The sequence below is a fragment of the Labilibaculum manganireducens genome, from assembly GCF_002843385.1.
Taxonomy (GTDB): domain Bacteria; phylum Bacteroidota; class Bacteroidia; order Bacteroidales; family Marinifilaceae; genus Labilibaculum; species Labilibaculum manganireducens.
Genome location: NZ_MVDE01000032.1, coordinates 1 through 57,671, shown reverse-complemented (window position 1 = coordinate 57,671; position 57,671 = coordinate 1). Strand labels below are relative to the sequence as shown.

Genomic DNA, 57,671 nt, shown 5'->3' with positions numbered 1-57,671 from the left:
ATTTGCAAATAAGGGATTTTTCCTCTTATATTTGTCGCATAGATTTGTCAACGTAATCAGATCGAAAGAGAGATTGTAGATGTTCGTTGACAAAATTAAAAACAAATTATGAATCTTTAGAGGTTCGAATCAACAAAAAGAATATGCAATTTAATTCAGTAATTATTATTAGCGTCATTATTCGCGTCCTTCTGGACACGATTCGAGGCTGAGCATATTTAAATTAAACGAATTTAATTTTACAAAATATCTAAGGCCTCTTCAAAACGAAGGGGCTTTTTTTTTGATCCGGTTATTGTATGTTATCATTTAAGGTAGTCATTATCGTCATTATTATTTCAATTGTCATTATTAGAATGACAAGGAGGGAAAGCGTGCACAGACAATAACTTTCGGTAAAACGAAATTATTAGCGCTCTTTCCAACGAAAGGGCGTTTTTTTTGACGCAAACTGAAACAAACAAGAATAAACTATTAACGAATTAACCAAAATGTATAAAAATAAATTACGCAGTGATCAGACCACACAAGGCCGAAGAATGGCCGGAGCAAGAAGCTTGTGGCGGGCAAACGGAATGAAAGAAAAAATGTTCGGAAAGCCGGTTATTGCGGTGGTGAACTCTTTCAGCCAATTTGTACCGGGACATGTGCACTTGCAAAATGTAGGGCAAATGGTGAAGACGGAAATTGAAAAGGCCGGCTATTTTGCTGCTGAATTTAATACGATAGCTATCGATGATGGAATAGCAATGGGACACGACGGAATGCTCTACTCTCTGCCTTCACGCGACGTAATTGCCGATAGTGTTGAATATGTTTGCAACGCTCACAAGGTTGATGCTATGATCTGTATTTCCAACTGTGATAAAATTACTCCTGGAATGATGATGGCTGCCATGCGGTTAAATATCCCTACTGTTTTTGTTTCGGGTGGACCAATGGAAGCCGGTGAGTCGAAAGGCGAGAAGCTTGATTTGGTGGATGCCATGGTAAAAGCCGGTGACGATAGTGTCAGCGATGAGCGCATGCAGGAAATTGAAGAATCAGCTTGTCCGACATGTGGCAGCTGTTCGGGAATGTTCACCGCCAATTCTATGAACTGTTTGAATGAAGCATTAGGTTTGGCTTTGGCAGGAAATGGAACTTTATTGGCTACTCATAAACTTCGTAAAGATTTGTTTACTGATGCGGCGCAATGCATTGTAGATATTACGAATAAATACTACAAAGAGGGGGACGATCGGGTTTTACCTAGATCAATTGCCACAGTGGATGCTTTTAGAAATGCAATGACATTGGATATTGCAATGGGAGGATCAACAAACACTGTGCTTCATTTGTTGGCAATTGCCCATGAAGCCGAAGTTGATTTCACCATGAAAGATATGGATGAACTGTCTCGTAAAACACCAAATTTGTGTAAAGTAGCTCCAAATTCGCCTAAATATTACATCGAAGATGTGAACAGGGCGGGAGGAATCATGAGTATACTTGCAGAATTGGATCGTGGAAATCTTTTAAATACTGATGTGTATCGTGTTGACTCTGCCAACCTAAAAGAAGCTTTGGAATTGAATGATCTTTTTTCTGAAAAGTTGACTGCTAAAGCACTGGAAATATATCATGCTGCACCAGGTCAATCGGGTAGGAACTTAACGTTTGCTTCTCAAAATACTGCTTTTAAGGAGCTGGATAAAGACAGAGAAGCCGGTTGTATCCGAAGCATGGAAAATGCTTACACTCAAGATGGTGGATTGGCCGTTTTGTTTGGAAACATTGCTCCAAACGGGAGCATTGTAAAAACGGCAGGAGTAGATTCGTCAGTTTTCAATTTTACTGGTACGGCAAAAGTATATTATTCACAGAAAGATGCTTGCGAAGCCATTCTTACAAAACAGATTAATGCTGGTGATGTTGTTGTGATTCGTTACGAAGGACCAGCTGGCGGACCCGGAATGCAGGAAATGCTGTATCCAACCTCTTACCTGAAATCAATGGGATTGGGAGCAAAATGTGCTTTGATTACCGATGGACGTTTTTCTGGTGGAACTTCCGGATTATCAATCGGTCATGTGTCTCCTGAGGCAGGAGCCGGAGGAGCAATTGCTTTAATTCAGAATGGTGATAAAATTGAAATCAGTATCCCTAAAAGAAGCATTAATGTCTGTATTTCTGATGAAGAGTTAGCACAAAGAAGAAAAGACGAAGAAGCATTTGGTCAGGAAGCATTTGTGCCGCGAGGACGTAACCGTCAGGTTTCAAAAGCTCTGCAAGCCTATTCAAGACTTGTGTCTTCGGCAGATAAAGGAGCAATTAGACAATTATAAATTATTAATTAAGAATTAATAATAGAGTCAAAGGAGTCAAAAAATTTTAAGGAATTCACTGCTTTCGACTTTTGGCTAAAACAACAAACACAATGGAAGTAGCAGCAAAAACAAAAAATACAAATGGAATGATTAAAACCATTGAAAGAATATCGGGAGCCGAGATTTTGGTTCGAACGCTTATTCAGGAAGATGTAGATACCATGTTTGGATACATTGGTGGTGCAATCATGCCTGTTTACGATGCTTTGTACGATTATCAGGATGAAATGAAACAGTACATGTCGAGGCATGAACAAGGAGCAATGCATTCTGCTCAGGCTTATGCACGAATCAGTAAAAAACCAGGTGTGTGTTTTACGACTTCGGGTCCTGGCGCAACAAATGTAATTACCGGATTGGCGGATGCATATCTGGATTCGACTCCTATGGTTGTAATTACCGGACAAGTAGCCAGTGGTTTATTGGGAACAGATGCTTTTCAGGAAACCAATATGGTTGGTCTGTCAATGCCTGTAACAAAATGGAATTATCAAATTACAAGTGCTGATGAAATTGCCAAGGTAATTGCTAAAGCATTCTATATTGCCCGTTCAGGTCGTCCGGGTCCGGTTTTAATTGATATCACTAAGGATGCTCAGATTGCCACAGCAGATTACGAATATAAAAAATGCGAAAGGGTACGTTCTTATCAGCCGGTTCCAAAAATAAATCAGTCGGAGATTGAAGCCGCCGCCGCATTAATCAATGGTGCAAAAAAACCATTGCTTTTGGCCGGACAAGGAATTTCTCTTTCGGGAGCTGAAAAAGAATTGATGGAATTTGTTGAGAAAACTCAGGTTCCTGTTGCTTGTACTTTGTTAGGATTGTCATCATTCCCTACCGATCATCCGTTGTATGTTGGAATGTTGGGAATGCATGGAAATTACGGACCGAATATGAACACCAACGAGTGCGATGTTTTGATTGCAGTTGGTATGCGTTTCGACGACAGAGTAACCGGAGATACAGCAAAATATGCCAAACAGGCAAAAATCATTCATATCGATATAGACAGATCAGAGCACAACAAGAATATTATAGTTGATGTACCTGTATTTGCTGATGCCAAGCAAGCTTTAGCCGAACTGAATAAGTTGGTTAGTGGTGGAGAAAAAGCAGCATGGATGAAGACTTTTAAAGATTACTATCAGCTTGAATTTGATAAAGTAATTAGTAAGCAGGCTTATGCCAATAAGGAAAACATTAACATGGCCGAGGTAATTCGATTGCTGTCGGAGCAGACTAATGGCGAAGCTATTTTGTGTACCGATGTTGGACAGCACCAAATGACAAGTGCCAGGTATTATGAGTTTAAAAACCCAAATACTCAGATTACATCAGGAGGACTAGGAACCATGGGATTTGGTTTGCCTGCAGCCATTGGAGCTCAAATAGCTGATATGGATGCAACGGTTGTATCTGTTTCCGGAGATGGTGGATTCCAAATGACTTTACAGGAGCTTGCGGTAATCAAACAGTATAACCTGCCGGTTAAAACAATTGTATTAAACAACTCGTTTTTAGGAATGGTACGTCAGTGGCAGGATTTGTTTTTCGAACAACGATTTTCAAATACTCAGCTGGAGAATCCTGATTTTGTAAAGATTGTTGATGGATACGGAATCAAAGGAAAAAGAGTATCGAAGAGAGAAGATTTGGATGCTGCAATAAAAGAAATGCTGGAAACACCGGGAGCTTTCTTTTTAGAAGTGATTGTTGAAACGGAGTGTAATGTTTTGCCAATGATTGCACCGGGAGCTGCAGTATCGGATATGCGGTTGGAATAAGTTTAAAGTAAAAGGAGAAGGTTTAAAGTGAAGAGAATAAACCATTTTATTGAGTTTTATCTCGTATCTCATTTCTCACATCTAATATCTAAATAAAATGAAAGAATATACAATTACGGTTTTTTCTGAAAACGACATCGGTTTGTTGAATGAGGTTACCATCGTTTTCTCGAGAAGAAAAATTAACATAGAAAGCTTAACTGTTTCCGAATCGGAAGTAAAAGGGGTTTCACGATATACCATTGTTGCTTTTATGGATGAAATGAAAGTTGAGAATGTGGTTCGTCAAATCGAAAAGATCATTGGGGTATTCAAGGCCTTCTTTTTTGAGGCTGATGAGATTGTTCATCAGGAAGTGGCATTGTTTAAAATTGCAAATTCTCCCGATTTAAATGGAAATCTGGAAGCATTAATGAGAAGTCAGAATGCAAAAATTCTTACTGTTCATCCAGATTTTCTGGTGATTGAAAAGGTTGGGTATAAGGCTGATAACCAGGAATTGTTTAATGAGCTGGAACAGTTTGGTGTATTGCAGTTTGCCCGTTCGGGTCGGGTTGCAGTATCCTGTCAACAGAAAGAATTTACAAGTTATTTAAAAGAATTATCAAATTAAAAATAGATGTAAGATGATAGAAATGAGATGTGAGAAAATAGAATCGTTCACATTTCACTCTCAAAATCTAATATCTAAAATCTAATATCTAAAAAATAGAAAAAATGGCAACAATAAACTTTGGTGGCGTTGAAGAAAAAGTAGTTACACGTGAAGAATTTTCGTTGGAAAAAGCACGTGAGGTAATGAAAGATGAAACCATTGCGGTTATCGGATATGGTGTTCAGGGACCAGGTCAATCATTAAATTTAAAAGATAATGGTTTTAACGTAATCGTTGGTCAGCGTAAAGATTCTAAAACCTGGGATAAAGCTGTCGCTGATGGTTGGGTTCCAGGAGAAACTTTATTCGAAATTGAGGAAGCTCTTGACAAAGCTACCGTTATTCAATATTTGTTATCAGATGCCGGACAGATTGCTGTTTGGCCTACAGTACAGAAATACTTGAAGCCAGGTAAAGCACTTTACTTTTCTCATGGTTTTGGTATCACTTACAAAGAGCGTACGAATATTATTCCTCCGAAGGATGTTGATGTAATTTTGGTGGCTCCAAAAGGATCAGGAACCAGTTTGAGAAGAATGTTTTTGGAAGGACGTGGTTTGAATTCTTCGTATGCGATTTTTCAGGATGCAACTGGAAGAGCTTTCGACCGTGTTGTGGCATTGGGAATTGGTGTTGGTTCAGGTTACCTGTTCGAGACTACTTTTAAAAGAGAAGTTTACTCCGATTTAACTGGTGAGCGTGGAACATTGATGGGATGTATTCAAGGAATTTTTGCTGCACAGTATGAAGTTCTTCGTTCTAACGGACATTCTCCTTCTGAAGCGTTTAACGAAACTGTTGAAGAGTTAACTCAAAGTTTAATGCCATTGGTTGCTGAAAATGGAATGGATTGGATGTATGCAAATACTTCAACAACAGCACAACGTGGAGCATTAGATTGGTGGAAGCCTTTCCGTGATGCTACCAAACCGGTTTTCGAAAAATTGTATAAAGAGGTTGCTGCGGGTAACGAAGCACAACGTTCTATTGATTCCAACAGTCAAAGCGATTATCGTGTGAAATTAGATGCTGAATTAAAAGAACTTCGCGAAAGTGAAATGTGGCAGGCGGGTACTGCTGTTCGTAAATTAAGACCTGAAAATAACTAGAAATACATTCAAAACCTGACAGATTTTTAAAACCTGTCAGGTTTATTTCAAGCTTGGATATCCCATTAATTAGAAAACAAAGATTGGCTTAGTTTGCAGGTTAATAGGGTTTTGTGTTTTAGTTTGTGTTTCGGGAAATGTATTTGAATTAGTTTGAAGATCGTAGTTGCAATTGAATAATTGTTTTTCCCAAAGACCATAAGTTTTTAGGTTTGTCAGGGATTGGGAGATTTCTCCCATTATTCTAAAATAGTCCAAAACTTTAGTAAGATGATTTATGATAGTATCCTTATTGGTTTTAACCTGATTATTGATCTCATTATTGGAGAATCAACAAGGAAGACTGTATAATATTCTAACTAATGTAAGGTTATCATGCAAGGTTCTTCCAAAGACAGGGAGAATTTTTTTTTGCAGCAAAAACGAGTAGTAGCATACGTAAAAACACAAATACAATGAGTGATAAAATATTTATTTTCGACACCACACTTAGAGATGGTGAACAAGTTCCGGGATGTCAATTGAATACAATTGAAAAAATTGAAGTTGCCAGAACTTTAGAGGCTCTTGGAGTGGATGTTATAGAAGCAGGTTTTCCTGTTTCAAGTCCGGGAGATTTCAATTCAGTCGTCGAAATAGCCAAAGCGGTTAGTAATCCCATTATCTGTGCACTTACCCGCGCTGTTGAAAAGGATATCGATGTAGCTGCCGAGGCTCTTAAATTTGCAAAAAGAGGGAGGATTCATACCGGAATTGGTACTTCTCCTTATCACATAAAATCAAAATTAAATTCAACCCCCGAGGAAATACTTGATCGTGCTGTTCGCGCAGTAAAGTATGCCAAGCGTTATGTCGAGGATGTTGAGTTTTATGCTGAGGATGCCGGGCGTTCAGATAATGAATATTTGGCCCGCGTAGTTGAAGCGGTTATTAAAGCCGGAGCTACAGTTATTAATATTCCTGATACAACAGGATATTGCCTTCCCGGAGAATATGGTGCGAAAATTAAGTACCTGATGGAAAATGTCTTCAATGTTCACAAAGCAATTTTATCAACCCATTGCCATAATGATTTGGGTATGGCTACTGCGAACTCTTTAAGCGGCGTAATTAATGGAGCCCGTCAGGTAGAGGTTACCATAAACGGAATTGGAGAACGGGCAGGAAATACTTCATTGGAAGAGGTGGTGATGGCCATTAAAACGCATCATGCCTTGCCTTTCTATACCGATATCAAGAACAAGGAAATTTATGCTGCCAGTCGTTTGGTTTCGTCTTTAATGAACATGCCTGTTCAGGCAAATAAAGCCATTGTTGGAAGAAATGCATTTGCTCATTCATCAGGAATCCATCAGGATGGATTCTTGAAAAACAGAGAGAATTACGAAATTATCGATCCTGTTGATGTTGGGATTAAGGAATCAGCAATTGTTTTAACAGCCAGAAGTGGTCGTGCAGCATTAAATCATCACCTAAGTCAAATGGGCTATACATTAACCAAAGATCAGCTGGATGATGCCTATAATCGGTTCTTGGTGATGGCTGATCAGAAAAAGAATTTGACAGAGAAAGATCTTTCGGAATTAATGGGTGATGCCAATGATTTGCAGAAATCAGTGGAATTGGAATTGCTGCAGGTTGTTTCCGGTAAATCAACCATTCCGATGGCTACGGTACATCTGAAAATAAAAGGAGTCAGCTGTGCGGCAACTGCTGAAGGAAACGGGCCGATAGATGCTTGTTTCAATGCGGTTAAAAAACTGATAGAACAAAAATTCACTTTGGGTGAATTCCTTGTTCAGGCGCTTACCCGCGGAAGCAATGATTTGGGAAAAGTTCATGTTCAGGTTGAACACAAAGGTCGTACAGTCTACGGGTTTGCTGCGAATGTTGATATCATTACAGCTTCTGTTGAAGCATTGGTTGATGCGCTTTCCAAAATAGTATAAGACAGATTTAGATAAAAATATTCAGAAACTATTTGAATTTGTTTTTAGAATTTTTTTCGGTGAAAGATGAAGCGTAACAAGGCAAATTAACGCAGTTAGGCTTTATTTATTCATATAAAAAAACTGAAGGATAAATTAAAACAGTTTCTCAAATACATAATCGTATTAAAAGAGTAATATGGAACCAAAAACACTATTTGATAAAGTATGGGATGCCCACGTGGTTGAGAAAATTGAGGGAGGCCCCAGTGTATTTTATATTGACAAGCATTTGATTCACGAGGTAACCAGTCCGCAGGCATTCTCCGGATTAGAGGCAAGAGGAATGAAAGTTTTTCGTCCTGAAAATACCATTGCAACTCCAGATCATAACATTCCGACAGAAAATCAGCATTTAACGATTAAGGATGAATTGTCGAGAAAGCAAGTTGAAACTTTAACGGCTAACTGCGAGAAAAATAACATTACACTTTATGGTTTAAATCATCCATATAATGGGATTGTTCATGTTGTTGGTCCGGAGCTTGGACATACACAACCGGGAATGACTCTGGTTTGTGGTGACAGTCATACTTCAACACACGGTGCTTTTGGAGCTGTAGCTTTTGGTATTGGTACTTCGGAGGTAGAAATGGTTTTGGCAACTCAGTGTATTTTGCAGCCGAAGCCTAAAAAAATGCGGATTACTATTGATGGGCAACTGCAAAAAGGCGTTACCGCAAAAGATCTTACACTTTATGTGATAGCACAGCTGGGAACCGGCGGTGCAACCGGATATTTTGTTGAATATGCAGGATCGGCAGTTCGTGCTTTGAGTATGGAAGGTCGAATGACTGTTTGTAACATGAGTATCGAAATGGGAGCCCGCGGAGGAATGATTGCTCCCGATCAAACTACTTTTGATTATGTAGAAGGTCGTGAATTCGCACCAAAAGGTGAGGACTGGACAAAAGCTTTGGCCAAATGGAAAGAGTTAAAAACTGATGAAGGAGCTAAGTTCGATAAAGAATATACATACAAGGCTTCGGACATTGAACCAATGCTGACTTATGGAACCAATCCAGGAATGGGAATTGGAGTTTCCGGAAGTATCCCAACGGCAAAAGATGTGGATCCAACCGAATTGCCAACTTTCAAAAAGTCATTGGATTATATGGGATTTGGTTTAGGAGACAAACTATTGGGTAAGAAAGTTGATTACGTTTTTGTGGGTAGTTGTACCAATGGTCGTATTGAAGATCTTCGAATTTTGGCTGCTGCGGTTAAAGGAAAGAAAAAGGCAGATTCAGTTACTGCATGGATTGTTCCCGGATCAAAACAAGTTGAAAAACAGGCTATAGAAGAAGGCTTGGTTGAAATTTTGGAAGAAGCAGGATTTAAAATGCGTCAGCCTGGCTGTTCTGCATGTTTAGCCATGAACGACGATAAAATTCCGGCAGGAAAATACAGCGTTTCTACATCAAATAGAAATTTTGAAGGAAGACAGGGACCTGGCGCAAGAACAATGTTGGCCAGTCCGCTTACGGCTGCAGCGGCTGCAATCACCGGAGTTGTTTCCGATCCTAGAGAATTGTTTTAATCAAATTCAGTTATCAGTAAATAGTAATTAAACAGTATTTGGTTAGCGTAACGATAGCTATCGGCTAACTGCTAAAAGTGAAATAATTATGCCAATAGATAAATTTACCACATTGGAATCGACATATGTACCGCTTCCCGTTGAAAATGTGGATACAGATCAAATTATTCCTGCACGTTTCCTAAAGGCGACAAGCCGTGAAGGATTTGGTGAAAATCTTTTCCGCGATTGGAGATATACTTCTGACGGAAAAGAAAACCCTGATTTTGTTTTGAATAAATCTGAATATTCAGGCGAAATTTTAGTGGGAGGAAAAAATTTCGGAAGTGGTTCATCAAGGGAACATGCAGCATGGGCAATTCACGATTATGGTTTTAAAGTTGTTGTGAGTAGTTTCTTTGCTGATATTTTCCAAAATAATGCATTGAATAACGGAGTACTTCCTGTTATGGTTTCGCCTGAATTTTTAGCGAAAATATTCGATGCCGTAGAGAAAAATAAGGAACAAAAAATCGTAGTTGATTTGGAGAAGCAAAGCATTAGTCTGAATGGAGAAAGCGAAAGTTTTGCAATTAATCCTTACAAGAAAAATTGTTTACTGAACGGATTCGACGATATCGATTTCCTTCTCGCAAGAAAAGAAAAGATAGAGGCTTTTGAAGCCAATAACTAATAGAACATGCAAAGATGAACGAACTGCGTAGCTTAGAAATAATGGACACCACTCTGCGGGATGGTGAGCAGACTTCTGGGGTAAGCTTTAATTCCGAGGAAAAGTTAGGCGTTGCAAAATTATTACTGCAATCCTTAAAAGTAGATCGGATAGAGGTAGCCTCAGCCAGAGTATCTGAAGGAGAATTTCAAGCAGTAAAGCGAATTACCAAATGGGCAGAAGAGAACGATTGTCTGGACAAAATTGAAGTTCTGGGTTTTATTGACGGAACTGCCTCTCTTGATTGGATTCATGCAAGTGGTGCAAGAGTAGTGAATTTGCTGTCGAAAGGTTCATTAAAGCATTTACAGGGACAGTTGAAAAAATCACCGGGACAGCATGTTCAGGATATAAAAGACGCCGTGGCCTATGCATCAAATCTAGGAATCAAGGTAAACCTATATCTTGAGGATTGGTCGAATGGGATGATTTCTTCAAGAGATTACGTTTGGTATCTGATGGATGAACTTCAACATGAAAACATTCAGCGTTTCATGTTGCCCGATACTTTAGGTGTATTAAATCAGGTGCAGGCTTTCGATTTTTGTTATGCTTGCCGCGAAAGATATCCAAAACTGCATTTCGATTTTCATGCTCATAATGATTACGATTTGGCAGTGGCTAATGTTTATTCTTCAATTTTAGCTGGTATTAATGGCATTCATACAACAGTGAATGGTTTAGGCGAACGAGCGGGAAATGCTCCTTTGGCTTCCGTAATAGGAGTAATAAACGATCATTTGGCTCGTAAAATAAATGTTGATGAGAACAAAATCAATATTGTTAGTCGAATTGTAGAGACTTTCTCAGGAATTCGGATACCCAGAAATAAACCTTTGGTAGGAGAGAATGTTTTCACACAAACCTGTGGCGTTCATGCCGACGGCGATTCAAAGGATGATTTGTATTTTAACCGTTTAATGCCCGAAAGATTTGGACGTGAACGCAAATATGCTCTTGGCAAGACATCGGGTAAGGCGAACATTAAAAAAAATCTGGAAGAGCTGGGGATTACTTTGGAAGAAGAAACCATGAAACTGGTTACAAAGCGGGTCATCGAACTGGGAGATAAAAAAGAAGTAGTTACCATAGATGATTTGCCTTACATTGTTTCTGATGTTTTGAATCAGACAATGGATGAGATGCCAATTCAGATCAAACATTATTCTTTGTCTTTATCCAAAGGAATGCGTCCGTTTGTTTCTATTAATCTGGAAGTAAACGGGAAAATGTACGAAGGAACATCGTCTGGTGATGGTCAATTCGATGCTTTTATGAATGCCATTTGGAGCATTTATGACGAATTGGGCAGAGAACGGCCAATATTGACCGATTATCTGGTTCGGATTCCACCGGGAGGAAAGACAGATGCTTTGGTGGAAGCTTTTATCGCATGGAATTACAAGGGTAAGGAATTTAAAACCCGTGGATTGGATCCTGACCAGATAGAAGCTGCAATAAAAGCTACTCTTCGGATGCTTAATCTAATTGAGCAGCATGACAATGTACTCACAGGGCAATTATCAAATAACAATAAAGAAAACTAAAAATATGTAATTAGATGGTGATTGAATTAATTCATCTCATATCTAATAATAGTTTGTTACCATTTTGTAAGCATTTGATTTTTTAGTGTGTTTTATGAATAACGTGTTATTGGTTAAAATATTGAAAAATAAACATCTTGTAAATCAAACTAATTACTAAAATCTAACGGACTATTAATCTAAAGATCTTTCAACATAATGAAGTATAAAATAGCAGTATTGGCCGGAGACGGAATTGGTCCGGAAATCGTAGCACAGGCAAGAAAAGTTACCGATGCAGTTGTTCAAAAATTTGGACACGAATTTGAATATACTGAAGCTTTGGTAGGAGCTGTTGCAATTGATAAAGTTGGTAACCCTTATCCTGATGAAACGCATGAATTGTGTATGAATTCGGATGCCGTTTTATTTGGAGCCATCGGACATCCCCGGTTCGATAACGATCCAGGTGCAAAAGTTCGTCCTGAGCAAGGTTTACTTGCCATGCGGAAAAAATTGGGTTTGTATGCAAATCTTCGACCTGTAAATACATTTAAGTCGCTGATTCATAAATCTCCATTGAAAACCGAACTGGTTGACGGTGCAGATTTTATGTGCATCCGTGAGCTAACGGGAGGAATTTATTTTGGCCGTCCGCAGGGACGTACTGAAGATGGACAAACTGCTTACGATACATGTGTGTATTCGGCCGATGAAATTGAACGTATCGTTCGTTTGGGATTTGAATATGCAGGAAAACGCCGCAAAAAATTAACCATTGTTGACAAAGCAAATGTATTGGCCACATCAAGATTGTGGAGAGAAGTTTCTCAAAGAATTGAGCCTGAATTTCCTGAAATTGAAGTAGAATACATGTTTGTTGACAATGCAGCTATGCAGTTAATTACCTGGCCAAAACGTTTCGATGTAATGGTTACCGAAAATATGTTTGGAGATATCCTTACCGATGAGGCGAGTGTAATTTCAGGTTCAATGGGAATGCTGCCTTCAGCATCGATAGGTGTTCACACTTCGGTATTTGAGCCAATTCATGGATCTTATCCACAAGCTGCAGGTAAAAATATTGCCAATCCTTGCGCTACGGTTCTTTCTGCAGCCATGATGTTCGAATACGCATTTGGCTTGATGAAAGAAGGAGCTTTAATTCGGGAAGCAATTGATAAATCGTTGGAAGCCGGTGTGGTTACCGAAGATATTGCTGATGGCAAAAAGGCTTACTCAACGAGTGAAGTGGGAGATTGGCTGGCAAATTACATTCAAAATGCTTAGTTAATGATCTGAGTTCGATGATTGTTTCCTTTCATAAACCGTTGAGTTATCCTGTGAACAGATCTTTAAGCAACAGGTAAATAGTACTTGGTAATGAGTTTTCTAACTACTAGTTACTTTTCCTGCTAAAAGCAGCTAAGCTAAAAGTAAATTCCATAGGTTATCAATAAGTTAACAATTGAACCCAGCTTAATACACATCATAAGTCAGAAGCTGTTTAAATTTGTTTTTAGAATTTATTATTGATGAAAAATGAAGCGTAATAAGGCAAATTTTATGAGAATAGTGGTTCTATTTAAATGGAATTTAACGCAGTTAGGCTTTATTTCTTCATATAAAAAAACTGAAGGATAAATTTGAAACAGTTTCTAAGAATAAGCCTGAAGGAATTGGTTACTTTCAGGCTTATTTATTTTAACAAAAGAAAAGGGGGACGAAATGTCAAAAGAAAATTATTATCCGCTAATGGCGGATATTGTTAAGGCAAACAGGCGGGTTCAGGAGGTGGTGTTGGAAACTCCTTTACTCAAAAACTTAAATCTATCATCAAAAAGCGAAGCAAATATTTATTTAAAAAGGGAGGATCTGCAACAGGTTCGTTCCTATAAAATAAGAGGAGCTTACAATAAAATAGCCAGTCTTTCGAAAGAGGTGCTGGCAAAAGGAATTGTGTGTGCAAGCGCGGGCAATCATGCTCAGGGAGTTGCCTATTCCTGCAGTAAACTGAAATGTTTCGGAAAAATCTACATGCCCGAAACAACCCCTCGTCAGAAGGTTAAGCAGGTGAAAATGTTTGGCGGCGATCAGGTGGAAATTATCCTTACCGGCGATACTTTTGATGATGCCTCGGCCAAAGCAAATGCAGATGCCAAAGAACTCGGACAAACCATTATTCACCCGTTTGATGATCCAAAGATTATTGAAGGACAAGGAACCATTGGTTTGGAAATACTAAGGCAGCTTAAAGAGTGCATTGATTATCTGTTTCTGCCGATTGGCGGAGGCGGTTTGGCTTCAGGAGTAGGGGCATGGATCAAGGAATTTAGTCCGAATACAAAAATTATAGGTGTTGAGCCCGAAGGGGCTGCTTCCATGAAAATGGCATTTGAAAAAAAGGACAATGTTGCTTTGGAGACAATTGACCGCTTTGTAGATGGTGCTGCAGTAAGAAAAGTGGGAGATCTTACCTGGAAAATATGCGAAAAGGTTTTGGATGGAATTGTGGTGGTTCCGGAGGGACTCATCTGCTCAACCATTTTGCAGATGTACAACGAGGATGCAATTGTGGCAGAACCTGCAGGAGCTTTATCCATTGCCGCTTTGCAATTAATGAAAGAAGAAATTAAAGGGAAGAATGTGGTTTGTGTGTTAAGTGGCAGCAACAACGACATTACCCGAATGGAGGAAATCAAAGAAAGAAGCTTGCTTTACGAAGGCTTAAAGCACTATTTCATGGTGCGTTTTCCGCAGCGTTCGGGAGCGCTAAAAGAATTTGTAAACGATGTGTTGGATGCGGGTGATGACATTACCCATTTTGAGTACTACAAAAAGAGCAGCAGGGAAAAAGGCCCGGCAGTTATCGGAATCGAAGTACAAAATCCTACCGATTTACAAAGATTGCAAGAGAGAATGACCGAGCGTAACTTTATTTTCGAATACCTAAACGATAAAACGGATTTGTTTCAGTTCATAGTCTGAAATATTAGTTGATAACAATCAAAAAAGCGATAGCCAGTAATTGGTTATCGCTTTTTTTGTGTCCAATTGTTTGATGATTTTCTTAGGGTGATTAACATTTTTTCAATGTAGACGTTGCATGCAACGTCTGTATTTGACATTTTTTTGGATTGGAATGAATGTATTCCTCAATTCTGTTATATTCTTCCTGATTTCGAATGATTCTTTCATGGAAGCGGGCTAACCAGCTAAATGAATGGGAATCATTTAATCCGCACCATCGTGTTAGCGCAGATTTATAGGATCTGATTATTGCAGATAAGCTTCCTGATTTTGGTGAGATGGATGCCATGTATTCGTTTTTATTTGATGTATCCGTAGGGATCTTGCTCGTAGGGATCTTGCATGCAATGTTTGATATATCCGTAGGGATCTTGCATGCAACGCCCTTACGGTTTACAATTCCAATTATTCCGTGGATATGATCTGGCATAATTACGAATTCTCCCAATTCAACATTCGGAAAATGTTTAGGGATCTCCAGCCAAAAGATCTGAGCCTGTTTCCCAATTACAGACAATTGCATTTCTTCATTCCTGATTTCACCGAAGAAATGCTCCCTGTTTTTTGTGCAGATTGTCACAAAATACCAGCCTGTATTGGTATAATCGTAGTTTCTTTTTCGGATATTTTTACGATTGGGATGCATCGATCTTTATTTATTTGTGATTGTGTGGTAGGGACATTGTGTGTTTGTATGGATCTTGCATGCTTGTATGGATCTTGCATGCAAGATCCTTACGGTTATCCTTTATTAAAAAAAAACCAACATTTTTAGCCATATCAGGTGTTAATTTAGATAAGGCGCATTTGCCAAGGTCTTCGTGTTTTTGTTGTATGGGGTAGGGACATTGCATGCAATGTCCTTACGGTTACCCTACATTTTTAAAAACAGCATCCTTAGCCATATTACGTATTAATTTAGATCTGGGGCGTTTGCAAGGTTTTCTTCTTCTTTTTTAAGGATATTGCATGCAATGTCTTTTATTTCTTGCGAAGAATCGGGTTCTGTGAAAAGCTAGGAGCGAAATTCCCCTAGCTTACTCGACTGTGTGTAGTTGTTTTTCCATTTCTGATAACAATAATAATTTAACTTCAAGGAAGTAAACTAGTTATTAGCTTAACCTAGTTTATTCCCGTGTCATCACTATTTTCTGGGATATCACTCTTTACCCATGACATCATTCTTCCTATTATGGACCATAGCCCTTTAGACTCGGCTAATCTCTCTTTATAATCTGATAAGGATGACGGGTGGCTTGCAGAACTTCCGGTTGATTGAGTTATTTCTTTTCTTTTGTTTTTATATGCTGTAGAGTAATATTCAAATAGTGTAATATCTAATTTTTGGGAATTATCATTAAATAATCCTTTATCTAAAACAGCATCAAGTATTGCTACCTCTTTAGTCTTAGCAATTAATTCGTTAGTTTGTGCTTTTAAGTTGGTTATTCCTAAAAACAACATAAATGTAATGATTAAAATCTTTTTCATTTTTTTTAATTTATTAATGATGCCTACTCTATAAACCTTTTCGGCTACCGGTTAATATTGAATCGTTTATTTCTATTTGTATTATAATATGTGCACTAAGTCAATCCCGCCAGCGTGGGATGATTTTAAACAAAGGGCTTCACATCTTGCGAAACCCTTAGCTGTAGTTTTAAACCAATTCGGTATCTACCTCGTTTGTTTTGTAACGTCGTTTTACCAATTCATTGTTTTTAGCGATTAACTCGGCAATTGTTTTGGTGGTAGCCTCATAAACGGCAGGGTTTACCTTTGCCATGGTGTTCATATAGCCCATCAAGTCATCATTAATCGTTGTGATGCCTTCTTTCTTCAATTGACTTGCCGAAGCTAAATCTTTCTTCACGCTCTCGCCTTTGGCTTGCTGCAAGGCTAAATTTTCAAAATCTTTTTGAGCTGCATCTAGATTTGCAACCGTTTCTGCGACCCCTTGCAGTTTTGCTATAGCAGCTGCAACATCGGGTTTACTTAAATCGTTGAGTAAGGAGACAGTATCTGCCGATTCCTCGGAATAATCTTCTTTCTGTATGCTCAAACCATATTGCTCCAATACATTGTCTACTACCAGAGCCGCATTTTGTAGTTCAACAATAGGAATATGTACATAGCCTTCTACCAACTTAAACAAGGCTTTAATTTCCATATCGCGCACATGGTCTTTCTCTGCCAATTGAGAGTAAATCGTTAATCGCTTCAAAGCCTCGGTGAGTGCCGTGTTTATTGCACTTACTTTTGCAATAATAGAAGTTAAATAAGTGTCAGTACTCCAATCGTATTGTGAAAATGCTTTTAGAATAAGGCTTAATAATGCACTAAGGTCGCCATTGCGACTGGTTGTCTTAATTCTGGAAATCAATGTCATAACTTGTTATTTTAAATTAATATTTATGGATTATTCAACTGTTATTTTTGTTTTGTACTCAGTACATTGTGTAAAAACCCAAGTTTTCAAGCTTTGTACTCCCTACATTGTGTCAAAACCCAAGTTTTCGAGCTTTGTACTTAGTACATTGGGCAAAAACTCAAGTTTCCGAGCTTTGTATTCCCTACACGGAGTGAAAACCCAGGTTTTCAGGCTTTGTACTGAGTACACGTGGCAAAAACTTAAGTTTTCGAGCTTTCACTAAATAGTCACGAAGCAAAAAACCAATTTTTCGGGCTTTCACTAAATAGTCACGGGGCAAAAACTCAAGTTGTGAAACTTTGTACTCAGTGCATTTGGCAAAAACCCAGGTTTTCAGGCTTTGTACTGAGTACACGTGGCAAAAGATCCATTTCTCTGTTTTTAACTATATGTTTATTGATCAAAAAACAATATTTTTCAATGTATGTTGATGTGTTTACTGATCAAAAACACTCGCGCTGTAGATCTATATCTCTTTTATAACAACTTATTTAAGTTTATTGTGCAGTGAGAATAACAAATATAGTATTTTTTTTAATTGAACAAAAAATAGTGATAAATATTGTTTTCATTTCTTCTATGATCAATAGTTTGTTGTGTTTTGCCGATTCGCCCCCTGCTACCCCTGCTTCCGTACGATTGCATCGTGTGGTTAAATCTATCAAGGAACGTGATGCAATGTCCTTACGGTTATCCTTGTGTTTTTATCTATTGCAGCTTTAGCCAGCTGAAAATAAAATATTCTTAGTGTTTTGTATGTAAAGGTTGGGGCTGTGCATTTTTTTTGCCGCAGAAAATATTAATCTTACTTTTACCCCTTGTTCAGCAAACCCATATCCCAATAAACATGTACAGAAGTGTCATTCTAACATTTTTTGTTTTACTAAGTCTGAATTCTTTCGGACAAAATGATTCTCTTGCATTTCAGTTTGCCGAGGCGAATAAATACATTGAAGCAAAAGACAGCATTGTTCAGGTAAAAAAGAACAAAATCGCTTTGCTTACAGATTCCCTGCAGCATTCCAATTTCGAGGACCGAAGAAACGAGGAGTACAATTTGTTGGTGAAACTGACCAAAGAATACGAGTATTTTGTTTACGATTCGGCTTTTCAGTATGGGAATTTAGCATTGAAAACGGCCTACGGTTTACAGGAGGCATCAAAAATTGCCGAAGCCAAGTCAAATATCTCCCTGATTCTTCTGCTCCGCGGATTGTACAAGGAAACCATCGACAGCATTCAGACCATCGATCCGATGGCCTTGGATCAAAAAAAACGCATTGATTTTTATTCTGCAGCTTATCGTGCCTATTACGATTTATCCAATTCCCGTTGGGGATATTATGCGCCCAAATACCGGAAAACAGGGAATTCATATGTGAAGAAAATTGCAGCAGAGGGTGATCCTGATTCTTTCGAATACATTCTGGCTTTGGCATTAAAAAGTCAAAATAATAACGCCAGTTACGATGTTCAAAAGTATTGCACATCCTTATTAAATAAAAAGGATTTAACCCCGCATCAGTCTGCGATTACCAACTGCATATTGGGGATTTCCTACTTAAAACTACAGGAAAAAGAAAAAGCAAAATATCATCTCTGTAAAGCTGTTGTTGGTGATATTCAGTCTGCCACAAAAGAAACACTGGCTGCGAAAGTATTGGCAGAACTACTTTTTCACGATGGAGATTTAGAGAAAGCAAACCGGTTTATCTCCGAAGCTCAAAAAGATGCTGTTTTTTACGGCAGTAATGCCCGGCAATTGGAGATATCATTCATCCGGCCTGATATTGAAGCTGCTGTTTTAAGCAAAGTAGAAAAGGAAAAAAAGATCATATCCAATATCTCTCTGATTGTATCTCTTTTGGCCTTGCTGTTAATTTCTTTTTCCATCATTATCTACCGGCAGGTAAAGGAATTGAAAAAAGCCCGTAAAGAGATTTTGGAGAGCAATGGTAATCTTCGGCAATTGAATGAACAGCTTCGTGAGGTAAGTAAAATTAAAGAAGAGTATGTTGGTTACTATTTCAATTTTAGTTCTCAGTTTATCGGGAAACTGGAAGCAATGAAAAAAGCCGTTTCCCGCCAATTAATGACGAAACAGTACGATGCCATCGAATCGGAATTGAAAAATTACAATTCGAAGAAAGAACGCGAGAATTTGTTTGAAGATTTTGATCGGATTTTCCTGAAACTATTTCCTGATTTTGTAAATCGGTTCAATCAATTGTTCGAAGAGAAAGATCGAATCAGTTTAAAAGATTCTCAATGTTTAACTACCGATTTACGGATTTTTGCTCTGATTCGATTGGGCATAAACGACAATGAGAAAATAGCCGGTATTCTTAATTTTTCGGTGAATACCATTTATACCTATAAAACTAAAATTAGGAATCGCTCCATTTATCCGAATGAAGAGTTTGATTTAAAAGTGATGGCGATAAAGTCCGTTTAATCCATCTTTTTTTGAGAATTGGTTTTATTTTATTCTTTCATACATGATTATAGCTCCTGATAATTCTATGGAGTACTACTAACTAGGTGTTTCATTGGCATTTTTTTTAAAATTTATTTTTATTAATGTCACCTCACCCTAGCCCTCTCCTCAAGGAGAGGGAATTCCAATCTTCACTACGAATGAACTCCTCTTCTCCTGAAGCTACTCTTTATACAAATCTTGTTGCTCTTGATTTTTTTTCAACCAACAAGAAGTATAAAAAGAATAATATCAGGAATCAACACCCTTTTGCCTGTCGGCACTTCCCCTCAAGAAGGGAAGATTCTGTTTGTGAACGATTCTCCCATTTTAAGGGGAGATGTTCGAAGAACAGAAGGGTGCTTAGGTTTATAATCAAACTATTGCCTGGGAAAGCAAATATTTGTGAATAAAGAGTAGCTCCTTCAGGAGAAGGGGTTGGGGGACGAGGAATTTTTTATATTAAGTTCAAGTATTATCTCCAGTGAAGATTTTGAGCGCAAAAAGTGGTGATTAAGCCAGTTTAGCTCATTGTATCATCTTTATATTATCAATATTTTTCAAGGAATCTTATTTGTTCAATTGCCATAAAATGAAAGGATTGTATGTGTAGAGAGCTGAAATCCATCTATATTTGCAATTAGTATTTAGTTATTGAGCTTATTCTCTGGTTACTTTGATAATTATTCAGAACTTATAGAAATTAAGTAATGAAAACTCTTTATTGTCGTTTTTTAACCCCCAATCCCCTAATGGGGGCTCCCGATGCAAACACCCTCAATGTCTGCATCCGGAGAAAGTCCCCTTTAGGGGATTTAGGGGTAAATCCGAAAAGAATACGACATTTATTCATTCTTATTGTTTAACTATAGTTTGAACTTAATTAATACTAATCTTTTGATTCAATTAACTATGAATTTTAAATCAACACTGTGTTTTATTGCTGGTCTTGCAATGATATTGGCATCCTGTGCCAATGGCAAATTAGTCCGGAATGTTGAATCGCCCGATGGGAAAATTGGCGTTCAATTCAGTATGGTCGAAGGACAGGCCACTTACGAGGTTTTGTTCAATGGTAAAAAAGTAATTGAGCCGTCTACTCTGGGTTTCGATTTTCAGAACATGCCATCCATCGAAAAAGGATGGAAGATTGTCAGCTCACAGCTTTCATCCAGTAATTCTACCTGGGAAATGCAGTGGGGCGAGAAAAGAGAGGTTGTGGATAATTTCAATCAATTAGTATTGAATTTAGAAGAAGAACAGGCTCCAAACCGAAAAATGAATTTGGTGTTTAAAGTATACAATGATGGTCTTGGGTTTCGTTACGAGTTTCCAGAACAAGAAGCTATGCAAGAAGTTATCATTACCGATGAAAATACACAGTTTAATCTCACCGGCGATCACAAGGTATGGTGGATTCCAGGTGATTGGGACATTTACGAGCACTTATATCATACTACTTCGCTTACTGGTATCGATGCAATTGCATTGCGTTCCAACGACAATCTGGCTCAAACTTACATACCCGAAAATGCGGTGAACACTCCGGTTACTATGAAAACAGCAGAAGGTATTTATTTGAGTTTTCACGAAGCCAACCTTACAGATTATGCAGGAATGACTTTGAAAGTAAACAAAGAGAAATTGATGCTGGAAAGTGAATTGGTTGGATCGGACAGAACGGGTTACAAAGTAAAAAGAGCTGTTCCTTTTAACACACCTTGGAGAACCATTCAGATTTCTGAAAATGCAGGAGGTTTAATTGAATCCGACTTGATCGTAAATTTGAATGAGCCCAATAAAATTGGGTCGGTTGATTATTTTAAACCAATGAAATATGTTGGTATTTGGTGGGATATGCATCTGGGAACCAAATCGTGGGATCTGGCCAGCGGCAAGCACGGTGCAACAACCAAATATGCGAAGGAGTTAATCGACTTTGCTTCGGAAAATAAGATTGGTGGTATTTTGGTAGAAGGATGGAACACCGGTTGGGAACATTGGATTGGTTTTGAGGATCGCGAAGGAGTTTTCGATTTTGTTACTCCTTATGCCGATTACGATTTAAAGGAAGTGGTTCGTTACGGAAAAGAAAAAGGTGTTGAGTTGATCATGCATCACGAAACCTCAGCTGCCCCAAGAACTTACAATCAACAAATGGATACAGCCTATCAGCTAATGAACTCATTGGGAATTCATTCGGTGAAAACAGGCTATGTTGGCAAAATTATTCCAAAAGGAGAATATCATCACGGACAGTGGATGGTAAACAATTACCGGAGAGCTGTTGAAACAGGTGCGAAATATCAGGTTGCGGTTAACGCTCACGAGCCAATCAAAGCAACGGGTTTGCGTCGAACTTATCCAAACATCATTTCCCGTGAAGGATTACGCGGACAGGAATTTAATGCCTGGGCAAGCGATGGTGGAAATCCTCCGGAGCATTTGCCAATTGTAGCTTTTACTCGTATGTTGGCAGGGCCTATCGATTATACGCCGGGTATTTTCAATATCAAGTTAACACCTCACAAACCAAACAATCAGGTGAATACTACTTTGGCGCAGCAATTGGCATTGTATGTGGTAATTAACAGTCCAATTCAGATGGTTCCCGATTTAATTGAGAATTACAAAGGAAACGATGCATTCCAGTTCATTCGCGACGTAGCCGTAACCTGGGAAACCAGCAAGGTGTTGAATGGAGAAATAGGGGATTTTGTGACCATCGCCCGTAAGGATCGTAATTCTGAAAATTGGTTTGTAGGATCAATAACCGATGAAAATGCCCGCGATATGGATATAGATCTGAATTTTCTTACTCCAGGGAAGAAATACAAAGCAACACTCTATTTGGATGGTGAAAATGCTCATTGGGATCAAAATCCAACCGAGTTTCAGATCCTAAATAAAGAGGTAGATAACACGTCGAAATTGGAATACCATTTGGCTGAAGGTGGTGGCGCAGCCATTAGTTTGATAGAATTATAAGACTTAGAATTATTATTGTGTTAAAGAGGGTGTCCAAAAAGGAATATTTTGTACTGGATTGTCATGTTGAGCGAAGTCGAAACATCTGTTTTTTAAAGTGAAAGATTCTTCGTCCCGATTCATCGGGATCAGAATGACAATAGAACAATACTTTTTGGACATCCTCTTTTTGTTTATTACTGTAACCTCACCCAGCCCTCTCCTGAAGGAGAGGGAATTCCAATCTTCACTACGAATGAACTCCTCTTCTCCTTCAGCAACTCTTTAAACACATCTTGTTGCTCTTGATTTTTTTCAGCCAACAAGAAGTATAAAAAGGATAATATCAGGAATTAACACCCTTTTCCCGACGTGTCGGGATCGGCACTTTGTTCACAATATTATTTCAAATTGCGTTCACAATCTCCACTGCGGTACTGTACCCTCAAGAAGGGAAGATTCTGTTTGTGAACAATTCTCCCATTTTAAGGGGAGATGTTCGAAGAACAGAGGGGTGCTTAGGTTTATAATCAAACTATTGTCTGGGAAAGCAAATATTTGTGCATAAAGAGTAGCTTCAGGAGAAGGGGTTGGGGGATGAAGTTTCTCTTAAAATGAATTCAAGTCAATCAGGATAATTAAATTTTAACAATGACAAGGACTCTTCGTAGTTTTAAATTATTATTGTGTTAAAGTGGCATTCCTTTTTTTTAGGAATGTCACTTTTTTTGTAGCTTCACGGAAAGTTTTTTATGAAAATAAATTGACATGCTACTTAAAGCCAATACTTTCTGTAATTAAGGAAGGATTTGTTTTACACCAAATAATATTCACACACTAACTTATAAATTGAAATGTTAAAATTCAATCTTAAAATTGTGGCATTTTGTCTTATTCTATTTGGGACAATGAAAAGTGCTCAGGCCGAAAAGGATGTTCGTTTAATGAGATATCCTGATATCAATAAAAATTTAATTGCCTTTGTTTATGCGGGCGACATTTGGACAGTAAATTCCGATGGAGGTGATGCCAAAAGATTGACTTCGCACAAAGGAATGGAATTGTTTCCTAAAATCTCTCCTGATGGGCAATGGATTGCCTTTTCTGCTGAGTATTCGGGGAGCCGTCAGGTTTATGTAATGCCTTCAACAGGAGGAACACCTAAGCAGTTAACTTATTACAATTCGGTTGGAATGATGCCCCCTCGTGGTGGATTTGATGATGCCATTTTAGACTGGAATCCGGATAGCAAATCCATTTTGGTGCGTATGAATCGTACTCCTTTTGGAGAGCGAAACGGAACGTATTATCAGGTAAATATTGATGGCGGATTGGAACAGGCATTACAAATTCCTGAAGGGGGATTTGGAGTGTTTTCACCGGATGCAAAAAAAATATGCTATGCACCAATCAGTCGCGAGTTTCGTACCTGGAAGCGTTACAAAGGAGGTAGAGCTGCCGATTTATGGATTTATGATTTGGAAAATGATCAATCGGAGAGAATTACAAAATTTGTAGGTTCCGATCAAATTCCTTCCTGGTACAAAAATGCCATTTATTTTGCATCAGATCGTGATTTAAAATTGAACATCTATAAATATGATGTGGACAGCAAAGAGATTACTCAGATGACTCATCATAAAACATTTGATGTAATGTGGCCATCGGGGGAAAACGGACAGATTGCTTATGAGAATGGGGGTCAATTGTTCAAACTAAATCTGGAAACAGGGAAAGAGGAACGTGTTGTTGTGAACATCAACTTCGATAATCCGAATACCTTGCCTTATTATAAGAATGTAAAAGATTTTATACAAAGTGTTGCCGTTTCTCCTTCAGGAAAACGTGCTTTGTTTGATGCTCGCGGCGATATTTTTTCGGTTCCTGCCAAGAACGGACCAAGTATCAACTTAACACAAACTCAGGGAGTTCGGGAAACTGCTCCAAGCTGGTCACCAAACGGGAAATACATTTCTTATTACTCCGACGCTACTGGGGAATACGAAATTTATCTATTAGAGAATAAAAAAGGAGCAAAAGCAAAACAAGTTACTTTTGGTTCGTCAGCATGGATGTATGATGCCAAGTGGTCGCCTGATAGTAAGTACATGTTATTTTTCGATCGGACTTTGAAGTTGAAATGTTTAAATGTTGAAAGCGGAGAAGTTAAAATAGTTGATGTTGCCAGACGAAATGAAATTACTGAATTCTCGTTTTCGCCCGATTCGCAATGGATTGCCTATGTGAAAGACAGTAATAATGATCAGGGAGCAGTTTGGGTTTACAATATCACGACCGGAAAGAATTATCATTTAACGGATGATACTTTTGGTGATTCATCACCGGTATTTTCGAAGGATGGAAACTTCATCTTCTTTTTATCAAACCGTGATTTTAACCTTGATTTTTCAAGCTTCGAGTTTGATTATTTGTACAACAATGCAACCCGGATTTTTGCCATGTCGTTAAAGGCAGACGGACCTAAATTGTTTGCTTTAAAAAATGATGTTGAAGAGGTGAAAGAAGATAAACCTGTTGTTGACGAAAAGAAAAAAGTGAAAAAGGATGATGCTAAACCTGAAGAGAAGGTCAAAGTTGAAATTGATTTTGAGGGCATCTCCAATCGCATTACAGCTTTTCCTTTATCATCAGGAGATTACGAGAATCTGGAAGCTGTTGAAGGAGGAATCTTATATACCAGCGATAGAGCCTTACATCATTATATCATAGAAAAAGAGAAGGATGAAGTGATTTTAGATAAGGTTTCCGGTTATTCTTTAGCTGGGAATGGTGATAAATTCTTGTATTGGGCAGGTGATGCATATGGAATTACCGATTTGTCTGCTGGTCAGTCGGCTGATGCCGGCAAACTCCAATTGGATGATTTGGACATGAAGATTGATCCTAAAAAGGAATGGAATCAGATTTACACCGATGGATGGCGTATTTTTCGGGACTTCTACTATGTGGATAACATGAATGGTGTAGATTGGGCGCAAATTAAAGCCAATTACAATCTATTGGTGCCATATGTAAGTCATCGTGCCGATTTGGATTACATTTTGGGAGAGATCATTTCGGAAACCAACACCGGACATTGCTATGTGAACTATGGCGATTTCGAAAAAGTGAAAGCTGTGGAAACAGGATTGTTAGGAGCAAAATTAAAAGCTGATACAAAAAACGGTAAGTACATCATCTCTAAAATTTATCAGGGCGAAAACTGGACTCCTAACCGACGATCACCCTTAACCGAGCAAGGTGTTGATGTAAAAGAAGGTGATTATTTACTAAGCATTAATGGCCACGAGTTAAGTACTGACGTGAATCCTTATCTTTATTTGGAAGATCAGGTGGGTAAAATGGTGGAGATTACCGTGAACAGCCTGCCCGGTTTTGAGGGAGCAAAAACCTATACCATTAAACCAATTGAAAGTGAATTGGAATTGATGTATCTGAATTGGGTGAACGAGCGCCGCGAGATGACAGACAAATTATCCGGAGGTAAGATTGGATATATCCATGTTCCCAATACCGCAGTGGAAGGCAACAGGGAATTGAACCGAGGCATGTATGCATATCACGATAAACAAGCCTTAATTATTGACGATCGTTACAATGGCGGTGGATTTATTCCTGATCAAATGGTCAGTCTTTTAGATCGTAATGTATTGTCTTACTGGCACCGAAGAGGTCTTGAGGCGAATCAAACTCCTGCAGTTGCCCACGATGGACCAAAGGCAATGCTGATTAATTCTTACTCATCTTCAGGAGGAGATGCGTTCCCATATTATTTCAAGAAAAAAGGTCTTGGCAAATTGATAGGAACCCGCACCTGGGGTGGATTAGTGGGTATGTCGGGCAATGCCGGATTAGTTGACGGCGGCTACATTGCTGTTCCCCGCTTTGGCATTTTCGATGAGAATCAGAAATGGATTATCGAAGGAGTTGGCATGTATCCTGATGTAGAAGTGTACGATGAACCACATTTAGTAGCTAAAGGAATTGATCCTTCACTGCAAAAAGCAATTGAAATGCTGATGAAGGAATTAGAGAACAAACCAGCAAAAGAGGTGACAGATCCTGCTGATCCAAATCGTTCCAATTGGATTGAAGTGGATGTGAAATAATAGATGAACAAAGTCTTAAACTATAAAAGGAGCATCATTCGGTGCTCCTTTTTGTCTGTATAAAATTTGGTAAGATAATTTCAGGAATCAACACCCTTTACGTATTATTTCAAATTGCTTTCACGATCTTCACTGCGTTGCGGTTTCCTTTCAGGGGAAAGATTCAATGCAAAAACACATACAAAAGTTAAAAGTGGTGAATTCTCACATTTTAATGGGAAGATGTTCGAAGAAAAGAGGGGCGCTTGTATTTACAAACAAACCTTTTTTTTTGAAGAAGTAAAAAAGGTTTTTTCACCCCCCAAAAAACACTTAAAAACATGTAAAAATAAGAATACGACAAAAAAGATAATAACTAGTAAGCATAATGGATAATAGGTCGATATTTATTATTATTTTCATCCTAAATAAAAAACAATAATTATGATACTACAAATTTCAGATTGGTGGAGTTCAATGGAAATGGTGGAAAAGATTTTCTGGAGCATTTCAGTCCCATTTTCTCTTCTGTTTCTAATTCAGATCGTACTTACTTTCGTAGGTGGCGATATTGATGATATGAGTGCTGAAGGAGATGCAGATGCTGCTGTGGAAGGAGATGCCGGAATTGATTTTCAGTTTATAAGCTTAAAGAACCTGATTGCCTTTTTTGCTGTATTCGGTTGGACGGGTATTATTTGTTTGGATATGGGTTTAGGAGCCGGTGTCTCTACATTAATCGCTACTCTTGCTGGTTTGGCAATGATGTTAATTATGGCTTCTATTTTGTATTTTATGGGAAAACTGGTCGAAGAAGGAACCTTAAATATAAATAATGCCAAGGGAAAAATCGGCAATGTTTATTTGTCTGTACCGGCCAATAGAAAAGGAATGGGAAAAGTACAAATTGAAGTGCAGGGGCTTCAAACTTTGGATGCGGTTACCGATAGTGATTCAGATATTCCTACCGGTGCAGTAATTCAGGTTGTAGATGTTTTAAATGATCAAATTTTAATTGTAAAACCTTATTAAGTAAACTATTAATAATAAGTTATCATGGGAGAATATGTTGTTCTATTAATTGCGGTCGTTGTAATTGCCGTTTTTTCTTTAATTGTATCGTTTTTTAAGAGATACAAAAGGTGTCCGTCCGACCGCGTTTTGGTTGTGTATGGAAAAGTTGGTAAAGGAGTAGATACCGAATCGCGTTCGGCCAAGTGTATTCATGGTGGTGCAGCCTTTATTTGGCCAATTATTCAGGATTATGCCTTCCTGGATTTAACACCGCTTTCGATTGAAATCAATTTGAAAAGTGCTTTGAGTAAGCAAAACATTCGTGTGGATGTACCTTCTCGTTTTACAGTAGGAGTTTCTACAGAAGGAGGAGTAATGACTAATGCTGCTGAGCGGCTATTAGGATTGTCTCAGGCAGATATCAGTAATTTGGCTAAGGATATTATTTTCGGTCAGTTACGTTTGGTAGTTGCTACCATGGATATTGAGGAAATCAATAGCAACCGTGATAAATTCCTTGCAGCTGTATCAAATAATGTTGAGGCTGAATTGAAAAAGATTGGTTTGAAACTGATCAATGTGAATGTTACGGATATCAACGATGAATCGGGATATATTGAAGCACTAGGTAAGGAAGCTGCGGCTAAGGCAATAAATGATGCTAAGAAAAGTGTTGCTGAGAAAAACCGTGATGGTTCTATTGGTGAAGCAAATGCACATCAGGCACAACGTGTGCAGGTTGCTGCTGCTGATGCATCGGCAGTTGAAGGAGAGAATACGGCAAAAATTACCATTGCCAATTCGGATGCACGCAGAAGAGAGAGAGAAGCAGAAGCAGAACGTTTGGCTTCGGCTGCAGAGAAAGTAACTCAGGCGCGTGCTTTAGAGGAAGCTTATGCTGCAGAACAATTGGCTGAAAATGCCCGTGCAACCCGTGATAAAGCAACACAGACTGCTAATGTCGTGGTGCCTGCCGAGATTGACAAACAAAAAATTGAGATTGCTGCTGAGGCAATTGCAGAACAAACCCGTCGACATGCGAAAGGGGAGGCTGATGCGATCTTCATGAAAATGGAAGCAGAAGCGAAAGGTATTTATGAGATTCTGAGCAAGCAGGCTCAAGGTTTCGACAAACTTGTTCATGCTGCCGGAAGCGATGCTAAAGATGCAGTAATGTTAATGATTGCTGATAAGTTACCGGAATTGGTTAAAACCCAGGTTGATGCTATCAAGAATATCAAGATTGATAAGGTTACTGTTTGGGAGAATGGAAACGGAAAAGATGGCAAAACATCTACCGCTAACTTTATGCAGGGCATGATGGGATCTATTCCTCCGATGGAAGAACTTTTCAAAATGGCTGGAATGGAACTGCCAAACTACTTGGGTAAAAAAGTAGAAGAAGGTGAAACCGTTGAATTCGACGATGTTTCGGATACCAAAGAAAAAGAAGAGAAATAAGCATATTTTTTTTAATATTGGAAAGGAGTGCCGGTTGGTGCTCCTTTTTTCGTATTTATTCTTTTGATTTTTATTCATAGGATTTGACCCTATGTGGATACTATATTTCTTTTCATTGATTCTAAATCGATCAAGTTTTAGATTAATCACGGAAATTTTGACTGACAGGTAAATGATATCATTTTAAAGGTGAAAGAATAGTATATATATTGTGTTAAAAATCATTAAGAAAATTGTTAAATAGCTAATTATTTCTTTAATTTATAAAAGTTACACTTATGTTGTGTATTTTGTACTACAAATCACTAAAACAAATCACAAATGATTAAGAATTTATTTAGCAAAATGAGTCTTTGTACTGTTTTGGCACTGACCGGCACTGGAATGCTGTCCGCCCAAAACAATATGGATGCTAAACTTCCTATGGATCCGAATGTGAGAACCGGGAAATTAGACAATGGTCTTACCTACTATGTTAGGCATAACGAAGAGCCTAAAGACCGGGCAAGCTTTTACATTGTTCAGAATGTTGGAGCAATTTTGGAAGATGATAATCAAAATGGATTGGCTCATTTTCTGGAGCATATGGCTTTTAATGGAACTGAACATTTTCCAGGAAAAGGTGTTCTTAATTATTTAGAGAAATATGGTGTTGCATTTGGTCGTAATATTAATGCTTATACCAATGTAGATGAAACTGTTTACAATTTAAGTAATGTTCCAACTACGAATGAAAATTTGTTGGATTCTACCCTTTTAGTACTGCACGACTGGTCGAATTACTTAAGTCTCGATGGAGAGGAAATTGACAGCGAACGTGGAGTAATTCATGAAGAATGGAGAACCCGCCGATCTGGAGGAATGCGTGTTTATTTAGAAAAAAACAAACTCGTTTATCAAGGCTCTAAATATGAAAAACGTGATGTTATTGGAGATCTTAATGTCATTGATAATTTTGACCATCAGGTAATCAGGGATTTTTATCACGATTGGTATCGTACCGATTTGCAGGCCATTATTGTAGTTGGAGATATTGATGCAGAGAAATTTGAGCAAAAAATAAAGGATATGTTTGCACATATTCCTGCTGTTGAAAATCCGGAAGAAAGAGTGTATTTCGAGGTTCCTGAAAATAAAGAGCCAATTGTTGGTGTAATTACAGATCCTGAAGCCAGCAGAATTAGTTTTGAAATTGTTTACAAACACAAAGCGACTCCTTTTGCCGAAAAAAATCTAAACTATTATCGCAGGCTTTTAATCGAAGATCTTTATTCAAGCGTATTGGGAGATCGTTATAACGAACTGCTCCAAAAAGGGAATGCACCATTTATAACCGGTTATGCCGCATACTATAACAAAGCCCGAAAAATGGATGTTTTTCAAAACGGAGTTACCCTTAAAGAGGATAATATTTTGGGCGGAATTGAAGTGCTTTTGAAAGAGACAGAAAGAGCCAAAAGATATGGTATAGTGACTTCTGAATTGGAACGTGCTAAAACGGCTATGTTGAGTAAAATGGAAAGAGCTTATAAAGAAAGGAACAAGCAGAACAATGATCGTTTGGTTCGTGGCTATCAGCAAAATTATTTAACCAATGAGCCTGTTCCTGGAATTGAGTTTGAGTTCGAAGCAATGAAACAATTATTACCTGGTATTAGCGCAGAGGAAGTAAGTGCGATTTCAAAAGGATGGGTTACGGATGAGAATGAGGTGATTACCTTGTCGGCTCCTGAAAAAGAAGGATTACAATTGCCAACTAAGGAGCAATTACTTGCAGTGGTTGCGAAAGTGAAACAAATGGAACTAAAACCGTATGAAGATAAGGTAGTAAACGAACCTTTAATTTCAGAGCAGCCTAAAGCAGGAAAGGTTGTGAAAGAATCTAATTTAAAGGGATTTGAAGCTGCCGAGTGGACATTGGCTAATGGCGCAACAGTTGTTGTGAAAAAAACAGATTTCAAAGAGAATGAAATTAGTATGCAAGCTTTTAGTAAGGGAGGAAATTCATTATACAGTGTAAAAGATTTGCCTTCGGCTGAAATGCTTGGCGGCTTTGTTTCGAATTTTGGATTGGGCAAATTTGATCAGGTTAGCCTTCAAAAATTATTGACAGGTAAAGAGGTTAAGGTATCACCATATGTAGGTGAATTATCAGAAGGACTTAATGGGAATTCATCTACAAAGGATTTTGAGACCTTATTGCAGTTGGTGCATATGTATTTTGAGCAGCCACGTTTCGATCAGGAAGCTTTTAATGCATTGAAAGGAAGATATATGGCTTATGTGGCCAATATGGGAGCTGATATAAATAAGGCGTTTAGTGATTCCGTATCAATGACTTCTACCAATCACAATCCAAGAACAATTCTGTTTGATACAGATATGATTGACAAATTGGATTTTGAGACGATGAAACGCATTTATCAGGAGCGGTTTGTTGATGCCAGCGACTTTACATTTGTTTTTGTAGGGAATATTGATGCCGCGGAAGCAAAACCAATGATAGAAGAATACTTGGGAAGCATTAAGGATATCGACCGTGAGGATAACTGGAAAGACAATGGTGTGGATTATCCTGAAAAAGATACTTATACCCATTTTGACAGAGAGATGGAAACTCCTAAAACAACCATTGAAATTGATTTTCATGGTGATATTGAATATTCAAAAGAAAATTCAATATTGATGGATGTGGTTGCCAAACTTTTAGATAAGAGATATCTTGAGGTGATTCGTGAAAAAGAAGGTGGATCTTATGGTGTGGGAGTTGGTGCTTCGGTTGATAAATTTCCTCGGGAAGAGTATAAATTAGTGATTCGTTTTGATACAGATCCTGCCAAGGCTGAAAAATTAAAAGGAATTGTTTATAACGAGGTTCAGGCTCTTTTCAATGAAGGTGTTAAGGAAGATGACTTACACGAAGCAAAGAAAAATTTCATTAAGGTTCATCAGGAGAATCTTCGTAAAAATGGCTATTGGTTAAATACGATCAATCGTTACTATGTGTACGATGAGGAAATGATGAGTACAGAAGATTTCGAAAGCATGATCAACTCAATTTCAAAAGAGAAGGTTGAGAATTTTGCTAAAAAGTATTTTTCAACACCTGCAAAAATTGAAGTGGTGATGTCTCCAAAACTGAAAGAGATTTAATTCCGATTCATTAGTATAATAAAAAGGATGCTCATAAATGGGCATCCTTTTTTTTCGCTTTCTAAATCCCCTTCATAAGAGAGGATAAAGGTGAGTGCTTTGCTCTTTTCTACTTATTCCCTTAAATGATTACTGTTCATTGATAACGGTTAATTGCACATCCATCCATTCTTCCAAAGTGTTCAAAATTTCTTTCTTCATTTCAGGAGGAAAGCTGTTGATTCTTGATCTGTGAGATCCTTTGGGATTCACAAATTTTTTGCATTTGTCATTTCCTTTCAGATCAACTGCTGTTGCCGACCACGTATCGTTCTCACCATATATGAACAATATTTTTTCCGCATCAGTCTGCAGCCATTTGTTAATTTTAATCATCGATGAGGCATCAAATTTCCGGATAGGTTCATTGGGGAAAGTAAAATCGAAAGTGATATCCTTTTCATCGTTCAGGTATTGTTTGAAAGGTGCAATTTCGTAGCTATACATTCCAATCTCGGTTAATGCCTGATGATAAAATGCAAGAAGCGGTTTGATGTTGCTTACATCGAAAAAATCGATACTTGATACTTTAAACAAATGCTCGAAAAACTCTTTATAATTGGCATTTTTATTGGGAATGCTGTCAATTCCGCCCCACTGCCAATAGGCAAATGGATATTCCAGAATACTTAAATCAAGTGCCCTTTCCAGACCCATTGAGAAAGAATAGTTCTTCTCTTTTGCATAGGCATCAGCAAGAGGAAGTAATTTTTCTCTGTTAGTAAAACAAGCCAGCTGAAATTGATAAATCTGATCTCTGGTTTCTTTACTGCCTACACTGGCAAGGCGTTCGTGGATTCGTTTGTCTTCGCGAGCCAGATTGAGTGGTGCAACATAAGGAACACTAACATCAACATCATCAGGATAAAAATATCTGTGAAAAATAGTTGTTTGCCCTCCTTTACTGATTCCGGTCGACAGCCATTTTTTAGGATATATTTTACGCAAGGCCTGAATGATTACGTGCTGATCGGCAGCCGCTTGTTTGATGTTTAGGTATTGCCAATTCAGACTATCGGGCATTGAATTTTTAAAGTAACGGTGCTCAATGGTCAATTGATTAGCATTCAATAGTTTGCTCAACTCCCCAGCCTTTTCAGACCAAATTTGATAACCTTCCAGTTCCACAACCATAGGCTGATCGAAAGACTGATGACCCAATAAGACCCGTTGTTGAAATGTTCCCGCTTTGGGATTTTGATGATCGAGATCTTGTGTAAAATAGAGTTCGTAATACGCTGCAAAAGTAGAGTCTCCGGCAATCTTTTTTACACTTACTCCAGGGATTTCCTCAAGTTGGGTCAGCAGATTTTTTGGTTTTGTTTGTCCGCAGGAGATGCTGCCAACTATAAGAAATCCAATCAGAAGGAATGTAATTTGTTTAAGTTTCATTGATTAGTAATTTTAGAAAATATAGGGCGTGTTAATGATAATTTTTAGATTCTTTCTCTTTCTACATCAGCAATGCTTTTAGGAATAGGTTTTCCTAACAAACGGGCACCATCAGGAGTAATTAAGAAATCTTCTTCATTCCTAATGCCTCCAAAGTCTTTGTATTGTTCCACTTTATCGTAATTAATGAATTCTTCGAATCGTTTTTCAGTTTTCCACATGTCTATTAATTCAGGAATAAAATAGATTCCCGGCTCAATGGTTAATACAAATCCCGGTTCAAGTTCTCTTCCCAGGCGCAATGATTTTAGTCCAAACAGAGTGCTTTTTGCCTCGCCGTTGTAACCAACACAAACCTCGCCTAAATTTTCCATATCATGAACATCCATTCCCATCATATGACCTGTACCGCATTGAAAGAATAAGGCGTGCGCTCCTTGTTGAACAGCATCTTCAACATTTCCTTTCATAAAACCCATTTGCTTCATTCCTTCGGCAACAGTTCGGCATGCAGTAAGATGAACATCTTTAAATTTAGTACCGGGTTGCAATTTTGCAATGGCAGCATTGTGAGCATTCAAAGCAATCTCATAAATTTCTTTTTGGCGGGTTGTAAATGTTTTAGCTACAGGAAATGTACTCGACATATCACCCGAGTAATGCATTCCATTTTCAGCACCACAGTCAAGCAATACCATATCGCCGCTTTTTAATGTATTGCCATGATAATGGTTGTGAAGTGTTTGTCCGTTTATAGTTGCAATTGTTGGGAAAGATGGTTGTCCACCCATGCTGATTGCTATTTCCTGAACTTTGGCAGCAATTTCATATTCTTTCATGCCCGGGCGAGCCATACGCATGGCTGCGAGATGCATTTCTGCTGTAATGTTAACAGCCTCTTCAATTTGAATGATTTCTTCGGCTGATTTGTAATTTCTTTGATTTACAACCGCCTGAATGAATTCAGAAGATGCATTTTTTACTGAAATATTGGGATGAACATTCAATAAGGACTGTAATTTAATTTGATGTTCAGGACGGTAAGAGGGCAGGTGATGTACTCTTTGTCCTTTTGTCAAAGCTTTTTCAAGATATGTTTTTAATTCTGACTGGGGAGCTGTCTCTTTAATTCCAACAGCTTCGCTTTTCTCTTTTATGGTAGGCTGGGTACCCATCCAAACAATATCATCAATGGTTAATTCATCGCCGAAAATAATTTCACGATTTTCATCGATATCTATAATTGCATTTAGGCCGGCATAATCGGAACCAAAGAAATATAGAAAGGTACTGTCCTGACGGTAATGATAAGTATTGTCAGCATAGTTCATTCCACTTTCGTCGTTGCCAAGAAAAAGCAGGATTCCTGATTTTACGTCAGATTTAAGTTTGTTTCTTCTGTTGATATAGGTTTCTTTTGAGAACATCATTATGGGTATTTGGTTAATTAATATATAATTATTGCGTATTTGTTTAATTACCTGAACGAATTGGTAAATTTAAACAGGATGTAATTTATTTGTTCAATGAGGAAACTATTAAATTATGCCTTCGGGATACAAGAATCTCACTAAAGGACATTATCAGTTAGAATGCACAGAACAAAATAAGTTGTGAAAAGAGGTATTGGGGAGATTTAACAAATCCAACATTCGAACAAACCTTTGTACGAACAATTGTAAAGAAGTATAAATTCGTTAAAACAAAACATGATAAGCTTGTTGATTCGGAGTAAATTTATAAAAAACAAATTAGTTTATTGGTGTATTATTTTTAAAATGAGTTTAAACTGCATTAAGTTCTTTTTTAAAGCCGAAAAGAAATTATATGAAACGTCCATGTATAAAGCTTTCTACACACAGGGAGATGATTATATGGTAAGTTCTCCCGAAACAAGTTCGGGACAGGCTATATGGCAAAAGTTTAAAATTATAATCATATGAATTTAAGTATGATTGGAATAATTACGGGGACTAATATGGTAAGTACTATTCCACTAAAAACGGCTATGACAGCATATTCTTTTCCTGAATAGCGTACAATAATCGGCAGGGTTGTATCCATTGCAGTTGCGCCGCCAGATGCAATCCCGGCTAATTTTCCAAAGTATTTTACAAATAAAGGAGTTGCTAAAAGAGTCAGTATTTCCCTGATGATGTTTGAAAGAAGAGCAATAACACCCAGCGTATCGCTATGGAATTCTGTAATAATAACGCTTGATAAACTATAGTAGCCAAATCCGGCTCCCACAGCCATTGCTTCACCAATACTAATATTCGAAAGCAAAACGGAAACAGCAGAAACTCCAAGAAGAGATCCTGTAATGACTGATAGAGGAACCAAAATAATCTTGATGTTCACCTCACGAATTACTTTCCACGAACCGCGATCGGTTCCAATGCCCACACCCACTAAAAACATCAGTAAATAAAGAGCATATATACTGAAATCTCCTTCTAAAAGGGAGGAAGGTAAAAAGCGTGTTAGTCCAAGGATTAAGCCCAGAATAAAGAAGCCAAGAATTATTAAACTGCCTTTCATGTGTCTAAATTTGTTTTTTATTGCCACATAGCCTGTCCCGAACTTGTTTCGGGAGAACTTACCATGCTGAGATAATCATCTATTTCTTTTTGAAAAATAGGATATAGGTAAAATAGGCACAAAGTAAAGAACCTAAAACAGCTCCGATTGTAAGGACCAAAGCTTGTATTCCAATAGAATCAAGATTGTTTAGTATTTGTTTATTGGTTCCAACACCTATCCCCAAAAGAAAAAGTAAAAGGAAGATTGAAAAGGAAGTTAAAACGCCTGTAATTTTAATGATCTTTGGTCTGTTGCCAATGAGGAGACCAATTCCGATTCCTAAAATCATTATGGATAAAACAATGATGATGTCTGTTAGCATAGTCGTGACAATCTTATTAAAATAAGTTTTGAAATCTGAGCCTGCAAGATTGGTTTTTTCTTTCAGATAATAAAATTGTAATGGCAGATAGTTTGTTTTTAGTGTAACGCGATTATTTCAGGAGGAGACACAGTCAATAAAAAAGGCTGAATCTTTTCGAAACAGCCTCTTATCTATTTTTTTAGAAAATAAGTTTGTAGTTTGTCTGATGCTGGTACACTTCGCCGGGTTGTAACCACCCCTGTTGAAAGTTTGCATGATTGGGAGCATCAGGATATCCCTGAGCTTCCAAAGCCACACCTGAGAAAGAACCGAATTTTCCTGCTTCGATGTATTTACCTGTGTAAACCTGTAAACCAGGGAATGTAGTTGCAACTTCCATTGTCACTTCACCATTTTTATCAGAAAGTTCAGCTACTTTTCTTGGCGTTTCGGTCGATTTGCCAAAAGCAAAACAGTCGTCGTAGTTCTCAATATCTTCTATGTCCCGGTCTATTTGCTTTTTAGCTCTAAAGTCGAAAAGAGTATTCTTGATGTTGTATATTTTGCCGCTTGGAATCAACAGATCGTCTGTTTCTAAAATAAACTCAGTATCAATCTGAAGTTGATGGTCTAAGATACTCTCAAAATTGTCTGATAAGTTAAAATAGGCGTGTTGAGTTAGATTAACCGGAGTTGTTTTATCCGTTACAGCTTTGTAATGAATCTGCAATTCGTTATCATCAGTCAACTTATAAATTACCTCAGTATTTAAATTGCCGGGAAAATTTTCTTCTCCGTCGGGACTCAGGTAAGTTAATTTTAAATCAGTATTGTTACCGATTTCGGCTTTCCATACTTTTCGGTCAAAGCCAATGTTTCCACCATGCAAGTGATGTATTCCATGGTTGCAGGGAAGTTGGATTTCTTTTTCATCAAGCGTAACTAATCCTTTGTTAATTCGATTTCCAAACCGACCAATTAAAGCACCAAAATACGGATAGTTTTTAAGGTATTCCTCATTTGTATACTCTTCAAGCGAATCAAAACCCAGTACAATTTCTCTCTCCTCATTGGGCAAAGGAAGGGTAAATGAGGTAAGAATACCACCATAATTGGTGATTTTTGCTGTCAGGCCATTTTTATTTCGGAGGGTGTATAGTTGTACATTTTCTCCATCACGAGTCAATCCAAAATCAATTACATCTATCATTTAAAAAGTTGTTAGTTTTATTCAGAAGCCCGAAAGTAAAACAAAATATCCACTTTTCATTTTAGAAAGGGGATTTTTCACAAATTAATTAACGTAAAGGCAATCAGAGGAATGGAGAGTTAAATCAACTCTTTAGCATAATCAGTTTTTTAATGAGGATGTAAACAGTTGCTTTTGTTAAAGTATCACTATCCCTTCGATGTGCTGTGCTTTCATGTAAATATCGATTACATCATCAGCTGATTCCATCTCTTTTTTCACAGTAATTCCTATGAATTTTAAGTCTTTGGAAGTTTTAAACGAAAATTCAGTTTCAGGTGGGAAAAGTTCCTTAACAGCCTTTACTTTTTCATCTGAATTGGGAATGATAAATTTAAACATGTATAATGAAGGCCAGGTTAAGGACTCCATGAGTTGATATCTAAGTTTTGCGTATTTTTCTTTTTCCATTTTGTGTTCAAATAAAATTGGTGGTCAAAAATCGGAATTTTTTTTGAATTTACTGGTTTTTGAAAACCGAATGTTCAAATAGAAACGAATAAAACCCGCTATATGTTTCACTGAAAGTTTAAATCGGGAGGTTTGTCGAAATCCTTATGAAAATTTTAAAATCGGTTAAGATTATCTCATAAATACCTATCTTTATGCATTATAAATAAAAATTACTGATCGTAAATATTCTTGTTAAGAAACTCCAAATAAATTTTATAAATGAATCGGAAAATAACCATCGTTTTACTGGTAATTGCAACATTGGCAATTTCTTTTGCCGCTATGAAAGGCTTAAGCAGTTTAAAAGAATCCCCTAAAAAGAATTTAGATAAAAAAAAGCTGCCACTTGTTAAAGTTGAGGCTGTAAAGTACAATGAAATATCTTCTCCTATAGTTGAGAAAGGACGATTGGCTTCTAATCTGGAAGTGAATTTAAGTTCGGAAGTTGCGGGCAGAATTGTTGAGGCAGGTGTTCCTTTAAAAGTGGGACAGAAGTTTAAAAAAGGCCAATTGCTCATTCGTATTTACGAGGAAGATGCAAAAATGGATTTACGTGCTCTTAAAAGTCGTTTCCTGAATAAACTGGCTGAGAATTTGCCTGATATTAAAGTTGATTATGCGGATAATTTTGAGGCGTGGATGAATTTTTTCAATGCGATCAATTTGGAGGAAAGCATTCCTGAATTGCCAAAAGTAAAATCCGATCAGGAAAAGGTATTTATGGCAAGCAGAAATATTTTAGGCGATTATTATGCCATTAAAAGTGCTGAAGTTAAGTTTGATAAAAGAAAAATATATGCACCCTTTGATGGTTCTTATGCCGAGGTAAATACACAGATTGGATCGGTTGCCGGAATGGGCACTAAGCTGGCCGGTATTATTGAATCGAATAATCTGGAACTTCAGGTTCCTATTGAATCGAAAGAAATTTCCTGGTTGAGTTTAAATGAAAAGGTAGATATTCTGGATTCGGATGGAGAGGTTATTTTTACCGGAAAATTGGTGAGGAAATCTGATTTTGTTGACGAGGGAACTCAGTCCATTTCGGTTTTTATAAAGTTGGAGAAAACCAATGGGAATGAATTGTATCAGGGACAGTTTTTAACGGCTCGTTTTAATGGAAAAAAGATTGCCAATGCGATGGAAATTCCCAGAAACGCAGTTTTTAGTTCTAACAAAGTGTTTGTTGTTGAAGGCGGTATCTTAAAAGAAAAGGAAATTAAGGTGATCAAACGAAATGAGAACACCTTGGTTTTTAATGGTTTGAAAGAGGGGGAGATGTTGGTTGTGGAACCTCCCGTTAAAGCAACTGAAAACATGCAGGTACAAATCAAGAAATAGCGTATAATGAGAAATATAATATCACAATTTGTAAGATATCCGTTTTACGGGAAAATGATTATTGCGGTGCTTGTTATTGCAGGATTTGTTTCTTTGATCTTTATGAAGAAATCATTTTTTCCGGAAACCGAGTCTAAAACCATCACTGTTTCTATGGTGTTTCCGGGCGCTTCACCAAAGGAAGTTGAAGAAGGCATAACCTCGCGGATTGAGGATGCTGTTCGGGGAATTGTTGGAATCAAAGAAATGAATTCCGTATCATCAGAGGGCTTTTCCCGATTAACCATTACCACAACCGGCGATTATGATTTGGATGAAACATTAGCTGATGTAAAAAATTCGGTGGATGGAATTCCCACCTTTCCATCGGGAGCCGAAAAAGCCGTTATTGCAAAGCAGAGAGCTACATCACCTGCTGTGCGCATGGTGGTTACAGGAGATATCGATTTAATCAGCCTGAAAAAATATGCCGATCTGATTTACGACGATTTAATGCGTTCGAAAGTCATGTCGCAAATATCTCTGTCGGGTTTTCCAAATCTGGAATTATCAGTAGAGGTGAAGGAAGATGATTTGCGAAGATACAATCTAACATTTAGTGAGATCTCTGCAGCAATCGCCAATAATAATATCGATATTTCGGGAGGAACAATTAAGAATGAGGTAGAGGAAATTCTAATTCGTTCGCGCAACCGATCTGTCGATCCGGATCAAATCGGCGAAATTATTTTAAAAGCAAATCCAGACGGAAGCTACATCCGGATTCGTGATGTAGCGAATACCCATTTTCAGTTTCAGGATGTTCCGAATTCAACCTATGTTAATAAAAATCCGGCGATCTCAATTCAGGTGAACAAGCTGAATAATGAAGATTTGGACGACATATCGGTATACTGTAACAAATACGCCAAAGAGTTTAATGAAAAATATGATGATGCCCGACTGGAAATCAGTTTCGATTTCATTAGTCTGCTTCAGTCAAGATTGAATCTTCTGTTTAAAAATGGCGGGTATGGTTTGTTGCTGGTGATTATTTCATTAGCACTTTTTCTGAGTTTCCGATTGTCTATATGGGTTGCGTGGGGAATTCCAGCGTCCTTTTTAGGGATGTTTATTGTTGCCAACTTAATGGGGGTTACCATTAATATGATTTCTCTTTTTGGGATGATATTAATAATTGGTATTCTGGTGGATGACGGCATTGTGATCGGGGAGAATATTTATTCTCATTTTGAAAGTGGTAAAAGTCCCCGAAGAGCGGCAATAGATGGTACAATGGAGGTTGTTCCTGCAGTGCTTACTTCGGTAACTACAACCATGGTGGCTTTCTCACCACTCTTGCTGGTTACCGGGAATATGGAATTTATGTACGAAATGGCATTTGTAGTGGTGGCATGTTTAAGTCTGTCGCTTTTCGAAAGTCTTTTTGTATTGCCAGGACATATTGGAAACGAAAAAGTATTGCATAGAAACCGGAAGGATAACTTTTTTAACCGTTTTAGAGGAAAAGTTGAAAAGGGAATTCTTTTTGTCAGAGACCGCGTTTATGCAGGGACTCTGGATCGTATCGTTCGTTGGAGATGGTTTGTTGTTTTTATTCCTGTAGCTCTATTATTTATTACTATGGGCTTATTTAGTGGTGGATTCATTCAAAGTACCTTTTTCCCAAATGTAGCTTTCGACACCTTTGCTGTGAACATAGCTTACAAGCCTGGAAGCAATAAGGAAATCACCATAGCCAGATTAAAGCAGTTCGAAAAATCAGTTTGGGAGGTGAATGATGAATTGATGAACGAATTTCAGGATACAGCGAATTTCATCAAATATACAAGACTTTCATCGGGTAATGCATTTGGAGGACAGGAGTCTGGTCCGCATGCAGGAAACCTGTCTGTTACTTTGCGTGATATGGAAGGTGCACCGGTTTCAAGTTTTGATATATCGGACAGAGTAAAGAAGAAATTGGGAGATGTTTCCGATCTTGAGAAATTTACCATTGGAGCCAGCAACCGTTGGGGAGCTCCTGTTTCCATTAGTTTGCTGGGAAACGATTTGGAACAGCTCAATCAGGCCAACGATTATTTTCAAGGGGAGTTACGCAAAATGTCTTCTCTTTACAATATCAACGACAATAACCCATTGGGAAGCCGTGAGGTAAGACTTAAATTAAAACCAAAAGCCTATTATCTGGGGATGAATTTAAGTTCCATAACATCGCAGATCCGGCAAGGCTTTTTCGGAGGACAAGCACAGCGCCTGCAGGAAGGAAAAGATGAGATTAAGGTTTGGGTTCGGTATCCGAAAACCGACCGGGTTTTTATCGGACAAATGGAAGACATGAGAATTCGTACGCCAAAAGGAGAATTTCCATTGTCGGAATTAATCGATTATGAAATTTTACGCGGCCCTGTTAGCATACAGCGTTACAATGGTGCACGTGAGATTCGTGTTGATGCAGAATTAATAGATCCGAGTGAACCGGTACCACCTATTCTGGATTACATAGAAACTACAATTTTACCCGATTTGGAAGCGAAATTTCCAAGCGTTCGTCCTGAGTATCAGGGACAGCAAAAACGTTCTGCCGAAGATATTCACGAGTTGAAAATCTATTTTAGCATCGCTTTCATGCTGATCGTTTTTATTGTGATGGTTCATTTCCGAAGCTTTACACAAGGAATAATCATATTGCTGATGATTCCATTGGGCTGGCTTGGTTCTGCCTGGGGACACGGAATTGAAGGATATCCTGTTTCCATGTTAAGTGTTTGGGGAATGGTTGCTCTTTCGGGGGTAATTATAAACGATGCTGTGGTCTTCCTGTCCAAGTACAACTCGCTGATTGAAGAGGGAATGGAACCTGAGCCCGCTGTTAAAGCAGCAGGTAAAGCCAGATTCAGAGCGATTATTTTAACAACAATTACAACCTCGGTTGGCTTGTATCCCTTGATTCTGGAAAATTCATTTCAGGCTCAGTTCCTAATACCAATGGCAATTGCCCTGGCATACGGAGTATTACTCGGCACCTTGTTTCTTCTGTTGTTCTTCCCGGTATTAATTTTAATTCTGAATGATATCAGAAGAATAACAAAAGGCATATGGGAAGGCGAAAAAATTTCGCCCAGAGATGTTGAGCCCAAGGTGAAAGAATCAAAGGTAAGTTTGGATTAAAAAATATGAATCGCCCTGTATAAATTACCCCGGATTATGATCCGGGGACCGGGGATCAAATAAAGAACAAAACAAATGATCAGAAAAGTATCATTATTCATAGTCTTCATTCTGAGCAGTCAGTTTATTGTGCAGGCACAGGAAGAACTAAGTTTGTCCAAAGCCATCGAGGTGGGATTGGAGAACAATTATCAGTTAAAGATCTATCGAAAATCTGAAAAGGTATCTGAATTGAATAATACCTGGGGAAATGCCGGAGCTTATCCCAGTCTTGAATTTAATCTTGGGTATCGAAATACAAAAGATTATAACGAAGAAAAGGATTTCATGAGAAACAGTTTAATTCCCTCATTGGATGTAAGCTGGACTCTTTTTGATGGTTTTGCGGTGCAGATTCGAAAAGATAAATTTGATGATCTGGCTCAGTTATCAAAAGGCAACACCATAATTGCCGTCGAAAACAAAATTGAACTGATCATTCTTGCCTACTACAAGGTACTGCTGGAGAAAGAGCGGATGGAGGTGAACCAAAGAATCATGCAGTTGTCTTCCGATCGATACGAGAAGGTGAAAATTGGCAAAGAGCTGGGAAGTTCGGTTACCTACGATGTTTTGCAGGCTCAGAATGCCTGGCTGCAGGATCGTTCCTCCTTCCTGATTCAGGAGGTGAATTTCAACAATGCTGTTCGCGATTTAAATTTTTTACTGGGGGTTAAAGAGAGCAAAACCTATGTTTTCGCAGATGAGTTTTTACCCGTAAGCGATGACTTTCAGATGGCAGCCTTGCTGGATAAAATGTTTTCGGGAAACAATACTCTTAAAAACAGGTACATACAGGAAATGCTGCTGAAACGGGATGTGGATATGGCACGAAGTAATTTTTATCCCCGAGTTTCATTGGGGGCCGGAGTACAGGAGAATTCAACCCGATTGAAATTGGATGGTCTGCCTGCTTCAACAACCGATTCGCATAACTTTTATGCCAATGTAAGCTTGAATTTCATGATTTTTAACGGGAATTCGAACCGAAGAGCCATGCAGATAGCCAAAATTCAGGAAGAAATTGGAAAAATAGAAACGGAAGATGTAAAACTTACTTTGACTAATTTACTGGCTCAGCAATTTGAGTTGTACGAGGTGCGGAAAGAATTGTATCAGCTTGCCGAAGAGAATTTGGCCGCGGCAGAGCTTAATCTCACTATTTCAAAGGAAAAATTTGAATCGGGGAGTATCAATTCATTCAATTACCGGGATGTTCAGATCACCTATCAGAATGTTGCCCTGGCACGCGTAAATGCCATTTTTAATCTCATTCAATCGAGAACAGCTTTGGTGCGGATTACCGGTGGAATATTAACCGACTAGAAGTAATAAGTGAAAAATACAAGGCCATCAGGGGGAAAAATCCTGATGGCCTTTGTATTTACAGTTCGAAAAGGAATTGTTTCGTACTAAAATGAAATTCATTTTTACCCCTGACCCTAAAGGGAGCCTGAATTTCAACAACTTCCCTTTAGTGAATTTAAGGGCAAAAGTCGTTGAATAGTATACGATTCAACTTTTTGTTCATCCTCATTTTTTACAGGCCAAAATTATCGGGAACCAGAACCGAAATTACCTCGCCAACAACGCAAAGCACTCCGTTTGCAAACAGTTCTGCTTCCACAATCACCTTTCGCGCTCCAACTTCCTTAATTTTTCCTTTAATTACTATTTCGCCGCCAATGGGTGTTGGCTTTAAATATTTTACCTGCAACGAGGCCGTAACACATCTTGGTGCGTTGGTTTCGGAAAGCTCAATGCCCTGTGCTTTGGCCAGAGCCAATGCCGCCGATCCGGTTCCGTGGCAATCTATCAGCGAGGCCAGTAGTCCGCCGTATACAAAACCAGGAATAGCCGTGTGATATTCTTTGGGCACAAAGCGGGTAAGCGTTCCTTCACCCTCCCAAAAAGTTTTAATCTGATGTCCGTGTTCATTTAACCTGCCGCAACCGTAACATTGTGCAAAATGATCCGGGTAGTAATCCTGAATTCCTTTCATTGTAAATATTTTTAAAAACTTTTTTTGTTATCAGACTTGAAGATACCAATAAGATCGGTATGCTGAAAAATTTGTTGGGAAATCCATGCCATCACATGGTGATAAACAGAAAATGAAAAAGCTGGTATGAGTTTTACAATTGATACCAATTTAATATCAACAGCCTGCTTAAAATAGCTGCTTGTTATGCTCTGACTGTATACAAATCGTTCTTGTCAGGGTATGACTTCATTCTATAAGCACTATTTTTTATAAGATGAGTTTTGATGTTAATTGAATTAGTTCCCCACAACTTCCAATTCGTAAAATGTTGTTTCAGGATCAACAACACGCGTAAAATTCAGGTCTTTATTATTGAGAAGAACAATTTCTGCAGTTGTGTAAATGATATTGCCATCTACCAGATGACCACCAATCGTATTGCCTGTGCTATCCGATACCGAGATATGAATATGATTGTTTTTACCATGGTCTGCAAATGTTCCGGTCAAAGAAACAATTTCGTAATGCCCCTTCAAATGCAAAAGCTCTTTCTGATTTGCCGGCCGGATAATCAGTTCTCTCAAACTCCCCACACAGGTAGAAACCGATGCCGATTGCAGCTGATTGGTTTCAACAAATTGCGCCATTTCTTGTTTCAGATCCATCCCCGGTTTTAACCGCAGGGCATACATTTCAACATTATTTTGCTGACAGGAAACCAAACTGATAAAACCTGCAAGAAGGATAAAGGCATTCAATTTCAACATAGATATATTTTTAGGAAAATGTAAAATTAGAAAATATAAAAATGGTAAGAGCCAACAGGGAACTAAAAGTTTTCACTAAAAAAGAGGGTTCCAATAAGGTCAATCTTATTGTCATTCTGATCCCGAACTCTATGGTTAATCCAGGAATTCGGAATCAATTGGTCATTTTCAGTCCAATTATTCACATCAAATTTACTTAAGGGAGGGTCATCAATGCTAATTGGAGAGGAAAACTTGCCAATTGGAGGGTGGTACATGCCTGGGGGATAGTGTTTGCAGGCATTTTAGGAGAATGTTCATATAACTGTGGGATATATTCATGGAACTGTGTTTGACCATTTTTTTGATTTTTCTATTTGGCAGGAGAATTTGCTTTGCCCGAAACGATTCTTTTAATTTTAAAGGGACTTTTTTGCTGCGATTCGTAGTAAGTCCGCATTTGTATTTCGGATATGATACCAATGGTAATCAGTTGAATTCCACCAAGCACCATAAGCAAGGCTAAAATAAGGATGGGTTTCCCCCAAATGTCTTCTCCCATTATTTTAAGACCCAACAAATAAACATTTAGAATGGCTCCGATTGTAAATATCAGAATGCCCAAACCGCCGAAAATATGCATCGGTTTTTGCATGTACCGGGTAAGAAAAACCATTAAAATAAGATCGCTTGCAACTTTAAAGGTTCTTGATAAATTGTACTTCGTTTTTCCAAATTGCCGGGCATGATGTTTCACCGGTATTTGCGTTATGCTTGCTCCGTTCGAGCTGGCAAGAATAGGAATAAACCGGTGAAGTTCTCCATAAAGTCCAAGTTCTTTGGCAATTTCATTTTTGTAAACTTTAAGCGTACAGCCATAGTCCTTTATATCCACTTTAGTGAGTAAACGAATTAGGTAATTGGCAATTTTGCTGGGAATTAACCGCAAAAGCAAGCCATCTTTTCTATTGCTTCGAATTCCTGCTACCAAATCCCAATCTCCGTCTTCGGCCAATTGCAGCATCATGGGAATATCTGCCGGATCGTTTTGCAAATCCCCGTCAAGGGTGGCAATGTATTCTCCTGTGGCCACCGAAATTCCGGCAGCCAAAGCTGAGCTTTGTCCGTAATTTTTTCGAAGTTGAACCATTACAAAGCGTTCATCATTAATATTCAGAATGTTGTTTCGGGTTGCATCTGTTGAGCCGTCATCTACGAAAATAACTTCATATTCGTAATCGGTTAGTGATTGAATAATTTTCTCGCTTAAAGGAGCAATATTTAGTTCCTCATTGTAAACACAGATAACAAGACTGAGTTTTTTCATGCTTTTAGTTCTTAGTGAATTTATTCTTTAAGAGTACGGTGGTTCTGTTCTCGAAAACATCTTTTTGTTCAAATATTTTTACGGCAAAATCAGAGTAGTTTACATCCCGAAGGCTTTTGCTTGTACTGATAACACAAGCTTTAGGATGATTCTGCAGGAAATCTTTTATACTTTCAATACTTTCCAGCTTTATAACTTTTTGCTTTAGATAAAAAGGGTAGGAGGGATTGAACTTTTTATAGCAGGCAATGGGTTCATCTTTATTGATGCATGGCAGCGACAGGGTGACCGGGTTTTGTTTGGCAATTTGAAAAAAAACAATCTCCGAAAGGAAAAAGGAGAGAAGAATAAAAGAATAGCTGATTAAATGAATCGTGAAATTTAACGCTCTCTTTTTATGGAGTTTCAAAGCAAATCCGGCTCCAACGAGTCCGGGCAAAAGCAGTAATAGCTGTGGTTTTAAATGAGTGTATTGTTTCTCAATATTCAGCGCGAAATAACCTGCTGTAATAATCAGAATGGTAACAATAAACAGAACAATGAGCTCCCATCTGTATGCAAGCTGTTTTTGTTTGGCGAGCAAAGTACCAATAAGAATCGCAAAAAACGGGTAGGCCGGTGCAGTATAATTTGGCAATCGAGTTGACGACAGACTAAAAAACAGGGTGATTGTAAGTCCGGCAACAAGAGCTAACAGCAATACATCCTTCTTTTTATTTCGATAAGCATGCGATAGGGCACGAACCAGAAATATTGAAAAAGGAAACAAACCCATCAGTACAAAACCAGATGCCATTAAAAAGCTTCCTCCATGACCTTCTTTGGTACTGGCAAAGCGTTCCAGATTGTGTTCAAAGAAAAATCCATGCGTCCATGCGCCATGGGTTTCCAGATGGACTAAAATGTACCAGGGTAAAGCTATTGCTGCAAAAATGAGAAGTCCGGATATGGGTTTTAATCTCCAAATGGTTGAAAATTGTAATTTTTGGCTAAACAGTAAATAGACGAGCATAATGAATCCGGGCAGCAAAACTGCAATAGGACCTTTCGATAAAACGCCCATTGCCAGGCAAATATACATGCCCATTGCAGCGAATCTGTTTTTTTCCTGAAGAGATTCAAAAAACAGGAATAAAGAAGCGGTAAAGAAAAACAGGAGGTATGGATCGGGTACTGCCATGTGAAAGAAAACCCCAAAATGAAGGGAAGATATCAGAACCAATGAACTGAAATAGGCTGATTTAATGCCCAGCCATTTTTTCACAAAAAAGTATGTAATTAGTAAGCTTAAGGCTCCAAAAACGATTGAAAAAAACCGGGCTGACCAGGATGAAACACCAAAGATTTTGTACGACAAAAGCATAAAAAAGTAGTGCAATGGTGGTTTGTCGGTGCGCAATTCATAATTGAATCCGGGAACAATATAATTTCCGCTTTCAAGCATTTCGCGGGCGCACTCAGCATTTTTTGCCTCGTCTAAAATATAAATTGAGCCACTAATTCCAGCTGTTGCAACAATAACATACAAAAGCAGAATAAGTACAGGGATTTTAATTTTTGGGTGCATACTTAGAAGGAAGCTTCTCATTACTTTTAGGATTTATGGATGGCAATGGAATTTTAATTTTTGTGATAAGAAATGAATATAAGGATGAATTTAATTTGCTGTTTTGAAGCCGGTTTAATTTGGTTTCTACTATCCAAATGAAAAGAGCCGATTCAAGAACACCCAGAATAGCTCCAAAATACACATCGATAAAAAAATGCTGCAAAAGATAAACCCGGGAGATACAAACCAGGCTTGCTATGGTTAAGGACAGGTAACTAAGGAGGGATTTCCGATAAATCCATATGAGCAGGCTTGCGGCAACAAATGCGGTCATTGCGTGTCCCGAAGGGAATGAATTTTTATAGTAAAAATGAATTCCGTTGGGAATGTGAATGTTGGCGACTGATAAATAATGCAACGGACGCATTGAATTTACAAATATCATTTTTTTTAACAGATAGGAAATCAGACCCGAGGATATCAACAGCAGTACACTAAGTATTGCGTAATAGTATTTTTTGAAGAGGAAAACAAAGGCAAGAACCAGGAGTAAGCTGCCATCTCCAAGCAGGGTTATCCAGAAAAAAAACTGATCGAGAAAAGGAGTATAAAGTGCATTAATGAATAAGGAGAATTCAATTTCGGAAAAAGCAGACAGAATATAGCCTCCGTATACAAGTAAGAGGCAGAAAATGAGTGAGCTGTAAATTATCTGTTTTGAAATAATTCTCATAAGACAAAGTGTTTTTCTACTTATGATATAAGTTGTTTGTTAGCGTTATTGAAGTAGTAAATTCGTCCAGGCTTTTCTTCTGTATTAAGCGAACATATCTTAAAATGAATCTGTTTACATACAAGTTATTGCTTTTATTTGTTAAATAACCTAACTTGAAAATACTTTTTTCTATCTAATTTATTTTCTGTCATTTTGTTTGGTTCCAAATAAACAAGTAATTTCCAGATGCTTGGATAAAAATACTTCTGTAGAAATAAGATAAGCTTCAAATTTTCTTTAGGCTTTCGGATTACATTTAGTTCCTAAATTGAGCAATTGGAATCTGCACTCTTAAAATAGTTGAGTTGGAGTAGAAGGATTCATTAACCTAAATTATAAAAGAATTATGCGATTCTATTTCCTTATTATTTTTCTTCTTCCTCTTCAGGTTCTAGCCAACTATTCGGTAATAGATTCTTTGAATGCAAAGTCCAATGATAAATATGAGTACGGCTTGAACATCAAAAAAACAATTATTCCGGTTTCTTTAGTATTTGTTGGTGTAATTGGTTTTGAGAGTAATGGTTTTGAGATTTTTAATGAGGAGATTCAGGAGGAAGTGGCCGAGAATATTGACAGGCGTTTTACGATTGATGATTTTATGCAGTATGCTCCGGCAGGTGTGGTTTATGCAAATAACTTACTGGGAGTAAAAGGAAAACACAGCTTTTCAAATCAGTTGTTACTACAAGGAACTTCTTTATTTATTATGGGAGCGGTAGTTAATACTTTAAAATATACGGCAAAAGAGGAGAGGCCCGATCATTCCGGATTTACATCTTTTCCGTCGGGACATACGGCTATGGCTTTTGTGAATGCAGAACTCCTTTGGCAGGAATATAAAGATGTTTCAGTTTGGTATGGAATTGCAGGATATTCTATGGCCGCTTCAGTTGGGATATTTAGAGTTGTGAATAACAAGCATTGGGTGACTGATATTGCGGCAGGAGCAGGAATTGGAATACTAAGTACAAAAATATCCTATCTGATTTATGAAAGAATACTTACCAGAAAAAAGAACAGAAAACAAACTGCTCTGATGATACCATTTTACAATACAAAGCAACTTGGTCTTAGTTGTTCAATTACATTTTAAGAATTTAAACGATGATTAAATTCTAAATTTCCTGTAAAATTTACAAATGTTCTCCAGGTGGCATCTCTGTCCATTGTACGATGTTCAAGTTTTTCTCTGCCCATTCTTTTGGGGGGTAATAATATGTCTTCTCAAAGTTTAATTCCAAATCTTTTATAACTTTTCATTGATTGTCGTTGTAATCCGCAAGCTTGCCACTACTATTCAGTGGAGTTTATTTCTTCTTCAAATGAGTCAGTAACAAATATATTCCGCATATTATCTCTAAAGCAACCAAAACAACTGTATACCAATTAATTTGTGATGATATAAATATTGCGGTTGGTCCATCTATTCCTCCAATAATTCCAATTGCTCCTGCTTCTTGTTTTGTAAATAAATTAATCATATCTCGAAAAGGAAAAATATATGCTATGTTTTCTAAAGGTGTCGAATTCGACATGTTTAAAATTCGGATTATTTAAAGTTTCCCATAGTCCAATAAATTCAACAGTATTTCGGTTTCTCATCCAGTTCCGAATATGGTCAGAACCTTCTTCATCCCGAATCATATCGGTCAAGCAGATATAGTCTTGCTCATCCTGTTTTACAATTGAAATGAGCTTGTTTTCAACTTCTATTTGAGATTTACTTGTCATATATTTAAGTCAAATTGTAATTTATACAAATATACAATTCTATTAGAAATATTTTTTGCACATATGATAAACGTGATTGCATCTTTCCCCATTAACATGAATGAGACGTGTCCTTTACCTGATTAATAATAGCTTCTACTATGCATTTCCATGTTCCTTTAGGCATATCATGTCCCATTCCTTCAATCAAAAGCAATTTAGCATTAGGTATTGTGCGTGCCATATCTTTACCTGCTTCAACAGGGAATAATACATCTGCGGTCCCATGAATTACCAGCGTTGGAATTGTTAATAATGAAAGGTGTTGTCTTCTGTCACCATTAGCTACTAACGCTGCATTTTGGCGTACAGTTCCTATTGGATAATAAGAACGGTCATAGCTTTCTTCACAATACCGTTTTGCACGTTCTTCTTCAAAAGGAAATCCCTTACTCCAAATATTTTTCCACATACGTAAAGTATACTCAATATATGCATTTCGTTCAGATGGAGGGGTGGCTGTAACAATCGCCAATGTTTCCGGTGATATTTGCGGATTATTCGGATTGCCTGTAGATGACATAATGCAAATTAAACTACATATACGAGAAGGATGCCTACAGGCAAAAACCTGAGCAATCGTGCCTCCCATAGAAGCACCGCAGATGTGAGCCTTACTTATTTCCAACGTATCTAACAAACCAGCTACATCATCAGCCATATCCTCCAATGAATATGCTGTCTTAATTGGTTTCCCATCTTGTGCTGCTTGGTATATTTTTGTCATATCTGGAATCCCAGCTGCGTCGAATTTTGTAGATAATCCCGCATCGCGGTTATCAAAGCGTATCACTTGTAAATTGTTTTTTGCAAGCATTTTACAGAAATCTGTTTCCCAAAAATTTAGTTGAGCACCATTTCCTGCAATAAGCACTATTGTAGGATTTATTTTCTTTCCAAAAATTTCATATTCAATTTGTATACCATTTGCCTTTATGTGTGACATACCATATTCCTCCTTAGTATTTTTTTATTGACATCGTCTTAATCGTAAACGTATCACTATGGTCTATATAAGTTCCTGTTTTTCCGTATTTTAACCAGTACAAACGCAAAAGTGAAAGCTGTGAGATGGTTAAGGCGTATCTGTAATTGTTATCCCAATCTATTTTATCATTGGACATTGGATTATCAGTTGACCTAATATTGAATTGACTGCATAATAAGAGCCGTATGAAACGAAGTTCGGCGAAGCCAATTGAGAGATTTGCTGCCCGTCCCGATTTTTTTCGGGATACGGTTCTGTGAGAAGTTAGGGGTGAATTGAAAATCGGCGAAGTCAAATTCCCCTGGCTTACTCGACTAGGCGCTGGTTTACTCAAATTATTAATTAGTTAACTGTAATTTCAAAAATCATGTTTAACTAATATTTGTCTACAATACTAATGGAATAGTTGATTTTCTAACTGACTTATTTAATCCTTTTCTAGACAAGGCTGACATAACTTCTTGATAGTTTAAATCTTGTTGACTAGAAGGACCAACAATAATTTCACATATACTTTCAGTATTGAAAGGTTGGTCAAAATAATCAACCTCTTTTCCTCCTCGGTTAAACGTCCCCAATGAGCTATTTTTAACCCCAAAAGAAACAGCTCTCCATTCTTTTTCAATGTCAAAGCATTTTTGCTTTATGTGGGCTGTCTGAAACGTAATTTGAATATATTCACGATTCTTTGAAATATGCAATATATTTTTGATATCAAAAATATTCTTAAACCAAATGTATCGTTCTTTACTCATTGATGGATAAGGGTCATCATAAATGCAACGATTAATAATAAAATCACTAATAAAAACTTTATCTGAATCAAAACCAATACATATTGGTGTCATTTTGTCAACATAATAACTGTTCCAAAAAGATAGCTTGTCTCCACTTTCTGTAAATGATAATGAGTATAACTCATCTAAAAATGAGAATTTGTCTAACAATTCAGAATCAAAGCGATTGTTGATTTTATTATTATTTTCAAACTCAGTTATTTTATCTTTCAAAAGCTTAATCCCGTATTCATATTCAGTTCTATCATTTAAAGAATTCATCTTTGTAAATCGGATCTTTTCAAAATCAAGTATTTTTTTTAATACTTCAAGTGATGTGTAATGATATAGAATTTCGCCCATTGACTTATCTTATTTATTATAATCTTAGATTCATATATCTGATATGTGCAATGCATATAGTGCACTTGCATAATACTGCATTTTTTTCAACTTGCCCATAACGTTGGCATATGAAACGTAAGGATTTTTAAACACTTACATATCATGTTTGCACCGAGCAAAATTTGCAATTAGACACAAATTTAAACTTTTTAATCAACTAGTCAAATTGCAAATTTGGCGGGGCTGATTAAAAGCACAAACGTTCCGTAAACCACTGTAGCCCTTATGTTTTATATGCATTGTTATGGGCTTTTTTTCTTCTTTCTTTATAGCAAATCGGACAATTCGTTCCTTTAGTTCTAGTATTTATCCTTGCATTCCATTTATGACTAGTATCATTTTTACAAATCCAGCTAACTTCAATATCACTACCATATGAAAACATTTCTGGTTTTAAAGGTTTATTTTTCTCAGAGTCCCACTCTTCAATTAAAGATGGATGAGTAAAAGCAATACTTTTCTCCTTTAAAGTTGTTTTATATTGTGCAATAATTTGAAATCTATCAGTCTGTATGTTAGGTTTCACTTCTATTTCTAGTTCGACTATTTTTTTAATATTTGCTATCAAATCTAAAACAACTTCATTTATATGAAAGTTTCGAGTTTCAGCAACACAATTAATAATAATACAATCATTATTTAATAATTGAGCACAACCTTTCTCTCTTATCCTAATTAGTTTTATTCCTTTTTCGTTTACAAACACATTCTTTTTTGAATCTTTCTCCGATGATTTTTCACTAGAATGCCAATTGTATCCATCATATTCAATCCCGATTTGACAACTTGGAATGTAAATATCCAACTCATAATTTCCTTCTACTATATACCCATTTATTGCGTCAGGAAATATTTGCTTGATATAAAAAAATATTGCCTGTTCTGGAAAGGAAGATTGAATTCTTTTTGCACATTGACGACATCCTTTACCATTTGCTCTGTTGTTTACCTTTGCCTTATATGAAAAACCACATTCACAAAGCCACCATACAGATTTATTGGAATTTGCAGTCACATCTCTAGGTGTTAAGTCTATGTTTTTAGTAGGATGCCATTCTTTGGATAACTGAGGATTTAGAGTTTCTAAGCAATTATCATCGCAAACTTGATTGCCAGAGCAATAAGGACAAGCATCTCCAGTTGTTCTATTATTTGGCGATGCTTTATAACTATGACCATTGGCACATACCCAAAAATAGACTTTGTTTGTATGAGGTAAAACCTCTGTTGCTTTTTTGTCATTTTTTTTATTATCCCATTCATTTGCTAGAGATGGAAACCGAACGCTTAGATTGTTTTTATTATTTACTTTTTTATTGCTACAAAATGGACAGCCCCTATTTAGCAAAACTTTGTTGCTTATTCTGCATGGGTATGTTTCATTGCATTTTAAACAAGTCCAATACACTTCTTTTCGAGAACCATAAGAGAAATCATTGGGATTTATTCCATTTGCTTCATTAAGCGTATAGTTCCATTCTTTCATTAACTCAGGGTAGTTGACATACAATGAGTTCTTATCGGAAACAGCTTGGCCAGCACAAAATTTACACCCATTTCCACTTACTCTACTTTTTACTTCTGCTTGCCATTTATGAGTCTGATTAGTTTTGCAAATCCAATGAGCTTTCTTATGAGAACCGTGAGTAATTTTATTTGGGTCGAGATATAATTGATTATTAGCATCAAAATCCCATTCAGCCATTAGCTCTTTATATTCAATAATGTATTTTTTTTCTTTCACGGCTCATTTCTTAATTGCCCATAACGGCTGGGCATATGAACCGTGCGGGGATTGAAATAGTCTGTCCTTTCTTTCATCTCTCAGGATATTTAAAAGATTTAAAGAAAGGTTTTAGTTTTCTTAGAATTAAGAACAGGTCTTCTTCCTTTACCTTTTTCATATTGTCAGAAATTAATACATATATGCTTCTAAATCCTAATTTGTACGGGAAGTCTGTGTCATTTGAGTCATTTAATTTCCTCTTTAATTCTTTTACTAATTCCCCTTGATTATTTGTTCTTACGCCAAAGTTTTTAGAAATATATTCTAGCCTATGAGTATCTTTCACTTTAAACTTTTTGAGTAGGTCTATAGATACTTCATAAAATACTTTTCTTAACTCTCCATTTTTCCACACGTCTTCAATCTCGAATTTCGGAAATTCATAAAGTCTACAAATATTTGTAATCATATAGTTCTTCTCCTCGTAGCGATTAGGTTTTCTAGATTTTTTTAATAATTGATATGATTTTTTTATTAAGCTTGAAATTGTATTGATGACTCCAGCATATAATAGTTTCTCCATGATTTCAGAAAGTGAAATATCTATAAATCTTTTTTGAGATATTACAATTGTGTTAAATCCAGACATTGTCATCTATTTTATTTATGGTTCATAATAGATAGCTTTTTGCTACGCTTAATTAAGGCTAACAAGTGGCTAAGACGCTATGCGTCTTACATCACTTATCTGTTGTCTCGTGTAAGTTGTTGTTATCCTTTTTGTTATCCATTAAAATTACGCCTAATGGGCTTTCTGTTTTTGCAAGAGATGTTTTACTTGTGGCAGTGTAAGTTCCTCCTGTTTTTTACAAACACCACTAAAAGTAAGCATAAAATATAAACAGAAAAGTAGCTTCGCTTATTCATTATCAATATAAATAGTGAAGAAAGGATTCGCAGTCAGGGGTTTGTGTCTTGTGTTGCCTGCCTGGCTTTATTAAGGAAAATTGATTTATTAAGGATTTAGTGTTGTTTGTCAGGAATAAATGTCTGTTTATGTGCTGTGAGCTGTTGTGGTGAATTTTGGTAAATCTGATAAATTTAACATTTTTTACATTTTTCTTCAAAGCCCAGTAAACAGAAAGCATGCCACGGGTTGATGTGATCTTGTTAGCATAAAAATGAATCTGTTTTACCAATTATGGTTTTGATATGTGGAGATAATTGAATAGTTTCAATCTGTTTTTGTTACGTGGGGAGGGGGTTTGGCAACAAATAGCCGCCTTTTAACAATACAAAAAAAACAGGCAACCCATTGGCCGAGCATCTTCAACTTTTGCGGGTAGGAAATGCAGCCAACGGGCCCTGTCCCTTTTATATAATTTTTTCAAATTATGACGTTAAGATACGGATTAATTCCGAATCATCTTACCGATGATCCTGATGATTACATGGGCATGGTAACCGATAACGAAACCATTGGCACAGAGCAAATTGTTGAGCAAATGATTGGCAAAGGCTCTACCGTAACCAAGGCCGAAGCTTTATCGGTAATCGAAGAATTTAATTATGCTGTGGTGCAGGCCGTGGCCAGTGGCAACAATGTAAACACCGAGCTGTTTAAGGTGTATCCGAGTATTTCGGGGGTGTTTGTTAATCAGAGCGATAGTTTCGATAAATCACGCCATTCTATTCGTTTGAAGCTGAATGCCGGCAGTCGTTTGTCCGAAGCGGTTGGGAATATTGAATTGCGCAAGGTAGAAATATCTGTGGCACAGCCGGTGATTCAACAGTTCACCGATTTAAAAACCAAAGCCGTAAACGAGACCTTTAGTCCGGGTCAGATTGCTTCCCTAAAAGGATCGCTTTTAAAATTCGATGAGGAAGATGCCGATCAGGGAATCTTTTTTATTTCCGGCGATGGTGTGGTAACCAAAGTTGCTGATGTGGTAAAAAACAAACCCTCTGAATTGTTGTTTTTTGTACCTGAAGTCTTAAAGAGAGGTAGTTTTCAGGTAGAGGTGAGAGTAATTTTTAAGAACTATAAGAGTATGAGATCAGGTCGTTTTTTAACAGATTTGGTTCCTGTAGGTTCGGGAGATTAAGTTGTGCGGTTTTACGGTGAAATTGTATTCAGGAGTCGATTCAAACGAATCGGCTCTTGTTTTTTCACGACTGTTATGGTCGTAGTACCACGACCGTTGTAGTCGTAGTACCACGACTGTTGTGGTCGTAGCACCACGACCGTTGTGGTCGTAGTAGCACGACTGTTGTAGTCGTAGCACCACGACCGTTGTGGTCGTGGATATGGAAAAGGAAATGTTGGTTTGTGATCTTGACCAGAGGTTAGGAACTGCACAATGTTTCGATGTTGAGAGGGGTGGCATTGTTCCTGCGATTCTTACATCGCAGGTATTCTTAGTATGTCGGGCATGGTAACGTGCTATCAAGATGAAACGTTCTTGAGTTCGCCGAGTTGACAGGAAGAACTAGCAATTGGCAAGGGTGTTGGGGGCGACCCCAAATCTGAAGGAAGCCATCAGCAAAGTCATCGTTCTAACGAACAGAAACTTGATATAAGGCTTATTAGTGTGGGTAACCGAGCTATGGATTGGGAAAACCCAAAAGTCAACCGTAACCACTAAGAGTAAATCAAGTAGGACGTGACGAAAGTACGTTATCTTATCCCGAGAGATCTCATAACCTGTTGTCCAAAACAACAAA

General features: G+C 37.6%; 41 protein-coding genes. 21 read left to right on the top strand and 20 right to left on the bottom strand.

The window, feature by feature from the left end; translation table 11 throughout:
- The first annotated feature begins 491 nt into the window (after positions 1 to 491).
- From ilvD to ilvA, 10 genes are all read left to right on the top strand, one after another.
- On the top strand, positions 492 to 2,327 hold the full coding sequence (ilvD, locus tag BZG01_RS16895; protein ID WP_101311020.1) for a dihydroxy-acid dehydratase: 1,836 nt from the start codon (positions 492 to 494) through the stop codon (positions 2,325 to 2,327).
- A gap of 92 nt (positions 2,328 to 2,419) precedes the next feature.
- Positions 2,420 to 4,156 (top strand): biosynthetic-type acetolactate synthase large subunit, encoded by a 1,737-nt coding sequence (ilvB, locus tag BZG01_RS16890; protein WP_101311019.1) that lies wholly within the window; start codon positions 2,420 to 2,422, stop codon positions 4,154 to 4,156.
- 97 nt (positions 4,157 to 4,253) lie between these two features.
- Positions 4,254 to 4,769 (top strand): acetolactate synthase small subunit, encoded by a 516-nt coding sequence (gene ilvN, locus BZG01_RS16885; protein ID WP_101311018.1) that lies wholly within the window; start codon positions 4,254 to 4,256, stop codon positions 4,767 to 4,769.
- Positions 4,770 to 4,873: 104 nt separating this feature from the next.
- Positions 4,874 to 5,920, top strand: a complete 1,047-nt coding sequence (ilvC, locus tag BZG01_RS16880; protein ID WP_101311017.1) for a ketol-acid reductoisomerase — start codon at positions 4,874 to 4,876, stop codon at positions 5,918 to 5,920.
- A 455-nt stretch (positions 5,921 to 6,375) separates the two neighbouring features.
- Complete coding sequence (locus BZG01_RS16875) at positions 6,376 to 7,869, top strand: 2-isopropylmalate synthase (RefSeq protein ID WP_101311016.1); 1,494 nt, start codon at positions 6,376 to 6,378, stop codon at positions 7,867 to 7,869.
- Positions 7,870 to 8,047: 178 nt separating this feature from the next.
- The gene (gene leuC, locus BZG01_RS16870; protein WP_101311015.1) at positions 8,048 to 9,448 is read left to right on the top strand and encodes a 3-isopropylmalate dehydratase large subunit; all 1,401 of its coding nucleotides are present in this window, start codon (positions 8,048 to 8,050) and stop codon (positions 9,446 to 9,448) included.
- A gap of 88 nt (positions 9,449 to 9,536) precedes the next feature.
- Positions 9,537 to 10,121, top strand: coding sequence for a 3-isopropylmalate dehydratase small subunit (gene leuD, locus BZG01_RS16865; RefSeq protein ID WP_101311014.1), 585 nt, complete (start codon positions 9,537 to 9,539; stop codon positions 10,119 to 10,121).
- A 14-nt stretch (positions 10,122 to 10,135) separates the two neighbouring features.
- Entirely contained in the window at positions 10,136 to 11,707 is a 1,572-nt protein-coding gene (locus tag BZG01_RS16860) for an alpha-isopropylmalate synthase regulatory domain-containing protein (RefSeq protein WP_218973147.1), read from the top strand.
- Between the two features lie 198 nt (positions 11,708 to 11,905).
- Positions 11,906 to 12,976: a 3-isopropylmalate dehydrogenase gene (gene leuB, locus BZG01_RS16855; protein WP_101311013.1), complete on the top strand. Its 1,071-nt coding sequence runs from the start codon at positions 11,906 to 11,908 to the stop codon at positions 12,974 to 12,976.
- 438 nt (positions 12,977 to 13,414) lie between these two features.
- The gene (gene ilvA, locus BZG01_RS16850) at positions 13,415 to 14,674 is read left to right on the top strand and encodes a threonine ammonia-lyase IlvA (RefSeq protein WP_101311012.1); all 1,260 of its coding nucleotides are present in this window, start codon (positions 13,415 to 13,417) and stop codon (positions 14,672 to 14,674) included.
- Positions 14,675 to 14,765: 91 nt separating this feature from the next.
- Here the strand turns inward: ilvA and BZG01_RS16845 are convergent, their stop codons facing one another.
- The 3 genes from BZG01_RS16845 to BZG01_RS16830 form a co-directional block, all read right to left on the bottom strand.
- Complete coding sequence (locus BZG01_RS16845; RefSeq protein ID WP_101311011.1) at positions 14,766 to 15,362, bottom strand: transposase; 597 nt, start codon at positions 15,360 to 15,362, stop codon at positions 14,766 to 14,768.
- A 476-nt stretch (positions 15,363 to 15,838) separates the two neighbouring features.
- On the bottom strand, positions 15,839 to 16,207 hold the full coding sequence (locus BZG01_RS16835; protein ID WP_101311009.1) for a hypothetical protein: 369 nt from the start codon (positions 16,205 to 16,207) through the stop codon (positions 15,839 to 15,841).
- Positions 16,208 to 16,376: 169 nt separating this feature from the next.
- Complete coding sequence (locus BZG01_RS16830; RefSeq protein ID WP_101311008.1) at positions 16,377 to 17,105, bottom strand: DUF6261 family protein; 729 nt, start codon at positions 17,103 to 17,105, stop codon at positions 16,377 to 16,379.
- A gap of 889 nt (positions 17,106 to 17,994) precedes the next feature.
- Here BZG01_RS16830 and BZG01_RS16820 point away from each other — a divergent pair.
- The 6 genes from BZG01_RS16820 to BZG01_RS16790 all read left to right on the top strand — a co-directional run bounded on the left by BZG01_RS16820 (position 17,995) and on the right by BZG01_RS16790 (position 32,327).
- Positions 17,995 to 19,602, top strand: coding sequence for a DUF6377 domain-containing protein (locus BZG01_RS16820; RefSeq protein WP_101311006.1), 1,608 nt, complete (start codon positions 17,995 to 17,997; stop codon positions 19,600 to 19,602).
- 933 nt (positions 19,603 to 20,535) lie between these two features.
- Positions 20,536 to 22,611 (top strand): glycoside hydrolase family 97 protein, encoded by a 2,076-nt coding sequence (locus tag BZG01_RS16815; protein ID WP_245870406.1) that lies wholly within the window; start codon positions 20,536 to 20,538, stop codon positions 22,609 to 22,611.
- 833 nt (positions 22,612 to 23,444) lie between these two features.
- Complete coding sequence (locus BZG01_RS16810; RefSeq protein WP_218973146.1) at positions 23,445 to 26,720, top strand: S41 family peptidase; 3,276 nt, start codon at positions 23,445 to 23,447, stop codon at positions 26,718 to 26,720.
- Between the two features lie 423 nt (positions 26,721 to 27,143).
- Positions 27,144 to 27,731, top strand: a complete 588-nt coding sequence (locus BZG01_RS16800) for a hypothetical protein (protein ID WP_101311004.1) — start codon at positions 27,144 to 27,146, stop codon at positions 27,729 to 27,731.
- Positions 27,732 to 27,755: 24 nt separating this feature from the next.
- Positions 27,756 to 29,174: a flotillin family protein gene (locus tag BZG01_RS16795; RefSeq protein ID WP_180327365.1), complete on the top strand. Its 1,419-nt coding sequence runs from the start codon at positions 27,756 to 27,758 to the stop codon at positions 29,172 to 29,174.
- Positions 29,175 to 29,495: 321 nt separating this feature from the next.
- Positions 29,496 to 32,327 (top strand): M16 family metallopeptidase, encoded by a 2,832-nt coding sequence (locus tag BZG01_RS16790; protein ID WP_101311002.1) that lies wholly within the window; start codon positions 29,496 to 29,498, stop codon positions 32,325 to 32,327.
- Between the two features lie 129 nt (positions 32,328 to 32,456).
- Here the strand turns inward: BZG01_RS16790 and BZG01_RS16785 are convergent, their stop codons facing one another.
- The 6 genes from BZG01_RS16785 to BZG01_RS16755 all read right to left on the bottom strand — a co-directional run bounded on the left by BZG01_RS16785 (position 32,457) and on the right by BZG01_RS16755 (position 38,305).
- Positions 32,457 to 33,758 (bottom strand): S28 family serine protease, encoded by a 1,302-nt coding sequence (locus BZG01_RS16785; RefSeq protein WP_101311001.1) that lies wholly within the window; start codon positions 33,756 to 33,758, stop codon positions 32,457 to 32,459.
- A gap of 44 nt (positions 33,759 to 33,802) precedes the next feature.
- The gene (locus tag BZG01_RS16780) at positions 33,803 to 35,185 is read right to left on the bottom strand and encodes an aminopeptidase P family protein (RefSeq protein ID WP_101311000.1); all 1,383 of its coding nucleotides are present in this window, start codon (positions 35,183 to 35,185) and stop codon (positions 33,803 to 33,805) included.
- A 508-nt stretch (positions 35,186 to 35,693) separates the two neighbouring features.
- Entirely contained in the window at positions 35,694 to 36,299 is a 606-nt protein-coding gene (locus tag BZG01_RS16770; protein ID WP_101310998.1) for a LysO family transporter, read from the bottom strand.
- 79 nt (positions 36,300 to 36,378) lie between these two features.
- Positions 36,379 to 36,663 (bottom strand): LysO family transporter, encoded by a 285-nt coding sequence (locus BZG01_RS16765; RefSeq protein ID WP_218973145.1) that lies wholly within the window; start codon positions 36,661 to 36,663, stop codon positions 36,379 to 36,381.
- A 181-nt stretch (positions 36,664 to 36,844) separates the two neighbouring features.
- Positions 36,845 to 37,855 carry an aldose epimerase family protein gene (locus BZG01_RS16760; RefSeq protein ID WP_101310997.1) on the bottom strand — a complete coding sequence of 337 codons (1,011 nt, stop codon included), beginning with the start codon at positions 37,853 to 37,855 and terminating at the stop codon, positions 36,845 to 36,847.
- Between the two features lie 177 nt (positions 37,856 to 38,032).
- On the bottom strand, positions 38,033 to 38,305 hold the full coding sequence (locus tag BZG01_RS16755; protein WP_101310996.1) for a DUF493 family protein: 273 nt from the start codon (positions 38,303 to 38,305) through the stop codon (positions 38,033 to 38,035).
- Positions 38,306 to 38,566: 261 nt separating this feature from the next.
- On the opposite strand from BZG01_RS16755, the gene BZG01_RS16750 reads away from it, so the two are divergent.
- The 3 genes from BZG01_RS16750 (at position 38,567) to BZG01_RS16740 (ending at position 44,224) form a co-directional block, all read left to right on the top strand.
- Positions 38,567 to 39,688 (top strand): efflux RND transporter periplasmic adaptor subunit, encoded by a 1,122-nt coding sequence (locus BZG01_RS16750; RefSeq protein WP_101310995.1) that lies wholly within the window; start codon positions 38,567 to 38,569, stop codon positions 39,686 to 39,688.
- Between the two features lie 6 nt (positions 39,689 to 39,694).
- On the top strand, positions 39,695 to 42,859 hold the full coding sequence (locus BZG01_RS16745; protein WP_101310994.1) for an efflux RND transporter permease subunit: 3,165 nt from the start codon (positions 39,695 to 39,697) through the stop codon (positions 42,857 to 42,859).
- A 75-nt stretch (positions 42,860 to 42,934) separates the two neighbouring features.
- Entirely contained in the window at positions 42,935 to 44,224 is a 1,290-nt protein-coding gene (locus tag BZG01_RS16740; RefSeq protein WP_101310993.1) for a TolC family protein, read from the top strand.
- Positions 44,225 to 44,438: 214 nt separating this feature from the next.
- Here the strand turns inward: BZG01_RS16740 and BZG01_RS16735 are convergent, their stop codons facing one another.
- The 5 genes from BZG01_RS16735 to BZG01_RS16710 form a co-directional block, all read right to left on the bottom strand.
- Positions 44,439 to 44,900 (bottom strand): PaaI family thioesterase, encoded by a 462-nt coding sequence (locus BZG01_RS16735; protein WP_101310992.1) that lies wholly within the window; start codon positions 44,898 to 44,900, stop codon positions 44,439 to 44,441.
- A 278-nt stretch (positions 44,901 to 45,178) separates the two neighbouring features.
- Complete coding sequence (locus BZG01_RS16730) at positions 45,179 to 45,649, bottom strand: PPC domain-containing DNA-binding protein (protein ID WP_101310991.1); 471 nt, start codon at positions 45,647 to 45,649, stop codon at positions 45,179 to 45,181.
- A gap of 352 nt (positions 45,650 to 46,001) precedes the next feature.
- Complete coding sequence (locus BZG01_RS16720) at positions 46,002 to 46,955, bottom strand: glycosyltransferase family 2 protein (RefSeq protein WP_101310989.1); 954 nt, start codon at positions 46,953 to 46,955, stop codon at positions 46,002 to 46,004.
- 4 nt (positions 46,956 to 46,959) lie between these two features.
- The gene (locus BZG01_RS16715) at positions 46,960 to 48,543 is read right to left on the bottom strand and encodes an ArnT family glycosyltransferase (RefSeq protein WP_101310988.1); all 1,584 of its coding nucleotides are present in this window, start codon (positions 48,541 to 48,543) and stop codon (positions 46,960 to 46,962) included.
- On the bottom strand, positions 48,506 to 49,237 hold the full coding sequence (locus tag BZG01_RS16710) for a phosphatase PAP2 family protein (RefSeq protein ID WP_101310987.1): 732 nt from the start codon (positions 49,235 to 49,237) through the stop codon (positions 48,506 to 48,508). Before BZG01_RS16710 ends, BZG01_RS16715 begins: the two co-directional genes overlap by 38 nt.
- Before the next feature lie 388 nt (positions 49,238 to 49,625).
- On the opposite strand from BZG01_RS16710, the gene BZG01_RS16705 reads away from it, so the two are divergent.
- Positions 49,626 to 50,375: a phosphatase PAP2 family protein gene (locus BZG01_RS16705; protein ID WP_101310986.1), complete on the top strand. Its 750-nt coding sequence runs from the start codon at positions 49,626 to 49,628 to the stop codon at positions 50,373 to 50,375.
- Positions 50,376 to 50,589: 214 nt separating this feature from the next.
- Here BZG01_RS16705 and BZG01_RS21800 read toward each other — a convergent pair whose 3' ends face one another.
- The 6 genes from BZG01_RS21800 to BZG01_RS16675 all read right to left on the bottom strand — a co-directional run bounded on the left by BZG01_RS21800 (position 50,590) and on the right by BZG01_RS16675 (position 55,596).
- The gene (locus BZG01_RS21800; RefSeq protein WP_218973144.1) at positions 50,590 to 50,763 is read right to left on the bottom strand and encodes a sodium ion-translocating decarboxylase subunit beta; all 174 of its coding nucleotides are present in this window, start codon (positions 50,761 to 50,763) and stop codon (positions 50,590 to 50,592) included.
- On the bottom strand, positions 50,756 to 51,013 hold the full coding sequence (locus tag BZG01_RS16695) for a KilA-N domain-containing protein (RefSeq protein ID WP_245870404.1): 258 nt from the start codon (positions 51,011 to 51,013) through the stop codon (positions 50,756 to 50,758). Before BZG01_RS16695 ends, BZG01_RS21800 begins: the two co-directional genes overlap by 8 nt.
- 91 nt (positions 51,014 to 51,104) lie before the next feature.
- Positions 51,105 to 51,998, bottom strand: a complete 894-nt coding sequence (locus BZG01_RS16690) for an alpha/beta fold hydrolase (RefSeq protein WP_101310985.1) — start codon at positions 51,996 to 51,998, stop codon at positions 51,105 to 51,107.
- 428 nt (positions 51,999 to 52,426) lie between these two features.
- Positions 52,427 to 53,179 carry a DUF2971 domain-containing protein gene (locus tag BZG01_RS16685; RefSeq protein ID WP_101310984.1) on the bottom strand — a complete coding sequence of 251 codons (753 nt, stop codon included), beginning with the start codon at positions 53,177 to 53,179 and terminating at the stop codon, positions 52,427 to 52,429.
- A 265-nt stretch (positions 53,180 to 53,444) separates the two neighbouring features.
- Positions 53,445 to 54,965: a zinc-ribbon domain-containing protein gene (locus tag BZG01_RS16680; RefSeq protein WP_143470928.1), complete on the bottom strand. Its 1,521-nt coding sequence runs from the start codon at positions 54,963 to 54,965 to the stop codon at positions 53,445 to 53,447.
- A 73-nt stretch (positions 54,966 to 55,038) separates the two neighbouring features.
- Positions 55,039 to 55,596: a hypothetical protein gene (locus tag BZG01_RS16675; protein WP_143470927.1), complete on the bottom strand. Its 558-nt coding sequence runs from the start codon at positions 55,594 to 55,596 to the stop codon at positions 55,039 to 55,041.
- A gap of 745 nt (positions 55,597 to 56,341) precedes the next feature.
- Here BZG01_RS16675 and BZG01_RS16670 point away from each other — a divergent pair.
- Positions 56,342 to 57,052 carry a DNA-binding domain-containing protein gene (locus tag BZG01_RS16670; RefSeq protein WP_101310981.1) on the top strand — a complete coding sequence of 237 codons (711 nt, stop codon included), beginning with the start codon at positions 56,342 to 56,344 and terminating at the stop codon, positions 57,050 to 57,052.
- The last annotated feature ends 619 nt before the right edge of the window (positions 57,053 to 57,671 follow it).

Excerpts from the sequence above, each read along its gene's own strand:
- BZG01_RS21800 (WP_218973144.1), bottom strand. The coding sequence starts at position 50,763 with ATGATTAATTTATTTACAAAACAAGAAGCAGGAGCAATTGGAATTATT.
- BZG01_RS16770 (WP_101310998.1), bottom strand. The coding sequence starts at position 36,299 with ATGAAAGGCAGTTTAATAATTCTTGGCTTCTTTATTCTGGGCTTAATC.
- BZG01_RS16755 (WP_101310996.1), bottom strand. The coding sequence starts at position 38,305 with ATGGAAAAAGAAAAATACGCAAAACTTAGATATCAACTCATGGAGTCC.
- BZG01_RS16750 (WP_101310995.1), top strand. The coding sequence starts at position 38,567 with ATGAATCGGAAAATAACCATCGTTTTACTGGTAATTGCAACATTGGCA.
- BZG01_RS16705 (WP_101310986.1), top strand. The coding sequence starts at position 49,626 with ATGCGATTCTATTTCCTTATTATTTTTCTTCTTCCTCTTCAGGTTCTA.
- ilvC (WP_101311017.1), top strand. The coding sequence starts at position 4,874 with ATGGCAACAATAAACTTTGGTGGCGTTGAAGAAAAAGTAGTTACACGT.
- BZG01_RS16710 (WP_101310987.1), bottom strand. The coding sequence starts at position 49,237 with ATGAGAATTATTTCAAAACAGATAATTTACAGCTCACTCATTTTCTGC.
- BZG01_RS16860 (WP_218973147.1), top strand. The coding sequence starts at position 10,136 with ATGAACGAACTGCGTAGCTTAGAAATAATGGACACCACTCTGCGGGAT.
- BZG01_RS16830 (WP_101311008.1), bottom strand. The coding sequence starts at position 17,105 with ATGACATTGATTTCCAGAATTAAGACAACCAGTCGCAATGGCGACCTT.
- BZG01_RS16690 (WP_101310985.1), bottom strand. The coding sequence starts at position 51,998 with ATGTCACACATAAAGGCAAATGGTATACAAATTGAATATGAAATTTTT.
- BZG01_RS16820 (WP_101311006.1), top strand. The coding sequence starts at position 17,995 with ATGTACAGAAGTGTCATTCTAACATTTTTTGTTTTACTAAGTCTGAAT.
- BZG01_RS16730 (WP_101310991.1), bottom strand. The coding sequence starts at position 45,649 with ATGTTGAAATTGAATGCCTTTATCCTTCTTGCAGGTTTTATCAGTTTG.
- BZG01_RS16800 (WP_101311004.1), top strand. The coding sequence starts at position 27,144 with ATGATACTACAAATTTCAGATTGGTGGAGTTCAATGGAAATGGTGGAA.
- BZG01_RS16720 (WP_101310989.1), bottom strand. The coding sequence starts at position 46,955 with ATGAAAAAACTCAGTCTTGTTATCTGTGTTTACAATGAGGAACTAAAT.
- BZG01_RS16695 (WP_245870404.1), bottom strand. The coding sequence starts at position 51,013 with ATGACAAGTAAATCTCAAATAGAAGTTGAAAACAAGCTCATTTCAATT.
- BZG01_RS16845 (WP_101311011.1), bottom strand. The coding sequence starts at position 15,362 with ATGCATCCCAATCGTAAAAATATCCGAAAAAGAAACTACGATTATACC.
- BZG01_RS16780 (WP_101311000.1), bottom strand. The coding sequence starts at position 35,185 with ATGTTCTCAAAAGAAACCTATATCAACAGAAGAAACAAACTTAAATCT.
- BZG01_RS16740 (WP_101310993.1), top strand. The coding sequence starts at position 42,935 with ATGATCAGAAAAGTATCATTATTCATAGTCTTCATTCTGAGCAGTCAG.
- BZG01_RS16785 (WP_101311001.1), bottom strand. The coding sequence starts at position 33,758 with ATGAAACTTAAACAAATTACATTCCTTCTGATTGGATTTCTTATAGTT.
- BZG01_RS16670 (WP_101310981.1), top strand. The coding sequence starts at position 56,342 with ATGACGTTAAGATACGGATTAATTCCGAATCATCTTACCGATGATCCT.
- ilvN (WP_101311018.1), top strand. The coding sequence starts at position 4,254 with ATGAAAGAATATACAATTACGGTTTTTTCTGAAAACGACATCGGTTTG.
- BZG01_RS16815 (WP_245870406.1), top strand. The coding sequence starts at position 20,536 with ATGAATTTTAAATCAACACTGTGTTTTATTGCTGGTCTTGCAATGATA.
- BZG01_RS16715 (WP_101310988.1), bottom strand. The coding sequence starts at position 48,543 with ATGAGAAGCTTCCTTCTAAGTATGCACCCAAAAATTAAAATCCCTGTA.
- BZG01_RS16835 (WP_101311009.1), bottom strand. The coding sequence starts at position 16,207 with ATGAAAAAGATTTTAATCATTACATTTATGTTGTTTTTAGGAATAACC.
- BZG01_RS16685 (WP_101310984.1), bottom strand. The coding sequence starts at position 53,179 with ATGGGCGAAATTCTATATCATTACACATCACTTGAAGTATTAAAAAAA.
- BZG01_RS16795 (WP_180327365.1), top strand. The coding sequence starts at position 27,756 with ATGGGAGAATATGTTGTTCTATTAATTGCGGTCGTTGTAATTGCCGTT.
- ilvA (WP_101311012.1), top strand. The coding sequence starts at position 13,415 with ATGTCAAAAGAAAATTATTATCCGCTAATGGCGGATATTGTTAAGGCA.
- ilvD (WP_101311020.1), top strand. The coding sequence starts at position 492 with ATGTATAAAAATAAATTACGCAGTGATCAGACCACACAAGGCCGAAGA.
- BZG01_RS16875 (WP_101311016.1), top strand. The coding sequence starts at position 6,376 with ATGAGTGATAAAATATTTATTTTCGACACCACACTTAGAGATGGTGAA.
- BZG01_RS16760 (WP_101310997.1), bottom strand. The coding sequence starts at position 37,855 with ATGATAGATGTAATTGATTTTGGATTGACTCGTGATGGAGAAAATGTA.
- BZG01_RS16765 (WP_218973145.1), bottom strand. The coding sequence starts at position 36,663 with ATGCTAACAGACATCATCATTGTTTTATCCATAATGATTTTAGGAATC.
- leuB (WP_101311013.1), top strand. The coding sequence starts at position 11,906 with ATGAAGTATAAAATAGCAGTATTGGCCGGAGACGGAATTGGTCCGGAA.
- ilvB (WP_101311019.1), top strand. The coding sequence starts at position 2,420 with ATGGAAGTAGCAGCAAAAACAAAAAATACAAATGGAATGATTAAAACC.
- leuD (WP_101311014.1), top strand. The coding sequence starts at position 9,537 with ATGCCAATAGATAAATTTACCACATTGGAATCGACATATGTACCGCTT.
- BZG01_RS16735 (WP_101310992.1), bottom strand. The coding sequence starts at position 44,900 with ATGAAAGGAATTCAGGATTACTACCCGGATCATTTTGCACAATGTTAC.
- leuC (WP_101311015.1), top strand. The coding sequence starts at position 8,048 with ATGGAACCAAAAACACTATTTGATAAAGTATGGGATGCCCACGTGGTT.
- BZG01_RS16675 (WP_143470927.1), bottom strand. The coding sequence starts at position 55,596 with ATGTCTGGATTTAACACAATTGTAATATCTCAAAAAAGATTTATAGAT.
- BZG01_RS16745 (WP_101310994.1), top strand. The coding sequence starts at position 39,695 with ATGAGAAATATAATATCACAATTTGTAAGATATCCGTTTTACGGGAAA.
- BZG01_RS16810 (WP_218973146.1), top strand. The coding sequence starts at position 23,445 with ATGTTAAAATTCAATCTTAAAATTGTGGCATTTTGTCTTATTCTATTT.
- BZG01_RS16790 (WP_101311002.1), top strand. The coding sequence starts at position 29,496 with ATGATTAAGAATTTATTTAGCAAAATGAGTCTTTGTACTGTTTTGGCA.